Source organism: Mesorhizobium dulcispinae, from assembly GCF_033977345.1.
Taxonomy (GTDB): domain Bacteria; phylum Pseudomonadota; class Alphaproteobacteria; order Rhizobiales; family Rhizobiaceae; genus Mesorhizobium; species Mesorhizobium dulcispinae.
Genome location: NZ_JAVIIY010000009.1, coordinates 230,687 through 279,284 on the forward strand (window position 1 = coordinate 230,687; position 48,598 = coordinate 279,284).

General features: G+C 65.1%; 45 protein-coding genes, 1 tRNA gene and 1 pseudogene (1 of these 47 only partly in view). 37 read left to right on the forward strand and 10 right to left on the reverse strand.

The window, feature by feature from the left end; translation table 11 throughout:
* The 5 genes in view from RFN30_RS20645 to RFN30_RS20665 are tightly spaced (at most 32 nt apart) and all read left to right on the forward strand, a layout consistent with a single transcriptional unit that may run on beyond the window.
* Positions 1-466, forward strand: partial view of an extracellular solute-binding protein gene (locus RFN30_RS20645; RefSeq protein WP_320263923.1) — the end only. It extends 1,397 nt beyond the left edge of the window; the window shows 466 of its 1,863 coding nt (coding positions 1,398-1,863); its start codon lies off the left edge, out of view; its stop codon occupies positions 464-466.
* A gap of 30 nt (positions 467-496) precedes the next feature.
* Positions 497-1,591, forward strand: a complete 1,095-nt coding sequence (locus RFN30_RS20650) for a microcin C ABC transporter permease YejB (RefSeq protein WP_320263924.1) — start codon at positions 497-499, stop codon at positions 1,589-1,591.
* Positions 1,591-2,730, forward strand: coding sequence for an ABC transporter permease (locus RFN30_RS20655; protein WP_320263925.1), 1,140 nt, complete (start codon positions 1,591-1,593; stop codon positions 2,728-2,730). The genes RFN30_RS20650 and RFN30_RS20655 overlap by 1 nt, the downstream gene beginning before the upstream one ends.
* Positions 2,727-4,355: an ABC transporter ATP-binding protein gene (locus RFN30_RS20660; RefSeq protein WP_320263926.1), complete on the forward strand. Its 1,629-nt coding sequence runs from the start codon at positions 2,727-2,729 to the stop codon at positions 4,353-4,355. The genes RFN30_RS20655 and RFN30_RS20660 overlap by 4 nt, the downstream gene beginning before the upstream one ends.
* Positions 4,356-4,387: 32 nt before the next feature.
* Entirely contained in the window at positions 4,388-5,329 is a 942-nt protein-coding gene (locus RFN30_RS20665) for a 2-hydroxyacid dehydrogenase (RefSeq protein ID WP_320263927.1), read from the forward strand.
* Here the strand turns inward: RFN30_RS20665 and RFN30_RS20670 are convergent.
* Both RFN30_RS20670 and RFN30_RS20675 read right to left on the reverse strand, forming a co-directional pair.
* On the reverse strand, positions 5,323-5,709 hold the full coding sequence (locus RFN30_RS20670) for a hypothetical protein (protein WP_320263928.1): 387 nt from the start codon (positions 5,707-5,709) through the stop codon (positions 5,323-5,325). The two genes, RFN30_RS20665 and RFN30_RS20670, sit on opposite strands and share 7 nt — an antisense overlap.
* A gap of 77 nt (positions 5,710-5,786) precedes the next feature.
* A complete protein-coding gene (locus RFN30_RS20675) occupies positions 5,787-6,704 on the reverse strand; it encodes a methyltransferase domain-containing protein (RefSeq protein ID WP_320263929.1) in 918 nt (305 codons plus the stop codon).
* Between the two features lie 107 nt (positions 6,705-6,811).
* On the opposite strand from RFN30_RS20675, the gene RFN30_RS20680 reads away from it, so the two are divergent.
* Positions 6,812-7,822: a ligase-associated DNA damage response exonuclease gene (locus RFN30_RS20680; RefSeq protein WP_320263930.1), complete on the forward strand. Its 1,011-nt coding sequence runs from the start codon at positions 6,812-6,814 to the stop codon at positions 7,820-7,822.
* A 244-nt stretch (positions 7,823-8,066) separates the two neighbouring features.
* A complete protein-coding gene (locus RFN30_RS20685; protein WP_320263931.1) occupies positions 8,067-9,665 on the forward strand; it encodes a cisplatin damage response ATP-dependent DNA ligase in 1,599 nt (532 codons plus the stop codon).
* Positions 9,666-9,764: 99 nt separating this feature from the next.
* On the opposite strand, the gene RFN30_RS20690 is transcribed toward RFN30_RS20685, so the two are convergent.
* Together RFN30_RS20690 and RFN30_RS20695 are read right to left on the reverse strand one after the other, a co-directional pair.
* A complete protein-coding gene (locus tag RFN30_RS20690) occupies positions 9,765-10,175 on the reverse strand; it encodes a nuclear transport factor 2 family protein (RefSeq protein WP_320263932.1) in 411 nt (136 codons plus the stop codon).
* 112 nt (positions 10,176-10,287) lie between these two features.
* Positions 10,288-11,487 (reverse strand): hypothetical protein, encoded by a 1,200-nt coding sequence (locus RFN30_RS20695; RefSeq protein WP_320263933.1) that lies wholly within the window; start codon positions 11,485-11,487, stop codon positions 10,288-10,290.
* A gap of 348 nt (positions 11,488-11,835) precedes the next feature.
* On the opposite strand from RFN30_RS20695, the gene RFN30_RS20700 reads away from it, so the two are divergent.
* The 11 genes and pseudogenes from RFN30_RS20700 (at position 11,836) to RFN30_RS20745 (ending at position 20,662) form a co-directional block, all read left to right on the forward strand.
* Positions 11,836-11,911 (forward strand) — tRNA-Thr (locus RFN30_RS20700).
* 425 nt (positions 11,912-12,336) lie between these two features.
* Positions 12,337-14,073, forward strand: coding sequence for an adenylate/guanylate cyclase domain-containing protein (locus RFN30_RS20705; protein ID WP_320263934.1), 1,737 nt, complete (start codon positions 12,337-12,339; stop codon positions 14,071-14,073).
* Between the two features lie 600 nt (positions 14,074-14,673).
* Positions 14,674-14,868, forward strand: a complete 195-nt coding sequence (locus tag RFN30_RS20710; protein WP_320263935.1) for a Flp family type IVb pilin — start codon at positions 14,674-14,676, stop codon at positions 14,866-14,868.
* A gap of 299 nt (positions 14,869-15,167) precedes the next feature.
* A complete protein-coding gene (locus RFN30_RS20715) occupies positions 15,168-15,371 on the forward strand; it encodes a YodC family protein (protein ID WP_320263936.1) in 204 nt (67 codons plus the stop codon).
* Positions 15,372-15,493: 122 nt separating this feature from the next.
* Positions 15,494-15,919, forward strand: coding sequence for an EF-hand domain-containing protein (locus RFN30_RS20720; protein WP_320263937.1), 426 nt, complete (start codon positions 15,494-15,496; stop codon positions 15,917-15,919).
* Between the two features lie 45 nt (positions 15,920-15,964).
* Positions 15,965-16,501 (forward strand): RNA polymerase sigma factor, encoded by a 537-nt coding sequence (locus RFN30_RS20725; RefSeq protein WP_320263938.1) that lies wholly within the window; start codon positions 15,965-15,967, stop codon positions 16,499-16,501.
* A gap of 65 nt (positions 16,502-16,566) precedes the next feature.
* Positions 16,567-17,016 (forward strand): hypothetical protein, encoded by a 450-nt coding sequence (locus RFN30_RS20730; RefSeq protein ID WP_320263939.1) that lies wholly within the window; start codon positions 16,567-16,569, stop codon positions 17,014-17,016.
* Positions 17,013-17,459: a periplasmic heavy metal sensor gene (locus tag RFN30_RS20735; RefSeq protein ID WP_320263940.1), complete on the forward strand. Its 447-nt coding sequence runs from the start codon at positions 17,013-17,015 to the stop codon at positions 17,457-17,459. Before RFN30_RS20730 ends, RFN30_RS20735 begins: the two co-directional genes overlap by 4 nt.
* 107 nt (positions 17,460-17,566) lie before the next feature.
* Positions 17,567-17,850: pseudogene (locus tag RFN30_RS32420) on the forward strand (GCG_CRPN prefix-to-repeats domain-containing protein).
* A gap of 105 nt (positions 17,851-17,955) precedes the next feature.
* Positions 17,956-19,404 carry a DUF1800 domain-containing protein gene (locus RFN30_RS20740; protein ID WP_320263941.1) on the forward strand — a complete coding sequence of 483 codons (1,449 nt, stop codon included), beginning with the start codon at positions 17,956-17,958 and terminating at the stop codon, positions 19,402-19,404.
* Between the two features lie 19 nt (positions 19,405-19,423).
* Positions 19,424-20,662, forward strand: a complete 1,239-nt coding sequence (locus RFN30_RS20745; protein ID WP_320263942.1) for a DUF1501 domain-containing protein — start codon at positions 19,424-19,426, stop codon at positions 20,660-20,662.
* A gap of 394 nt (positions 20,663-21,056) precedes the next feature.
* Here RFN30_RS20745 and RFN30_RS20750 read toward each other — a convergent pair whose 3' ends face one another.
* Entirely contained in the window at positions 21,057-21,323 is a 267-nt protein-coding gene (locus RFN30_RS20750) for a GCG_CRPN prefix-to-repeats domain-containing protein (RefSeq protein ID WP_320263943.1), read from the reverse strand.
* Between the two features lie 297 nt (positions 21,324-21,620).
* Between RFN30_RS20750 and RFN30_RS20755 the strand changes: the two genes are divergently transcribed.
* A complete protein-coding gene (locus tag RFN30_RS20755; RefSeq protein ID WP_320263973.1) occupies positions 21,621-22,067 on the forward strand; it encodes a pyridoxamine 5'-phosphate oxidase family protein in 447 nt (148 codons plus the stop codon).
* 9 nt (positions 22,068-22,076) lie between these two features.
* Here the strand turns inward: RFN30_RS20755 and RFN30_RS20760 are convergent, their stop codons facing one another.
* From RFN30_RS20760 to RFN30_RS20780, 5 genes are all read right to left on the reverse strand, one after another.
* Positions 22,077-23,663, reverse strand: a complete 1,587-nt coding sequence (locus RFN30_RS20760) for an indolepyruvate oxidoreductase subunit beta family protein (RefSeq protein ID WP_320263944.1) — start codon at positions 23,661-23,663, stop codon at positions 22,077-22,079.
* Positions 23,656-25,809 carry a thiamine pyrophosphate-dependent enzyme gene (locus RFN30_RS20765; protein ID WP_320263945.1) on the reverse strand — a complete coding sequence of 718 codons (2,154 nt, stop codon included), beginning with the start codon at positions 25,807-25,809 and terminating at the stop codon, positions 23,656-23,658. Before RFN30_RS20765 ends, RFN30_RS20760 begins: the two co-directional genes overlap by 8 nt.
* Before the next feature lie 48 nt (positions 25,810-25,857).
* Positions 25,858-26,340 (reverse strand): MarR family winged helix-turn-helix transcriptional regulator, encoded by a 483-nt coding sequence (locus RFN30_RS20770; protein WP_320263946.1) that lies wholly within the window; start codon positions 26,338-26,340, stop codon positions 25,858-25,860.
* Complete coding sequence (locus RFN30_RS20775) at positions 26,340-27,911, reverse strand: phytoene desaturase family protein (protein ID WP_320263947.1); 1,572 nt, start codon at positions 27,909-27,911, stop codon at positions 26,340-26,342. Before RFN30_RS20775 ends, RFN30_RS20770 begins: the two co-directional genes overlap by 1 nt.
* A 313-nt stretch (positions 27,912-28,224) precedes the next feature.
* On the reverse strand, positions 28,225-29,016 hold the full coding sequence (locus RFN30_RS20780) for a cyclase family protein (RefSeq protein WP_127857796.1): 792 nt from the start codon (positions 29,014-29,016) through the stop codon (positions 28,225-28,227).
* Positions 29,017-29,134: 118 nt separating this feature from the next.
* Between RFN30_RS20780 and RFN30_RS20785 the strand changes: the two genes are divergently transcribed.
* From RFN30_RS20785 to RFN30_RS20870, 18 genes are all read left to right on the forward strand, one after another.
* Positions 29,135-30,709: a phytoene desaturase family protein gene (locus tag RFN30_RS20785; protein WP_320263948.1), complete on the forward strand. Its 1,575-nt coding sequence runs from the start codon at positions 29,135-29,137 to the stop codon at positions 30,707-30,709.
* Between the two features lie 111 nt (positions 30,710-30,820).
* On the forward strand, positions 30,821-32,347 hold the full coding sequence (locus RFN30_RS20790) for an ABC transporter substrate-binding protein (RefSeq protein ID WP_320263949.1): 1,527 nt from the start codon (positions 30,821-30,823) through the stop codon (positions 32,345-32,347).
* 197 nt (positions 32,348-32,544) lie between these two features.
* Positions 32,545-33,552 carry an ABC transporter permease gene (locus tag RFN30_RS20795; RefSeq protein WP_320263950.1) on the forward strand — a complete coding sequence of 336 codons (1,008 nt, stop codon included), beginning with the start codon at positions 32,545-32,547 and terminating at the stop codon, positions 33,550-33,552.
* Positions 33,545-34,393 (forward strand): ABC transporter permease, encoded by an 849-nt coding sequence (locus RFN30_RS20800; RefSeq protein WP_320263951.1) that lies wholly within the window; start codon positions 33,545-33,547, stop codon positions 34,391-34,393. The genes RFN30_RS20795 and RFN30_RS20800 overlap by 8 nt, the downstream gene beginning before the upstream one ends.
* 8 nt (positions 34,394-34,401) lie before the next feature.
* Positions 34,402-35,280 (forward strand): ABC transporter ATP-binding protein, encoded by an 879-nt coding sequence (locus RFN30_RS20805; protein ID WP_430699071.1) that lies wholly within the window; start codon positions 34,402-34,404, stop codon positions 35,278-35,280.
* Positions 35,273-36,103: an ATP-binding cassette domain-containing protein gene (locus RFN30_RS20810; protein WP_320263953.1), complete on the forward strand. Its 831-nt coding sequence runs from the start codon at positions 35,273-35,275 to the stop codon at positions 36,101-36,103. Before RFN30_RS20805 ends, RFN30_RS20810 begins: the two co-directional genes overlap by 8 nt.
* 82 nt (positions 36,104-36,185) lie before the next feature.
* Positions 36,186-36,785 carry a VOC family protein gene (locus RFN30_RS20815; protein ID WP_320263954.1) on the forward strand — a complete coding sequence of 200 codons (600 nt, stop codon included), beginning with the start codon at positions 36,186-36,188 and terminating at the stop codon, positions 36,783-36,785.
* A 133-nt stretch (positions 36,786-36,918) separates the two neighbouring features.
* Entirely contained in the window at positions 36,919-39,213 is a 2,295-nt protein-coding gene (locus tag RFN30_RS20820; protein WP_320263955.1) for a bifunctional salicylyl-CoA 5-hydroxylase/oxidoreductase, read from the forward strand.
* Complete coding sequence (locus RFN30_RS20825) at positions 39,210-39,983, forward strand: SDR family NAD(P)-dependent oxidoreductase (protein ID WP_320263956.1); 774 nt, start codon at positions 39,210-39,212, stop codon at positions 39,981-39,983. Before RFN30_RS20820 ends, RFN30_RS20825 begins: the two co-directional genes overlap by 4 nt.
* On the forward strand, positions 39,977-40,441 hold the full coding sequence (locus tag RFN30_RS20830; protein ID WP_126086096.1) for a MarR family winged helix-turn-helix transcriptional regulator: 465 nt from the start codon (positions 39,977-39,979) through the stop codon (positions 40,439-40,441). Before RFN30_RS20825 ends, RFN30_RS20830 begins: the two co-directional genes overlap by 7 nt.
* Positions 40,438-41,250, forward strand: coding sequence for an enoyl-CoA hydratase family protein (locus RFN30_RS20835; protein ID WP_320263957.1), 813 nt, complete (start codon positions 40,438-40,440; stop codon positions 41,248-41,250). Before RFN30_RS20830 ends, RFN30_RS20835 begins: the two co-directional genes overlap by 4 nt.
* A 209-nt stretch (positions 41,251-41,459) precedes the next feature.
* Positions 41,460-42,608: an acyl-CoA dehydrogenase family protein gene (locus RFN30_RS20840; RefSeq protein WP_320263958.1), complete on the forward strand. Its 1,149-nt coding sequence runs from the start codon at positions 41,460-41,462 to the stop codon at positions 42,606-42,608.
* A 29-nt stretch (positions 42,609-42,637) separates the two neighbouring features.
* A complete protein-coding gene (locus RFN30_RS20845; protein ID WP_320263974.1) occupies positions 42,638-43,033 on the forward strand; it encodes a RidA family protein in 396 nt (131 codons plus the stop codon).
* Positions 43,034-43,457: 424 nt separating this feature from the next.
* Positions 43,458-44,186: a GntR family transcriptional regulator gene (locus tag RFN30_RS20850; RefSeq protein WP_320263959.1), complete on the forward strand. Its 729-nt coding sequence runs from the start codon at positions 43,458-43,460 to the stop codon at positions 44,184-44,186.
* A 155-nt stretch (positions 44,187-44,341) separates the two neighbouring features.
* The gene (locus RFN30_RS20855; protein ID WP_320263960.1) at positions 44,342-45,481 is read left to right on the forward strand and encodes an aminotransferase class V-fold PLP-dependent enzyme; all 1,140 of its coding nucleotides are present in this window, start codon (positions 44,342-44,344) and stop codon (positions 45,479-45,481) included.
* 84 nt (positions 45,482-45,565) lie between these two features.
* Positions 45,566-46,351 (forward strand): substrate-binding periplasmic protein, encoded by a 786-nt coding sequence (locus RFN30_RS20860; protein ID WP_320263961.1) that lies wholly within the window; start codon positions 45,566-45,568, stop codon positions 46,349-46,351.
* 109 nt (positions 46,352-46,460) lie between these two features.
* Positions 46,461-47,135, forward strand: coding sequence for an amino acid ABC transporter permease (locus RFN30_RS20865; protein WP_320263962.1), 675 nt, complete (start codon positions 46,461-46,463; stop codon positions 47,133-47,135).
* A gap of 36 nt (positions 47,136-47,171) precedes the next feature.
* Positions 47,172-48,452, forward strand: coding sequence for a cysteine desulfurase-like protein (locus RFN30_RS20870; RefSeq protein ID WP_320263963.1), 1,281 nt, complete (start codon positions 47,172-47,174; stop codon positions 48,450-48,452).
* Positions 48,453-48,598: the final 146 nt, after the last annotated feature.

Below are 48,598 nucleotides of genomic sequence, written 5' to 3' on the forward strand. Positions count from 1 at the left end.
CTGGGTCGCCAACATGAAGGCGATCGGCATCGATGCCTCCATCCGGCTGGTCGATTCCGCTCAATACCAGCTCAGGCAATCGACATTCGATTTCGACCTGATCTCGGCCGCTTTCTCCTTCAGCGCCACGCCGACCCGCGACGACCTCGAGATCTTCTTCCATTCGCGAAGCGCGTCCGTTTCGGGCTCGCGCAACCTGCCGGGCATAGCGAACTCGGCCATCGACGCCCTGATCGACGCCGTCGGCGCGGCCAAGGACCGCGATAGCCTCACCGTGGCCATGCGGGCGCTCGATCGGGCCTTGCGCGCGCGGCGCGATTGGATTCCAAGTTGGTATCTGGCGAATCACCGAAGCGCCTATTGGGACATGTTCGGCTTTCCCGAGCAGAAGCCCGATTTCGGCTTTCCGGTCGAAGCGCTGTGGTGGGTCGACAAGGGCAAGGCGGCAAAAATTGGCAAAGCCTGACACTCCCCTTCGCGCTGGGCAGGCCGTCTGATGGGCGCTTACATCCTGCGCCGCATTCTTTTGATGATCCCGACGCTGTTCGGCATCATGGCGATCTCCTTCGCCGTCATCCAGTTCGCGCCGGGCGGCCCGGTCGAGCAGGTCATCGCCAAGCTCACCAACCAGGGCGGCACCGATCGCCTCGGCGGCGGCGGTGGCGATGCCGGCGCCAGCAATCTCGACGTCGCCGGCGATGTCGGCTCGAAATACCGCGGCGCGCAAGGGCTCGACCCCGAATTCATCAAGAAGCTCGAAAAGCAGTTCGGCTTCGACAAGCCGCCGCTCGAGCGCTTCGGCATGATGCTGTGGAATTATTCCCGCTTCGATTTCGGCGACAGCTATTTCCGCGACATCTCGGTGCTCGATCTGATCCTGGAAAAGATGCCGGTGTCGATCTCGATCGGGCTGTGGATCACGATTTTGTCCTACCTGATCTCGATCCCGCTCGGCATCCGCAAAGCAGTGCAGGACGGCTCGACCTTCGACGTCTGGACCAGCGGCGTGGTGATCGTCGGCTACGCCATCCCCGGCTTCCTGTTCGGCATCCTTTTGATGGTGCTGTTTGCCGGCGGCTCGTTCTGGGACTGGTTCCCGCTGCGCGGCATCGTTTCCGACAATTGGGACCAGCTGTCCTGGCCGGACAAGATCATCGACTATTTCTGGCACATGACGCTGCCGCTGACCGCGCTGGTGCTGTCGGCCTTCGCCACGACGACGCTGCTTACCAAGAACTCCTTCCTGGAGGAGATCCGCAAGCAATATGTGGTGACGGCGCGCGCCAAGGGCCTGTCTGAGCGCAAGGTGCTCTACGGCCATGTCTTCCGCAACGCCATGCTGATCGTCATCGCCGGCTTCCCCGGCGCCTTCATCTCGGCCTTCTTCACCGGCTCGCTGCTGATCGAGAACATCTTCTCGCTCGACGGGCTCGGCCTGCTCGGCTTCAAATCGGTGATCGACCGCGACTATCCGGTGGTCTTTGCCAATCTCTACATCTTCTCGCTGCTCGGCCTGTTCGTCGGCCTGCTGTCGGACCTGATCTACACCTGGGTCGATCCGCGCATCGATTTCGAGCGGAGAGACATCTGATGGCGGTAGCCTCGGCCGAAACCAAGCCGGCCCGCGCCGCCCGGCCGCGGCTCTCGCCGCTCAACCAGCGGCGGCTGCAGAATTTCAAGGCGAACCGGCGCGGCTACTGGTCGCTGTGGATCTTCCTCATCCTGTTCGTGCTGTCGCTGTTTTCCGAGCTGATCGCCAACGACAAGCCGATCATCGCTTCCTACAAGGGCGAGATCCTGTTTCCGGTGCTGGTCGCCTATCCGGAAGAGAAGTTCGGCGGCTTCTACGCCGTCACCGACTATCGCGATCCGGTCATCCAGGACGAGATCAATGCCAATGGCTGGATGATCTGGCCGCCGGTGCGCTACTCCTATCAGACGGTCAACAACGCCATCCCCGAAGCGGCTCCCGCCAAGCCGTCCTGGCTCTATGACAAGAAGGCGCGCTGCAGCCAGTATCCGCAAGGCGAGGCCGATCCCAACTGCGTTGTCGGCAACTGGAACTGGCTGGGCACCGATGACCAGGCGCGCGACGTGCTGGCGCGCGTGCTCTACGGCTTCCGCATCTCGGTGCTGTTCGGCCTGATCCTGACGCTCGGCTCCTCGCTGATCGGCGTCGCGGCGGGCGCCGTGCAGGGCTATTTCGGCGGCTGGACGGACCTTCTGTTCCAGCGCTTCATCGAGATCTGGTCGGCGATCCCGGTGCTCTATCTGCTGCTCATCGTCTCCGCGATACTGCCGCCCGGTTTCTTCATCCTGCTCGGCCTGATGCTGTTGTTCTCCTGGGTGGCGCTGGTCGGCGTGGTGCGCGCCGAGTTCCTGCGCGCGCGCAACTTCGAATATGTCAACGCGGCCCGCGCGCTCGGCGTGCCCAACCTCACCATCATGTTCCGCCACCTGTTGCCCAACGCCATGGTGGCGACGCTGACCTTCCTGCCCTTCCTGCTCTCAGGCTCGATCTCGACGCTGACCTCGCTCGACTATCTCGGCTTCGGCCTGCCGCCCGGCGCCGCCTCGCTCGGCGAATTGCTCAAGCAGGCGCAGCGCAATCTCAACGCGCCCTGGCTCGGCATTTCCGGCTTCATCGTCATCTCGCTGATGCTGTCGCTGCTGGTGTTCATCGGCGAGGCGACGCGCGACGCCTTCGATCCGCGCAAGACGTTCAAATGAGCGAGCCCCTGCTTTCCGTCCGCGATTTGAGCGTCGCCTTCGCGCAAGGCGGCACGCAGTCGACGGCCGTCGACCACATCTCCTTCGACATCGCCAAGGGCGAGACGCTGGCGCTGGTCGGCGAATCCGGATCGGGCAAATCGGTCTCGGCGCTCTCCGTGCTGAAGCTCTTGCCCTATCCCGCGGCCAGCCATCCTTCGGGAAAGATCCTGTTCCATGGCGCCGATCTGCTGAGCGCCAACGAGAAGACGCTGCGCGGCGTGCGCGGCAACAAGATCACCATGATCTTCCAGGAGCCGATGACCTCGCTCAATCCGCTGCACACGATCGAGCAGCAGATTGTCGAGGTGCTGAAGCTGCACCAAGGTCTCGGCGACAGACAGGCGCGGGCGCACACGCTGGAACTGCTGACCGAGGTCGGCATACGCGATCCGCAGAAGCGGCTCGACGCCTATCCGCACCAGCTCTCGGGCGGCCAGCGGCAACGCGTCATGATCGCCATGGCCTTGGCCAACGAGCCGGAGCTCTTGATCGCCGACGAGCCGACGACGGCGCTCGACGTCACCGTGCAGGCGCAGATTCTCGAACTGCTCGCCGGCTTGAAAAGCCGCAAGGGCATGTCGATGCTCTTCATCACCCACGACCTCGGCATCGTGAGAAAGATCGCCGACCGCGTCTGCGTGATGACCAAGGGCAAAATAGTCGAGACCGGCCCGACCAGGGAGATCTTCGCCAACCCGCAGCACGCCTACACCAAGCACCTCCTGGCCGCCGAACCGAAGGGCAAGCCGCCGGCGGCGAATGCCGATGCCAAGGCGGTGATGACCGGCAAGGACATTAAGGTCTGGTTCCCGATCAAGCGCGGCTTCTTCCGCCGCACCGTCGACCATGTGAAGGCCGTGGACGGCATCGACGTCACCGTGCGCGCCGGCCAGACGCTCGGCGTCGTCGGCGAGTCCGGCTCCGGCAAGACGACGCTCGGCCTGGCCTTGGCGAGGATGATCTCGTCGACGGGCGCGATCAATTTCAATGGGCAGGACATCAACCAGCTTTCCTTCAGCGCCATGCGGCCGCTGCGACGCGAGCTGCAGATCGTCTTCCAGGATCCGTTCGGATCCTTGAGCCCGCGCATGTCGGTCGCCGAGATCATCGAGGAAGGGCTGAAGATCCACGCGCCGAAACTCTCGCCCGACGAGCGCGACGACAAGGTGGTCGAAGTGCTGAAGGAAGTCGGCCTCGACCCCGAGACGCGCCACCGCTATCCGCATGAATTTTCCGGCGGCCAGCGCCAGCGCGTCGCGATCGCGCGGGCCATGGTGCTCAACCCGCGCTTCGTCATGCTCGACGAGCCGACCTCGGCGCTCGACATGAGCGTGCAGGCGCAGGTCGTCGATCTTTTGCGCAACCTGCAGGCCAGGCACAATCTCGCCTATCTCTTCATCAGCCACGACCTGAAGGTCATCCGCGCCCTTGCCAATGACGTCATCGTCATGCGCAATGGCCAGATCGTCGAAGCCGGGCCGGCTGAACAGATTTTCGACCGCCCGCAAACCGACTACACGCGGGCGCTGATCTCGGCCGCGTTCCGGATCGAAACGGCGCCGACCGGCGTCGTCAGCGAATAGGCTGAACCGAATACAGGGAAGACACTCCGCGAATGGAAAAAGGCAAAATCCTGCTTGCCCTCACCGGCTTTCACCCGCAGCGCTGGCGCGAACTGCTCGCAGCCGAGCGCGAGGTGGTGCTGGAGCCCGATGGTCCCAGCGATCCCTCGATCGCCTATGCGGTGGTGTGGAAGCAGAAACCCAACCTTTTGTCGTCGCTGCCCAATTTGCGCGCCATCTTCTCGATCGGCGCCGGCGTCGACCACATCTTCGCCGATCCCGGCCTGCCCGACGTGCCGATCGTCAGGGTCGTCGCCGACAATCTCACCCAGCACATGACCGAATATGTCGTCTGGCGGGTGCTCGACCACCATCGCCAGAGCATGCTCTACCGGGCGCAGCAGCAGAAGAAGATCTGGCGCGAGCCGCCGCAGCGCGCGGCGGAAGACATCTCCGTCGGCATCATGGGTCTCGGCAATCTCGGCCGCGCAGCGGCCTCGGTGCTGCTCTCGCTCGGCTTCGCCGTGAACGGCTGGTCGCGCACCGAGCGGCCGATGAAGGGCGTTTCGACCTATTCCGGCGAAGCGGGGCTGATCCCCTTCCTCAACGCCACCGATATACTGGTGGTGCTGCTGCCGCTTACGCCCAACACGCAAGGCATCGTCAATTACGGCGTGCTGAAGGAATTGCGCCGGCGCAACGGCCTCGGCGGCGCGGTGCTGATCAATGCCGGGCGCGGGCGGCTGCAAAAGGACGCCGACATCCTGCGGGCGCTGGACGACGGCACGCTGAAGGAAGCGAGCCTCGACGTGTTCGAGGTCGAGCCGCTGCCGAAGACAAGCCCGCTGTGGAGCCATCCCAAGGTGTTCGTGACGCCACATGCGGCGGCGACCTCCGACCCGGTCCATCTGGTGCCGATCATGCTTCGGCAGATGGATGCCTTCGAGCGCGGCGAAAAGCTCGAGAACCTGGTCGACCGCGAAGCGGGTTACTGAGTCGGCGAAGACGGCTTAGAGCCGGGCAGCGCGAACTTGTCCTTCTTCTTCGGCTTGCCGCAGTCGCGCCGGTCGATCGACCGGCTCATGGCGTCGATCTCGCCGCTTGCCTTGTCGCTGTCGCGCTGCGCCTTCGAGCGCATGTCCGGCGTGAACGGGCCGAAACCCATCGCCGGGTTGGAGAAACTCGGCTTGGCGGTGACCGGCAGATTGTATTGCTGCGCCACCTGACTGCGCTGCGCCAGCAATTGGTCGCAAGGCACATCGTCATATTGCAGCGAGGATTGCACAGCCTCGTCCTGGCGTTCGGCCATCGAGGTGCCGCCGACGCAGCCCGCCGTCATCAGGCAAGACGCCAACACAACCATGTTCCAGCGCATGGTATCCCTCCGTGCGGTATCCGCCCAAGCATAACCCCGACCATGCGATTCGGGCTTTTTCGCGAGCAGCCGTCGCCTCATTCGGCCAGCCTGCGACCAGCTATTACCGCGAGCCCTCCTACAGGCTCGCCGCGGTCATGCCGGATGGTCGTGCGCTCCAGCGACAGGATCGCAAACCCGCTGGCGGCGAGAACCCGCCGCACATAGGCCTCGGAATGCGCGTAGCGCCGCGACGGCAGCAAGGCGAAGTCATCGCCGCCGGCAGTGGTCTCCACCGAGAACGCGAACACGCCGTCATCGGCGAGCGTATCGGCAACGGCTCCGACAATGCGTTCGAGCGCGCCGACATAGATGAACACGTCGGCCGCGACCACCAGGTCGGCTTTCGGGCCAGCATAAGAGAAGTGCTGGAGGTCGGCCCTGGAGAGCTGGTCGTAGATGCCTTTGGCGCGCGCCTTGCGCAACATGCCGGCCGAGATGTCGCAGCCCTCGAGCCGATCGACGATCGGCCGCAGCCTTTCGCCCATCAGGCCGGTGCCGCAGCCGAGGTCGAGGGCCAGCCGAAACCGGCCTGGCCTGGCCAGGCGAATGGCCCGGTCGAGGACATCCGGCATCCGGTAGCCGAGTTTTTCGACCAGCGATTCCTCGAAACCGTCGGCATAGTGATCGAACAATGTCTCGACGAATGCGCCGGGCGGAGCGGATGCCGCCGGCGCATGGCCGATCAGTTGCAGCTTGAGCGAGGCGCCAAGGCGATCCGCCGGATCGAGCTTCAGCGCCATCGTCCATGCCTGCGCGGCCTGGTCGAGAAGGCCCGCCGCTTCCTGCATCTCGCCGAGCCGGAACCAGCCCGCCGCCCATTGCGGCGCCAGCTCCAGCGCGCCGAGCAGAAGCTCCGCCGCCTGCGCGGGCTCGCCGGAGGCCAGCAGCATCTCGGCGAAGTCGGCGCGACGGTCGGCGGTCAAGTCGCCGGACGAAGCCTGAAGCGGTTTCATGGTTGAAGGATCCGACCGGCAAAGCGAACCGGCGGCCGGCTGTAGGACGAGTCAGCAGTCTCTTGCAACAGGCTTCCCGCGGCGAATTTTGCCATTATCTTCAAGCCATGCGCGCCAGCGACCTGCTCAAGCCTCGACCGGAAGGGCTCTACTGCCCGCCAGGCGATTTCTTCATCGATCCGGTGCGGCCGGTGAGCCGCGCGCTGATCACGCATGGCCACTCCGACCATGCGCGCTCTGGCCACCGCTCGGTGCTTGCGACGCGGCAGACACTCGACATCATGGGGCTGCGCTACGGCGAGGATTTTGCCGGGACAACCCAGGCAGCCATCCTCGGCGAGGCGATCGATATCAACGGCGTCGCCGTCACTTTCCACCCGGCCGGCCACGTGCTGGGCTCGGCGCAGATCGCCGTCGAGCACCAGGGCATGCGCATCGTCGCCTCCGGCGACTACAAGCGCCAGAAGGACGCCACCTGCCTGCCGTTCGAGCCGGTGCCCTGCGATGTCTTCATCACCGAGGCGACGTTCGGCCTGCCTGTGTTCCGGCATCCGCCGGATCACGAGGAGATCGCGCGTGTCCTCAAATCGGCGGCGCAGTTTCCCGAGCGCTCGCATCTGATCGGCGCCTATGCGCTCGGCAAGGCGCAGCGCGTGATGCGGCTGTTGCGCGACGCCGGTTATGACAGGCCTATTTACATCCACGGCGCGCTGGCCAAGCTCAGCGAGTATTACCAGAGCCAGGGGATCGATCTCGGCGAGCTTGAACCCGGAACCGTGGAAAGCGGCGGCAAGGCCGACTTCACCGGCGCCATCGTCGTCGGCCCGCCGGCGGCCTTCGCCGACCGCTGGGCGCGGCGCTTTCCCGACCCGATCTCCTGCTTTGCTTCAGGCTGGATGCGAATCCGCCAGCGCGCCAAGCAGGGCGGCGTCGAGCTGCCGCTGATCATCTCCGACCATGCCGACTGGGACGAGCTCACCGCCACGATCAAGGAGACGGGCGCCGAGGAAATCTGGGTGACGCACGGCCGCGAGGAAGCGCTGGTGCGCTGGTGCGAGCTGGAGGGCATCGCGGCCAGGCCGCTGCATCTCGTGGGGTACGAGGACGAGGGCGATTGATGGTGTTTTTCGATCCAGAAGTCGCCGATGCGGCGCTCTACGGCGCCCCCCTCTGTCCTGCCGGACATCTCCCCCACAAGGGGGGAGATTGGCGGTTTGGCCGCTGGCGCTTCTTTTGCGCCGTTGGCGATTGGCGAAAGCGACGGCGACATCCGATCTCCCCCCAAGTGGGGGAGATGTCCGGCAGGACAGAGGGGGGCGCGACAGAACGCAAACCTCGCCTATTGGTGCAGGCCGCAAAGCCATGAACCGCTTCGCCGAGCTCCTCGACCGTCTCGTCCTGACGCCGTCGCGCAACGGCAAGCTGACGCTGCTTACCGACTATTTCCGCAGTGTCGAGGATCCCGACCGCGGGCTGGCACTCGCCGCGATCACCGGCGATCTGTCGATCGCTTCGGTGAAGCCGGCGATGCTGCGCGCGCTGGTGGTCGAGCGCATGGACCCGGTGCTGTTCGGCTATTCCTACGACTATGTCGGCGATCTCGCCGAGACGGTGTCGCTGGTCTGGCCGCAGCCGGCCGGGCACATCCCGAACCACGCGCCGACGCTGGCCGAGGTCGTCGGCAAGCTGCAGGCGGCGAGCCGCTCCGACGGGCCGCAGGTGCTGGCGCGGCTGCTCGACAGCGCCAGCATCTCGGCGCGCTTCGCCATCATCAAGCTGGTCACCGGCGGCCTGCGCATCGGCGTTTCGGCGCGGCTCGCCAAGCAGGCGCTGGCCGATCTCGGCCAGGTCGACGTGGTCGAGATCGAGGAGCTCTGGCACGGGCTGACGCCGCCTTACACCGAGCTCTTCGCGTGGCTGGAAGGCCGGGCGGAGAAGCCGAGGAGCGCAGCGCTCGCCCTGTTCAGGCCGGTGATGCTTTCCAACGCTGTCGACGACGGCGACCTCGAAAAGCTCGACCACGCCGACTACGCGGCGGAGTGGAAGTGGGACGGCATCCGCGTCCAGGCGGTGTGCGAAGGCGGCGTCCGCCGGCTTTATTCGCGCACCGGCGACGACGTCTCGGGCGCGTTTCCGGACCTTGCCGCGGCGATGGATTTCGAGGCGGCGCTCGACGGCGAGCTGCTGGTCGGCGATCCGCGCGAGGCGACCGGAACCTTCTCCGACCTGCAGCAGCGGCTGAACCGCAAAAGCGTGTCGCCAAAAATCCAGCAGCAATATCCGGCCTTCATGCGCTGCTACGATGCATTGCAGATCGACGGCGAGGATTTGCGCTCGCTGCCATTCACCGAACGCCGGAGCCGGCTCGAAGCCTTCGTCCGCACGCTCGACCCCAGCCGCTTCGACCTCTCGCCGCTGGTCGAGTTTCCGGATTGGGAGACGCTGGAGCGGCTGCGCCAGGCGCCGCCGCATCCGATCATCGAAGGGGTGATGCTGAAGCGCTGGGATTCGCCCTATCTTGCCGGCCGGCCGAAAGGCCCCTGGTTCAAATGGAAGCGCGATCCGCACACGGTCGACGCGGTGCTGATGTATGCGCAGCGCGGCCACGGCAAGCGCTCGAGCTTCTATTCCGACTACACCTTTGGTGTCTGGTCTGGGCCGGAGGGCTCGGAAGAGCTTGTGCCGGTCGGCAAGGCCTATTTCGGCTTCACCGACGAGGAGCTGCGGCAGATCGACAAATATGTCCGCGACAACACGATCGAGCGTTTTGGGCCAGTGCGCTCGGTGCGCGCCGACCGCAACAACGGCCTGGTGCTGGAAGTGGCCTTCGAAGGCCTCAACCGCTCGACGCGCCACAAATCGGGGGTCGCGATGCGCTTTCCCCGCATCTCGCGGCTGCGCTGGGACAAGCCCGCAGCCGAGGCCGACCGTATCGAGACGTTGCAGGCACTGCTCGATTAATGCATGTCGCCCGAAAGTGCGCAGTGGTTTGGGGGAACGGCATGCATCAAAACAAAGACCTAAAGCCCGTCGCCTGAATCCGTTTCGTTGCGACGTGCTTTAGGGTTCTTCGATCGCCGGGACGGAGTGGTGCTCGTGCATGAAGGTCCACTGTCCGGCGATTTTCTCGAAACAGATGGTCAGTCGGAAGTCCAGGTCGTTGGATCCGGTCGCCTTCACCTCGACGCAGCGCATCAATGCAATTGCAAAAGCCACGTCCGTACCGGCAGTGATTTTCAGATCGACGATGTCGAACACAGGTGTCTGCGGCGAGGCGCCAAAGAACAAAGGCCAGGTGTCCCGATAGGCCTCGATGCCTCTGGATTGCAGCGGGGGCGGCACGTCGAACATGACGAAATCCGGCGCGTGATGACGCAGAATTCCGTCCATGTCCTTCCGGCGCACGGCATCAGCCCACTGTTCTATCAGGCCTCGAACGTCCTCGACTTCTTTCGAATGCATGGCGTTCATCGCGTCTTCCTCTTCTTGTGCCGGAAGCGCCGGACGATCCAGACCGAGCGAATGCGCGCCCGCACCTAGTCTTCCTCCGAAGAACGATCCTGGACGTGAATTGCTTCCGCAATTACTCCGCGATCGACACGCGGATCTCGTAGATGTCGACGGACTTGCCCTGCTTGTCGAAGTCGGAATTGACGGCGATGGTGCCGGCGGCGCCCGGATGCTTGGCCGGGAACTGCACATCGAACAGGTATTCGTTACGCTCGTGGCCGACGGCGTAGCGCTTGCGGCCGCAATCGCCGAACTCGCCGAAATTGCAGTCCACCGAGATCTGAGTCTCCTTGCCTTCTTCCGAACGGGCGATGATGTCGAACATGGCATGCTTGCCGGCGAGCTTTTCCAGCACGCCCTGGCCGACATCAAAGGCGATGGCCGAGCCGGATGCGCCCGAGCGGATGCGCAGGAACTGGCCGGTGTCGTCCTTCATCACATCGGCGCCGGCGTCGGACGGGGTGCTGACATGAGTCGGATCGGCGGGCGAAAAGACGTTGATCCAGTTCTTCGACTGGTCGGCTTCGCCGGGCTTCTGCGGCGACCCGGTTTCGCCCGGCTGCGAGGAGTCTTCGTCCTCCAGCGTCGGTGTCGGCTCCGGCGGACCGGTGTCAAGCTCGGCCGCCGTCTTGAAGACGCCGGTCTGCTTCGCGAAATAGAGGCCGATGCCGGCGGCTGCAATGAGCGTCGCGGCAACGAAGATGGCGGTGAGCGGCAGCCGCCGGCCCCGGATCCGCCGTTCGTCGCGATCCGGCGCCACTTCGGCGCCGTTGCCGACGGAAGCTCCGGGGGAATCGTCAAGGGTCGGCGCGTTCGGAAGCGCCTCGCCCGGCATGATGTCGGGCACGCGGGGCAGCACGCGCGAGCGTGGCGCATCCGATGCAGGCTGCACCGGACCGTCGATCGTGATCGACGGCGACGGCGCCGCCTGGGTCGGTCCCCGCGGCGCATCCACCGACGGCGCGGAAGACTGGGCCGGCGTGTCGACCGAGGGCGCCGGCGCGGCGTCGCTGGCGAACGTGCCGTTCTCGGATGGGAGCGTGACGTCAGGGACGGCCTGGACGGCCGGCAGGAATTCGGATTCGATCTCGGCGATCTTGGCCTGCACCGCCTTGCGGCGGTTGATGGCGGCCTCCACCGTCACATTCGGATTGGCCTGCAGCACGCGATCGAGCGCGGCGAAGGCCGAGCGATAGACCTTCTCGCGAAACACCCGGTCTTCGGCATTGCCTTTCTCGAAGGCGTTGCGGATCGCTTTCTCGATGGCGTCCAAGCAAGCTCCCTCTGCGCGTTCGCTCACAGTTATCGATCGTTAGCCGCAGGCGACCAATCAATCAACGGACGGGCGGCTGCCTTGCCGACGCATCCAATGCCCATTTCGGCGTTTTTTGTTGAAGAATCAACACTTTTTGTCGCCGCCGCCGGATCGGCTCCCGCCGAACCGGACACCAGCCGCCGGCGGGCCGGTAAGCCGCGCTGGCGGGGCGCCGGAGGCCGTCGCGCAGCGACAACCGACGAGAATTGCCGCGCATGGGCGCAGGATTTCGCCACCAGCCATCTTGAATTAGCTGACAGTTGAGTCTATCAACCGGCGCATCTTGGAAGCCCAGCGGCTTCCCGGGCCGCTTTAGCTCAGTTGGTAGAGCACATCATTCGTAATGATGGGGTCGCGTGTTCGAGTCACGCAAGCGGCACCAGCCTATTCCTAAAAGCGCTTTATTTCCAACACCATACGCCTATTGGGTGGATTTGGATTCACCCATGAACCCACCCGGGATCGCCTAAAGCGGACACTGCGGTGTCGGACGGCCGCATTGCGCCACTTGCCGACCTAAGCACCTCCAAGCGCGAACGTCTGGCGTGATGCCGGATACAAAAGCAGCACCACGGTGGCGTCAACCGGTTACACAGGGCAGGGAATATCCCCAGCCTTCCGGAAGTGGCGTCTCAGCGTCCCGGAGGCTGATAGCCAAATCCCGTGAAGGCAAGGTCAAGCTGCTCTCCGTTCCAGCGACGGGCGGAGACTGGGAGAGAGATGGATACCATGCGCGTGGCGCGTCTGGACGTTGGCAGGACATGGACGCGGAGCGGCCCGCGTGCAGGAGCTTGGCTGAGCGGTGCGATGACCACGCAGCGCCACCTCGCAGCGATCCTGGCTTGCGACGTGGTCGGTTATTCGCGCCTGACGGAGCGCGACGAGCGCGGCACGCTCGAGCGGCTGAAGACCTACCGCAAGGAACTCCTCGAACCGCTGGTCTCCGAGAACCAGGGGCGGATCGTCAAGCGCACCGGCGACGGCATGCTCTGCGAGTTCGCGAGCGTCGTTAACGCGGTGACCTCGGCGATGGCGATCCAGCAGGCCCTGGCAGAACACGAGGCGGAGACGCCCGGGGAAGAGCGGATTCGCTTGCGCATCGGCGTCAATCTCGGCGACGTGGTCTGCGAGGAGGACGGCGACCTCTACGGCGACGGGGTCAACATCGCCGCACGCCTCGAAAGCATCGCCGATCCCGGCACCGTGGTCGTCTCGGGCACCGCCTACGATCACCTTCAGGGCAAGCTCGACTTCGGCTTCACGCCGCTCGGCGACCTGCGCCTCAAGAACATCGAGCGGCCTGTGCGCGCCTACCGCGTCGAGACCGACGCCAGTGCTGCACCGCCTCCCCTGCCCGAGAAACCCTCGATCGCGGTTCTGCCTTTCACCAACATGAGCGGCGACCCCGACCAGGAATACTTCGCCGACGGGCTGGTGGAGGACATCATCACCGGATTGAGCCGGGTGAACTCCTTCTTCGTGATCGCCCGCAACTCGTCCTTCACCTACAAGGGCCGGGCGGTGGACCTTCGCCAGGTCGGGCGCGAGCTGGGCGTCCGCTACGTGCTCGAAGGCAGCATCCGCAGAGCCGGATCGCGGGTGCGCATCAGTGGGCAGTTGGTGGACGCGATCAGCGGACACCATGTCTGGACCGACCGCTTCGAGGGCGACGTGAGCGACATCTTCGACCTGCAGGACAAGGTGACCGAGAGCGTCGTCGGCGCTGTCGAGCCGAGCATTCGGCTGGAGGAGATCAAGCAGGCGCGCATGAAGCCGACCGACTACATCAGCGCATACGACCTCTACCTTCGCGCGCTGCCGCGCTTCTACAGCATGACACGCGATGGCTTTGCCGACGTGCGCAGGCTCACCAACGAGGCGCTCAGCATCGACCCTGGCTTCACCTTGGCGAAGGCACTCGGCGCCTATATCCGCAGCCTATCCGTGAGCCAGTGCTGGCACGAGCCCGACGATGTGCGAGTCGCCGCGCGCATGGCGCGCGAGGTCCTGGCGGAAGCGCGCGACGACCCCACGAGCCTACGCTTCGCCGCGCAGGTGATCGCCTACAGCGCGAAGGACTACGAGATGGCGCTGAGCACGATCGAACGATCCCTGCTGCTCAACCCCAATTCGGCGCAGGGCCATACCGGCAGCGGCTGGGTGAACGCACATTCCGGCCGCCCGCTCGTGGCGATCGAGCACTTTCACAGGGCAATGCGGCTGAGCCCGGTCGACCCCGAGAAGGGCATCGCGCTCTCCGGCATCGGGATGAGCTACCTGATGCTCGAGCGCTATGAGGAAGCGCTGGCATGGGGAGAACGCGCGCTGCACGAGATGCCGAACTACGGCTCCTCGCACCGGGTGGTGATCATGGCGCTGGTCAAACTCGACCGGCTGGACGAGGCGCAGGCGGCGGCGCGGCGGCTGATGGAGGCATTCCCGACCTACACGCTCACCCTGCAAAGACAGATCAACCCATGGCAGGACAAGGTGTTCGCCGAGCGTTACGTCGAGGCGCTGGGCATCTCCGGCGTGCCGGAGTGATCGTCGCGGCTGCAAGGATCCCCTCCCCTGCGCGTCACGTCCGGCCAGGCGAGCTCCCTAGCTGAGGGACCGAAAGCGGGACGTGCGCTTCCAGGCTGCAAGCGACAGGAGACAATCCAGCCCACGCTAATTCGTAATGATGGGGTCGCGTGTTCGAGTCAGCTTGTGGCACTCTCCGCTTGTCGGACACGGTGCTCGCTCGGAGCTGTCTAGCTTCCACCGCAAACTGACGCCCAGGGTCGGGATATTTCCCCGTTTCTAACGGATACGGCCAACCGACCTTGCGATATTTAGCATACATTTTAAGAGGCAACGGGGACGCGCCTGTCGTACTCCGCGAGCATTTCGGTGGACGGGGCCCTGCGAATAAAGGCCGGTTCGGGAGCGCCTTAACGGTTCTTCCTCGGGCACCACTTACATTATATATTAGTAATTTCTACAATTACCCAGTGCGCGATCGAAACTCAATTCGTACACCACTTCATCTATACATTATATTTTACTGAAGTAACAGATTCTTAACTTATTCGATTAAGGTCTTCAAAATCGTTTCTTGATAGTTAGGGCAGGTCACCAACGGGCAACAAGGGAAACCCTCCAATGTTCAAGCTCATCAAGCGTTTCAAGAATAACGAATCCGGTGCAACGGCAATCGAGTACGGCCTGATCGCGGCGCTGATCGCCCTGGCGATCATGGTCGGCGCAAGTTCACTCGGCAAGGCGCTCAACAGCAAGTTCGAGAAGATCGCAGGTTGCGTCAGCAACCCGACTGCAAGCGGCTGCGCTACCAAGTAAGTTCTGTCCATGTGTTACAGCGCGGTTTTTGAGGTCGCCTTTGGGCGACCTCTTTTTTGCGTATAGCACGAAGCGGGTCGAATATATCGAGCTCCTCAAGGATCGGCGCCGTTGCGGTGACCCGACCGCTCCTCAAACAGAACAAGTCCGCGTAAGTGCCTAGCAAATATTCCTTGAAGACTTGACCGGATATACTGCGCTCCATTCGGGGCGTTCTGCGCCAAACAGTCGAGGCACATCGACCATTGTCGCGACTCAGGTTTGGTGGAAAACTCCCAGCGTCAGCATGGGAGGTCGAAATGCCCAATAGTTTCAAGACCGGAGACGTCGTCAGGCTGAAATCTGGAGGCCCGGACATGACGGTGAGCGATGGCGCCGCCTCGGGCACGTATCTGTGCCACTGGTTCAACCGCGAAGGCGATGTCTGGACCCCGCAACATGCCGGCTTCAAGCCGGACCAGCTGGTGGTGGTCGACGAACGGAAAATAGTTTCCGCAGCCTGAACGGCTGCTTTCCGGTGATCCGGCGACTTCGTATGGCGGAACGACCGACGGATTTTCTCTGTCACCGCGTTTAACGGCTGAAGCATGGCCGCCAGTGGCCGCGCGCAACCGGAGACGAGAGCATGATCCGCCGCTTTATGTTTGTCGCTGCCCTTGGCCTGCAGGCGGCAGCCGCAGCCGCGCAGACAACGACGCCAACTCCCGCGCCGACCCAAGCAGCGCCAAGCGCCCCAACTCCCGCCAAGCCCGGCGCCACGCTGGAAAGGTTCGAGGCGCGCCGGGAAAGGGCGTTCATGCGGGCGGACACGGATGGCGACGGCAAGGTCAGCCTCGCCGAATGGACGGCATTTCAGACCGAGCGCAAGGCCAAAGGCGACCCGGCTAAAGCCTTCGCACGGATGGATGCCAACAAGGACGGCTTCGTCGACAAGTCGGAACTCGACGCCTTCCTCGCCAAGCGCTTCGCGAGGCTCGACACGAACGGCGACGGCGTGCTGACCGCCGACGAGCGGCCGGGCCACAAAACCGCTCCCAATCAGGAGCAATGACCGAGAGGTTATGCGGCACGATGATCATTGGGAGCGCCCAGCCTGATGGGCGCCGATCCGGACGAGGAACTGGTACGGCGCATCGGTGCCGGCGACCAGGCCGCCGTGCAGGCGATGGTGGCGCGCAAGCTGCCGCGCGTGCTTTCGCTCGCCACCCGCATGCTCGGCGACGCGGCCGAGGCCGAGGACGTCGCCCAGGAGACCTTCGTGCGCATCTGGCGACATGCCTCCGGCTGGCGACAGGGGCAGGCGCGTTTCGACACCTGGATCCACCGGGTGGCGCTCAACCTCTGTTACGACCGGCTGCGGCGGCGCCGCGAATGGACGACGGACGAACTGCCGGAGGTGGCCGATGAGGCACCGCTCCCCGACGTCGGAGACGAAGGCCGCCGCGTCGAGCAGGCGCTGCAGCGCATCGCGCCGCGCCAGCGCGAGGCGATCGTGCTCGTCTATTATCAGGAGATGTCCAACATCGAGGCTGCCCGCGCCATGCAGGTCAGCATCGACGCGCTGGAAAGCCTGCTCGCGCGGGGCCGGCGTTCGCTGCAAGCCATGCTCGTCGGAGATGACGGCGATGACTGAGCATCTAGCGGTGGTGGGGACTGCAGCGTGGGGGGGCACGTCAAACCCGTGGAAGGGGAAACGAGATGGCTGAAGAGAGAAAGGCCGCGGATGGGCCGATGGACGCCCGGCGCTTCGCCGCGCTGGCGGACGCCTATGGCAGCGCCCTGCATCGCTGGCCGCGGGCCGAGCAGACTGCCGCCACGCTGTTCGCGGAGAGCGAAGAGGGCCGCGCCATCTTGGCGACCGCCGGCAGGCTCGACGCCATGCTCGACCGGCATCACGTCGAAGCATCAAGCCGGACGCTGCATGGCGAGATTGTTGCAGGAGCTGCATCCGCGATCAGGCAGGAGCGCCGCCGCCGGTTCTGGTGGCTGGGCTTCGGGCTTGCCGGCGTCGGCCTTGCCGGCGCCGTGGCCGGGCTGGCGCTGGTCACCGTCGTCACTCCCGACACCCAGTCCGACCGCTATGTGATGGACGCCAACGCAACATCGTTCGGCGATGCCGGTCCCGACGCCGACACGGAGGACCTATGAACGCTCGTCTTTTCGCGGCATCGCTGGTGCTGAACGTCTTCCTGATCGGTGCTGTCGCCGGCGGTGCGGGCTGGCTGATCGGCCGCTCGGGAATGGGCTATTCGCTGGAATCGGCCGGCGGGCAGCTCCCGGCCAACGATCGCAAGATATTCCGCCAGGCGCTGCGCGACGTGCGCCGAGAGTCTAGGCAGATCATCCTCGACGGCCAGCAGGCGCGGCGCGAGGCGGCCAACCTCTTGCAGCAGCCGACGCTCGACGCCAACGCTCTGGCCGCAGCCCTGGAACGGGCGCGCAATGCCGACGCCACCATCCGCAGCCGGCTGGAACAGCGCATCGTCGAATTCGCCGCGTCGAGCTCGCCGGAGGACCGTAAGCTGCTGGCCGACGCCCTGCTGCGCCATGTCGGCAGGCAGCGGCCGCCCCCGGCAAAAAATACGCCCTGAGGAGCGACGGAAACGGCAAGCCGCCTCCGTTCAAGGGAAAGAGGGACAGGCCTGGCCGCGAGAATGCGGGCAGGTGGTTTCAACCTCGATAAATTCGGGAGTATTGCATGAACGGTCTGACGAAATATTCGCTCGCTGCCGTCCTTGCCATCGGCGGTACGGTCGCGGCAGGTGCCGCCTCGGCAATGCCGATGGCGCCGGTTGCGGCGCCTGCAACCGTCGAGCATGTGGCCTGGGGATGCGGCCCCGGCTGGCATCCCGACCGGTGGGGGCGCTGCGTGCCCAACCGCCGCGTGATCTATCGGGCTACTACTATTGGGGCGGACCGAGCATCTATATCGGCCCGGTCTGGCATCCCTGGCACCGCTATCACTACTGGCGCCGCTGGTAAGCCGCCTGCCGGTCTCATGATAACGGCACCGGCATCATGAAACCTTTCGCCTGTTAGGACATGCCGCCGACGCGACTTGCGTCGGCCCGCGCGACGGAGGCTGCATTGGCCCTATCCGTTTCAAATGTCGCTCCGCCCGATCCGGCGCTTGTCGCGCTCAACCGCTTCGGGCTCGGCGCGAGACCCGCTGACGATCCCGGCAAGATCGCGGCCGACGCGCGCGGCTATCTCAGGGCCGAGCTCAAGCAGCAGGACATCGCGCTCATCACGGCCGACGATTCCAAGAATGCCGGCCTGCTGGACAGCACCGCCGCGATCCAGGCCAGCATGGCCGCCGCCGCAGAACGCAAGGCGGCACGGGAGAATAAGGCGGCGCCCGTCATGCAGCCTGCGACCGCGGACAACCCGACCGACGCAAAAGACAAGCCGGCCGTGCCGCCGGTCGAGGCCGATATCTATCGGGATGAAGCGCAAGCCCGCTTCGACAAAGCGCTCGCTGCGGCGCCCGGCTTTGTCGAACGGCTGGTCGGCTTCTGGTCGAACCATTTCTGCATCTCGATCGCCAAGGCCCAGATCGTGCGGGCCTGCGCCGGCGCCTTTGAGCGCGAAGCGATCCGGCCCTTCGTGCTTGGCCGCTTCGCCGACATGCTGCTGGCGGTCGAGCACCACCCGGCGATGCTGTTTTATCTCGACAATCAGCAGTCGATCGGGCCGGATTCGCGCGCCGGAAAGAGGCGCGGCCGCGGCCTCAACGAGAACCTTGCCCGCGAGATCCTGGAACTGCATACGCTCGGCGTCGGCAGCGGCTATGCCCAAGCCGACGTCACCAGTTTCGCCGGCATGCTGACCGGCTGGACGATGGCCGGACGCGAAGGGCGTCTGGGCGAGCCCGGCACGTTCGTGTTCAACGCCAATGCGCATCAGCCTGGCGAGGCGGTGCTGCTCGGCAAGACCTATCCGGCGGGCGGCATGGGCCAGGCGGAAGCGGCGCTGAACGACATCGCCCGCCACCCGGCGACCGCGCGGCACATCGCCACCAAGCTCGCGCGACACTTCCTTGCCGACGATCCGCCGGCGGCGGCGGTCGACCGCCTTGCCGAAGTCTTTGCCAAGACCGATGGCGACCTGCGCGCATTGGCGCTTGCCCTGATCGATCTGCCGGAAGCCTGGTCGATGCCACCGACAAAACTGCGCTCGCCCTTCGACTATGTCTCGGCGGTCCGGCGAGCGATCGGCCCTGCCGCCGACAACGAGCCGCAGCGGACGCTTCGCTGGCTAAGGGCGCTGGGCGAACCGCTCTGGCAGCCGCCCGGGCCGAACGGCTTTTCCGACCGGAGCGATAGCTGGGCTTCGGCCGAGGGCCTCAAGACGCGCCTCGACATCGCCTGGCAGGCCGCGAAGCAGGCAAGTGACATCGGCAACCCCGACGACATGCTTTCCACTGTGATCGGCGCCTCTGCTTCGGCCGAGACGCGAGAGGCGATCGCGCGCGCCGAATCCAGGCAGCAGGGCCTGGCGCTGTTGCTGATGGCGCCAGAATTCCAGCGCCGGTGAACACAATGGAGAAGCGGCCATGAGCCTTCTTTGTGAAACGCCGAACCCATCCCGCCGCGCCGTGCTGATGACCGGCGGGGCGCTGTTTGCCTGGGCTTATCTGCCGCGCTTCGCGCGCGCCGCCGACAAGCGCGACCCGCGCCTGATCGTCATCGTGCTGCGCGGCGCGCTGGATGGCCTGTCGACGGTCGGCCCGGTCGGCGATCCCGACTATGCCGGCCTGCATGGCGACATCGCGCTCTCGCTCTCGGGCGCCAATCCGGCGCTGCGGCTCGACGGTTTCTTCGCGCTCAATCCGGCCATGCCGGTGTTCGCGCGGCTGTTCAAGGCGGGACAGGCGGCGGTGGTGCATGCCGCCGCGACCGGCTACCGCGACCGCTCGCATTTCGACGGCCAGGACGTGCTGGAAAGCGGCCTGCCCGGCCCGGGCAACGCCACCACCGGCTGGCTCAACCGGGCACTGGAAAACCTGCCGACGGGCGATAGGGTGGCGAAGGCAGGCGGGCTCGCGGTCGGGCCGTCGACGCCGCTGGTGATCCGCGGCGCCGCACCCGTGCTCGGCTGGGCGCCGCAGGCGCTGCCGACTCCGGGCGATGCACTGGCCGAGCGTGTCCTCGACCTCTACAACCATCGCGACCCGGTGCTGGCGGCGGCGCTGCAAAAAGGCCTCGACGCCGACCGGATGGCGCTCGGTGACCAGCTCGACGGCAAGGCGATGAAGCCGAAAGGCGGTCTCGACAATGCCGCCGGCATGCGGCAGTCGGCGCAGGGCGCGGCGAAGCTGATGGCGGCGGACGACGGGCCGCGCATCGCCGCGCTTGCCTTCGACGGCTGGGACACGCATGTCAACGAAGGCGGCGCCACAGGACGGCTCGCCAATCTGCTCGGCGGCCTCGACGGCGCCTTCGGGGAATTCGAGAGCGGGCTCGCCGAGCGCTGGCAAGATACAGCGATTGTCGCCATCACCGAATTCGGGCGCACCGCCCGCATCAACGGCACGGTCGGCACCGATCATGGCACCGGCACGGTGGTGCTGCTCGCTGGCGGCGCGATCAAGGGCGGCCGTGTCATCGCCGACTGGCCCGGCCTGAAGCCGGCTCAGCTTTATGAAGGCCGCGACCTCGCGCCGACCAGCGATGTGCGCGCGGTGCTGAAGGGCCTTTTAGCCGACCAGTTCGGGCTGTCGTCGGCGGTGCTTGGCGACAAAGTGTTTCCGGAGTCCGGCGTGGTGAAGCCGATGCGGGATCTGGTGGTGTGAGTTCTGGCTTCGCCCATCAGCGATAGGCGCTCGTCGTTAAGAAACGCGGCGAGCGCAAGGTGAGATCAGTCGCGATCCTTCGCGCCCCCCTCTGTCCTGACGGACATCTCCCCCACTTGGGGGGAGATTGGCAGCGTCAACGCCGCGCTCACTCCTGCGATGTTGAACATGTACGACGGTGGCGATTGGCGAAAGCCGGCGTGACGTCTGATCTCCCCCCTTGTGGGGGAGATGTCCGGCAGGACAGAGGGGGGCGCTGTCCCGCCGACGTCTCAAAGCTTCTCCACCGCTGCAACGCTCTGAGGCCATGGACACGAATCCCTCCGCTCCTGTTAGAAACTCGGCAAAAACGCCCGCGCCGTTTCCGGCACGGGCGCCAGTCCCCAAAAAGCGATCACCAGCTCCAATAGCCGGGGTGCCAGCGGTGGTGATACCAGAAGCCCGGATGCCAATGGCGCACCGGCCGGATGAACCGGCGACCGTTCGGCACGCATCTGCCCCAGCGGTTCACGTGCCAGCCGGGACCACAGCGCCAGCCGACGGTTTCGATCGGCAGCGGCGTAGCGCTCGGCTTGGCCATCGGCATGGCCTGCGCGCCGGCGCCGGACAGCAGCAAGGTGCCGGCCGCCAATGCGAACGGCAGAAAATATCTGGTGAGCATAAGGTTCGTCTCCGTGATTCATCCCTACCTCCGTGGAACGGAGGAAGCGGCCGAATTCCGTCGCAGCGAGGCTGATCACATATTCGTCAGATCTGTTCGGCGTTTTGGCCAGACTGCGGCTCGGCGTGCAATGCTTCGCAGTTCGTATCCGCCGCGACTGCCGAAGGTTCGCCCGCAAGATGGCAAGGCTTTGCCGCATGACCAATTGATCCATATCAATGAGCCATGATGCGCCCCGCACTAAGATTGGACGAACAAAGATTGTTAAGGCCGAAGGCCGGATGGGAGATCATGCCGATGATGATCCGCACGCTCTCTGCTTTGGAATGCACGAAATTGCTGGCGGCCAACCGCACCGGCCATCTGGCATGCGCGAAGGACGGACAACCTTACGTCGTGTGCTTCAACTACGCCTACGCCGACAACCACCTCTATGCATTCTCCTTGCTCGGCAAGAAGATCGACTGGATGCGGGCCAATCCCCTCGTGTGCGTGCAGATAGAAGAACATACCGAGGGGCGCGGCTGGAGAAGCGTGATTGTCGACGGCCGCTATGAGGAACTGACGGACCGGATCGGCCACAAGGTTCAGCGTGATCATGCATGGGCGGTGTTGAGCAAGCACGCGCAGTGGTGGGAGCCTGGTGCGCTCAAACCGGTCACGCCTCCGACGTCAGATAGCCTGCCGCACGTCTTTTTCCGGATCCTTGTCGAAAAGGTTTCGGGTCGGGAAGCAAGCGAATAGTTCGAACGGCTATAAAGCCGGGCTATCGCCCAGCGTCGCCACCGTCTTCAGCGCGCCATCCAGCATGTCGCCCTTCTCGTCCTTCAGCGCCGCCTCGCGCAGGCGGCGGATCCAGTCGGCGGCATCGTCGCGGCCCTTGAGCATGGGCAGCGCCGAGAGCACGCGGTCGAATTTCGACTGGGCGCGGGCATGGGTGTCGCTGTAGCCCTTGATCAGCCGGCGGCAGTTCAAAATCTCGGTGCCGAGCGCGTAGTTTTCGCGGGCGTGGGCGAGCGCCAGTTCGTACCAGCGCTCCAGATGCTCCATCTCGACCCTGTGGCGGAGCAGGCGGCGGCGCCAGCGGCGCAGGCCGCCGATGAACCACAGCATGGCGAAGCCGGTAAAACTGTCGGTGCGGATGTGGCGGCCGCGGTTGATGCGGCGGTCTAGGAAGGCGGCGAGCTTCGGCCGACTCTCGATATAGCTGCCGAGCGCCACCGGCAGCGTGCCGCAGAATTCCTCGATGCGCGGATGGAAATATTCTGTGACCTGCAGAACCGAACCTTCCCTGACGCCGACCTCCTTGCGCACCCGCTTGTCACGGGTCGAACGTGTCTTCAAGTCGGCGACGCGGATCATGTCGTCGTAGCACATGGCGTTGGCCAGATGTTTTGCGGCGGCGATCGATAACGCATAGCCGCGCTCCGCATTGTCCAGCGCAATCGCTCTGTCCAGCCTGTCCAGGTATTCGCCGCCATAAGCGATGTCCTGGTAGTCGACGACCTTCTTCAGGCCGCGTTCGGCCATGTCGCGCACCGGCTCAGGCAGCGCCGCGATGCGGGTGGCGAGTTCCTGCCAGCCCTTCAGCAATGTTTCAGGGCCACTGACCTTCGCCGCCGGCCCGGCTTCGGCAGCGGCGGGTTTTGCCACCGCCTGTTCACCGGCGGGCGCGGCCGCGATTCCACGCGCGCGGTCATAGGCGGCGCCGAAGGCCGCGAGGCTGGCCTTCACGCCACGGCCGCCGGCGCCGATCGCCTCTTCGTAACTTGCGCGGGCAAACGGCAACGCGTCGGAACCGGCCAGCGCGCCGAGCAGGCTGGCCGAAATCATGGTGCCGTTCTCGGCGGCGATCTTTTCCATGTCGAAGGCGATGAAGCATTTTGCAGCGGCCTCAGCCGTCGCGTGCACCTTCTCCGACGAGGCGCGGCCGTCGCCCGGCTCGATCTTTTCCGAGACGGCGGCGATGCGGTGCGAGGAGGCGATCAGCGTCGTGCGCTCGGGCGTGACGAAGCCGCGGATGATGGCGCGGCCGGCCTCCATCAGTTCGGCGGCGATCAGGATGTCGACGTCGCCCTGCGAGGGCGAGAGCGCGAAGACCGGCAGCCGGCCGGTGTCGTGGGCCATCTCGATATAATAGATCGTGGCGCCGGTGCGCTGGGCGACGCCGGCAACAGAAGTCGACTGAGCGATGTAGCCGCTGCGTTCGGCGACATCGGTGATCCAGTCGGCGAGCACGCCGCCGCCCTGGCCGCCAACCGCGAGCACGGCGAGTTTTATCACCTGCTCGTCATCAGAGGCGCCCGTCTTCGGACGCAGTGGAGAAGCCTGGTCAAGCATCGGCGAACATCAGACGGCGGCTCTCGCGGCGGCGCTGCAATAGGCCGATCGCCGCGCGGCGCGCGCTTTCCAGGAAACGGTCCCAGCGGCTCGGATTGTGGACGACATCGGCGCGGTAGAAGGACGGACAGAGCACGGCCGCGTCCGCCACCTCGCCGCAATTGCCGCAGCCGACGCAGTTCTGGTCGATCGATGCGACAGGATCGTCGCGCAGCGGATCGTCGAGCGACTTCACCGACAGCGACGGGCAGCCGGACAGCCGCATGCAGGCGTGGTCGCCGGTGCAGACGTCCTCGTCGACGCCGAATTTCGGCTTCACCACCCTTGTCCCGCCCTTGATCGCCTTGTCGAGCAGTGGCTTCTCGCGGCGCTGGCGGTTGAGCATGCATTCCGACGAGGCGACGATGACCTTCGGCCCCTTCTCTTCGGTCGTCAGCGCCTCGCGCAGCGCGGCTTGCATCTTGCCGACATCATAGGTGCGGTCGATGTGACGCAGCCATTTGACGCCCATGCCCTTCACCGCCTCGGTGATCGGATGTTTCGTCGACTTCGTCCGGTTCGAGGCGCGCGAAGACAGGATGTCCTGGCCGCCGGTCGCGGCGGAGTAAAAATTGTCGACGATGACGATGACGCCGTCATTCTTGTTGAACACCGCATTGCCGATCGAAGAGGTGAGGCCGTTGTGCCAGAAGCCGCCATCGCCGACAAAGGAGATCGAGCGGCGCTTCGCCTCCGGCGAATTGAAGGCGGAGGCGGAAGCCGGACCCAGCCCATAGCCCATGGTGGTGGCGCCAAGCTCGAAGGGCGGCATGATCGAGAACAGATGGCAGCCGATGTCGGAAGCGATGTGGTGCTTGCCGAGCTCCTGCTCGACCAGCTTGGTTGCCGCGAAGATCGGCCGCTCGGGGCAGCCGACGCAGAAGCCGGGAGGACGGCCGGGAACGACATTGATGAGATCGGCGGTGTCGACACCCTCGCCCAGCTTGTTCGGCGCGCGCACTTCGCCCGGCAGCAGATGCGGAGCGTGCGCCCGCAGGAAGGAGCCGATGCCGTCGAGCATCACCTGTCCGGTATATTCACCGGCCATCGGCAGATGCTCCTTGCCGACCAGCTTCGTGCCGCGCCCAGCCTTGTGCAGCATGGCGGCAAAAGCCTGCTCGATATAGTTGGGCTGCCCCTCCTCGACGACCAGCACCGCCTGCTTGCCTTCGCAGAAGGCGAGGAACTCGTCGTCGACCAGCGGATAGACGGCGTTGAGCACATAAAGCGGCACATCGGTGTCGCCATAGGTGTCGGCGAGGCCGAGCCGCTGCAGAGCGCGGATGACGGAATTGTACATGCCGCCCTGCATGACGATGCCGACCGAGCCGTGATCCGAACCGAAGATCTCGTTGATCTTGCGCTCGCGAATGAAGTCGACCGCCGCCGGCCAGCGTTTCGCCACCTTCTCCCTCTCGTGCAGGAAGGAGGCGGGCGGCAGCACGATGCGGCCGGTGTCGCGGCGCGGCGCAGCAAGCGCGTCGGCGACCGACATCGGCGGGCGCTTGTTGTCCTTGGCGATGAAGTGGCCGTGGACATGGCAGCAGCGGATGCGCACCTGCAGCATGACGGGCGTGTTGGAAGCCTCCGACAGCTCGAAGCCATCCTCGACCGCCTTGACGATCGAGGGCAGGTTCGGGCGCGGATCGAGCAGCCAGACCTGGCTCTTCATGGCGAAGGCATGGCTGCGCTCCTGCATGATCGAGGAGCCCTCGCCATAGTCCTCGCCGACGATGATCAGCGCGCCGCCGGTGACGCCGCCGGACGCCAGATTGGCGAGCGCATCGGAAGCGACATTGGTGCCGACCGTCGACTTGAAGGTGGCGGCGCCACGGATCGGGTAGTGCACGGAGGCGGCAAGCATGGCGGTGGCGGTCGCTTCCGAGGCGCTCGCCTCGAAATGCACGCCGAGCTCGCCCAGAATGTCCTGCGCGTCGGCGAGCACATCCATCAGGTGGCTGATCGGCGCGCCCTGGTAGCCGCCGACATAACCGACGCCGCATTGCAGCAGCGCCTTGGTGATGGCGAGGATGCCCTCGCCCGCGAATTCCTCGCCGGCCCCTAACCTCAGCTTTTCGACTTCCTTGGCAAAAGACCGTTCGGCCATCTCTGCCTCCTTCCGTTGCCGCCCTTGATCGGCGGGGCGTACGTCAACTCAAATGTCGTGCTTGCGGATGTTCTTAAGCATCTTATGCAGGATAGCGATCAGCGCGGCATATTCGGCATCGTCGACACCGTCGAACATCGCCTCGAAGGCGTCGTGCATGGCCGGCCAGGCGCGGGTGAACAGAGCGCGGCCGTCATCGGTCAGGAACACGTGGCGGAAGCGGCTGTCGGTGACGCCCTGCTCGCGCCGCACCAGGCCCTGGCCTTCCAGCGTGTCGAGCGTACGGCTCAAGGTCGACTGCTCGATCACAGTATAGACCGAGAGGTCGTTGACGGTGACGCCGTCGGTGACCGAGAGCACGGCCAGCGTGCGCACCTGCGGGATGGTCAGGCCCTGCTTGCGGAAGTCGTCGCGCAGCGTGGCGTTGTAGCGGCCCATGATGCGGTTCATCAGATAGGGCGCGAACTGCTGCAGACCGATCTGGCCGAGGGTCGAGATGCGCTGACGCTTTTCCGGAAGCTTCTGTTCCATCAAAGCCTCCCCGCCAAGAGGAAGCCAGAGCCGCCGCCCAGGCCCGCGCCCGGATGGGTCGAGGCACCGATGTGGTAGAGGCTCTTGATGCCGGTCTCGTGGTTGCGGCTCGCCTTGAACGGGCGCCACAGGAAGGACTGGTCGATGGTCGACGAGCCGCCATAGGGATCGCCGCCGACTAGGTTGATGTTCATCGCTTCGAGGTCCGCCGGTGAATAGGCGCGGCGCACGATTATGGTTTCGCGAAAACCGTCGATGTGGCGGGCGAGGATTGTCTCGACCCGGTCGGCAAAGGCTTCGCGCAACGCGTCGCTCCATCGTCCGTCGGCCGGTGTTTCCAAATGGCCCGCCGCATCGCCGTTGATAACGCGCGGCGCCTCGGGCAGTTGCAGCCACAAGATCGCCTTGCCTTCCGGGCAGCGCGACGGATCGAGCGCGTGCGGCTGGCCGACGCAGATGGTCGGCACTTCCGGCAGCAGGCCGCGCACCGCCTCGTTGCAGGCTTTGGACACGCCGTCGAGCCCAGGCGTCAGATGCAGCAACGCAACCTTGTCCAGGCCATCGCCGGGCCAGGCCGGCGGCCTGTCGAGCGCATAGTGGATCTGGAAGTTGCCCTTGCCGTAGCGATATTTCAGCGTCGCTTCAGCGGCGGCCGCCGGCGCATCCCTACCGAGCAGGCGGCTGTAGAGCTGCGTCGGCGTGACCGAACAGATGACGCTCTTCGCGGCGTTTAGCATCTCGCCGGAGGCGAGCCGCACGCCGGTGGCGCGGCCGCCGCTCTGGACGATCGAGGCGACATCGGCGTTGACGCGGATTTCGCCGCCGCGCTCCTTGACCAGCGCCTCGAACGCGGCAAGCAGGTTCTTGGCGCCGCCCTTGACGATCGGCGCGCCTGCCGCCTCCAGCGCGAAGGCAATGACCTTGGCGATCTGGCCGGAGAAGGCGTCTTCCGGGCCAAGTCCCGCGTGCAGCACCCAAGGCGCCCAAAGCGCGCGGACGGTGTCCGACTTGTAAGCGGTCTCCAGCCAGCCGCGCGCCGGCACCAGCGCCTCGCCCATGAAGGCCGCGAGGTTGCGCGGACCGCGCCGCCAGGCCTCGCCGGCGATGAGCTTCGTCGTCGGATAAGACCAGAGCGCGCCGCCGAGCAGGCCGAAGAGCAGCCCGGCATTGCGCTCGATGTCGCCGACATCGCCGCCATGACGGTCGCCGTCGCCGGAGGCAATTGCGTTAAGCGCCGCGATGTTGGCGGCGCGGTCGGTGGTGAGCACGGCATGGCTGCCGTCGGGCCGAAGTACGCCGGTGGGCGTCGCGGTATGGCAGAATTCCAGCCCGTGCCGCGCAAGGTCCTTGCCAAGCGCGGCAAAGGCCGGCGAGGTGATGAACAGCACGAAGGTCGTCGCCATCACGTCGTGCACGAAGCCGGGCGCCGTGATCTCCTCGGTACGCATGCAGCCGCCGATGCGGTCGTTGCGCTCGAGCACGAGCACCTTGGCGCCCTTGGCGCCAAGCATCGCCGCGCAAACCAGGGCGTTGATGCCGCTGCCGACGATGATGTGATCGGGGGCGGTCATCGGAGGGTGCTCGCAAGCGGCAGGAAGTGAACGCCAATCGCGCTAAGCCGCGTTCCGTCGCGCCCCCCTCTGTCCTGCCGGACATCTCCCCCACAAGGGGGGAGATCAGCTGTCGTCGCGACTTTCGCCAACTGTCCACGATGCAAGATTGAATGGGGTGCCCAAGCTGCCAATCTCCCCCCTTGTGGGGGAGATGTCCGGCAGGACAGAGGGGGGCGCCGTAGAGCGGCAGCCTCACAAGACTGTCTCCCCGGGATCCTCTTCACTCCGTTGCCCTCTAGCATGATCTTCTCCCGAAGACCGCCACCTCGCCCTATTTGCCCGGCACCAGCGCCAGCGCGCGGATCGGGCTGCCGGTGCCGTGCTCGATCTTCAGCGGCGCGGCGATCAGGATCGCGCCTTTCGGCGGCAGCTGGTCGAGGTTGCAGAGGCTGGCCAGCCCATATCGGTTGGCCTTGTGCATCAGCGTGTGGGCCGGGAATGGCGGCTCCATGCCGCCGGCCTTGCCGGCATCCGTGCCGATCGTCTCCGAGCCCCAGCCCTTGATGTCCTTGCTGATCAGGAACTGGATGGCTTCCGCCGTCGGTCCAGGCGTATGAGGGCCGGTCTCGTTGGCGTTGAGGAACTCGGCTTCCGAACCGTTGCGCTTGTACCAGTCGGTGCGCATCACCACCCATTCGCCGGGGTTGATGGCGCCGTGCTTGGCCTCCCAGGCCTTGATGTGATCGACGGTGAGCAGGAAGTCGTGGTCCGCGGCGGCTTCCTTCGAGCAGTCGATGACATTGACCGGGCCGACGAAATTCTGCGCCGGAATGGTGTCGGTGGCGCCATCCGGATAGTCCTTGCCGGTGATCCAATGCTGCGGCGCGTCGAAATGCGTGCCCGAATGCTCGCCGAGCTTCAGCCAGTTCCAGGCCCACCACGGACCGTTCTTGTCGTACTTTGAGATGGCGTGGATCTCGACCTTCGGCGTGTCGACGGCGAGCTCCGGCGGCAGCTTGATCAGCGGCGTGTTGGGCCCGAGCGGCGCCGACAGGTCGACCACCTTGATGGCGCCTGAAAGCAGCTGGCCTGCGACCTCGCCGAGGAGTTTTTGGGTGTCCATTGTCTTCGTTCCCTCTTGTTCGTGCTCATCAAGGCTCGTTGCGGCCCTTAATATCCTACTAGACGAAAACATATGCATCTGCAATTATCTTTAAGCATAAAGCATTTTGGGGAGGGGCGTGAGCGAGTTCGACGCCATCTTTGTCGGGGCGGGCCACAACAGTCTGGCTTGCGCCGCGCATCTGTCGCTCAAAGGCTGGAAAACCGCGGTTTTCGAGCGCAGCCAAGCGATCGGCGGCGCCGTCCGGACAGGAGAATACACGCTTCCAGGCTTCCGGCACGATTTCGGCGCGATGAATCTGAGCCTGTTCGCCGGCTCGGCCTTCCACCGGAAATATGCAAATGAATTGAAAGGCCAGGGGCTGGAATTCGCGCCCGTGGCTGATTGTTTCGCCAGCGCCTTCCCGGACGGCAAATGGTTCGGCGTCAGTAACGATCTCGAAAAGACCGCGTCGCGGCTCGCCGCCTTCTCCGCCGCCGATGCCGCCACATGGCGCCGGCTGGTCGGCGCCTTTCCAGGCGAGGCAGAGCATCTGTTCCGACTGCTCGGATCGCCGATGAGCGCACGGGCGCTGGCCGGCACGGCCTGGAATCTATGGCGTAAGAAGGGCATTACCGGCGCGCTGGACACGGGGCGGCTGCTGCTGTCGTCACCGCGCGCGTGGCTGGAGGACAATTTCGAGACGCCGCATGTCAGGACAACGCTCGCCGTCTGGGGCATGCATCTCGACTTCGCGCCCGACATCGCCGGCGGCGCCATCTTTCCCTATCTGGAATCGATGGCCAACCAGAGTTTCGGCATGGTGCTGGGCAAAGGCGGCGCCGACACCATCATCCGCGCGCTTGTCGGCATGGTCAAAGCGGCCGGCGGCAAGATCATGACCGGCGCGGAAGTGGCGGAGATCACGATTGCCGGCGGCCGGGCGACCGGCGTGCGGCTGGCCTCCGGCGATTTCCATATCGCCAGCAAGGCCGTCATTGCCGGCGTCGCGCCGGGAGCGCTTCCCGGAAAACTTCTACCCAATGGCTCCGGTGACGCCGCCTTCGACACGGCAATGAAAAAGTTCCGCCATGCGCCGGGCACGATGATGATCCATCTGGCGCTCGACGATCTTCCGGACTGGAGCGCCGGCGCGGAGCTTCGCCGGTTCGCCTATGTGCATCTGGCGCCCTCGCTCGACGCCATGTCGCGCACCTATCAGCAGGCAATTGCCGGCATGCTGCCCGACCAGCCCGTTCTGGTCGTCGGCCAGCCGACGGCGGTCGATCCCTCACGCGCGCCGGAAGGCAAGCATGTGCTCTGGGTGCAGGTGCGCATGCTGCCGGCGGAGATCCTTGGCGATGTCGCGGGCAAGATCGCGCCCGGTCACTGGGACGGTATCAAGGACGCCTATGCCGAGCGCGTGCTCGACATCATCGAAAGCTACGCGCCGGGGTTGAGGCAGAGGATACTTGGCCGCGCGATCTTCTCGCCGTTCGATCTCGAGCGCGAGAATCCGAACCTTGTCGGCGGCGACCAGATTTGCGGCAGCCATCATCTGGCGCAGAATTTTCTCTTTCGCCCGGCGCGCTCCTTCGCGCGCTGGAACACGCCGGTCGCCAACCTCTACCTCACCGGCGCCGCGACATGGCCGGGCGCCGGCACCGGTGCGGGCTCCGGCTACATGCTCGCCCAACAGCTCGGAGGAAACTAGCAGCCGGAATTCCAGGATGGACAAGGCGCGGTTGCCCACCAAACCTACCGTATGAAAAACGCCGCGCGGACAATGACGCCCAAGAATGGGCAACCAACAAGGGGAACGACCATGACCATCAACAGACGCGATTTGCTCGGATATGGCGCAGCCGCGCTTGGCGCGGCCACGCTCGGCCTGCCGAGGGCGGCGAAGGCCGCGGGCGAACTCACCATCGCCTACAACGTCAACCTGCCGTCCTGGGACCCGACGACCGGGCCTTCGGCGGTGAACCCGACCATCCAGGGCCTTTACCAGTCGGTGTTCGACCAGTTCATCCCGCAGAAGCCGGATCTCTCCTTCACGCCCGGCCTGCTCACCGAATGGGGCTGGAACGACGACCGCACCAAGGTGACGATGACGGTGCGCGACGGCGTGAAATGGCATGACGGCTCGCCTTTCACCGCCGAGGACGTGGTCTGGTCGCTGCAGCGGGCCGGCGACGAGAAGACCGGCAACCCGATCCAGTTCGTCTGGAAGAACGTCAACAACTTCAAGATCGACGGCAACAAGATCACCGGCGATGTGGTGCAGTTCGACCCGGTCTATTTCAAATGGATGTCGTTCCTGACCGGCTACATCATGCCTAAGGCCTATTACGAGAAGGTGGGCGCGGAAGGTTTCGAGAAGTCGCCGATCGGCACCGGCCCCTATATGGTCGACAAGTTCGAGCGCAACGCGTTCCTGCGGCTCAAGGCCAACCCCCACTACTGGGGCAACAAGCCGGCCTTCGAGAACGTGACGATCAAATTCGTCACCGACGCGGCAAGCCGGGTCGCCGAGATCGAGTCCGGGTCCTCGCAGGTGACGCTCGAAATCCCTTACGAGGAATATGACCGGCTGATCGCCAAGGACGGTCTCGCCGGCTCGATCAAGAACGTCTCCGATATCGGCATGATCTTCTTCAACGACATCGAGGCGATGCTGGACAAGAATGTGCGCCAGGCGGCCGTGATGGCAGTGGACAAGGAGCTCTTGGTCAAGCGGCTGCTGCGCGGCTACGGCCAGCCGATCGCGACGCTGGAGACGCCGGAATACACAGCCTTCGATCCGTCGATCAAGGTCGAGCACAATCCGGAAAAGGCCAAGGAGCTGCTCGCCGCTTCCGGCTATTCGCCCAAGAAGCCGGTCAAGTTCACCATCCAGACGACCAAGGGCTTCAAGCCCAAGGATTACGAGATGATCCAGGCGATCGTCGGCATGTGGCGCAAGGTCGGCATCGAGGCCAATATCGAGGTCTACGAGATCGCCAAGCATTACGAGCTGCGCGCCGCCGACAAGCTGGCGCCGGCCGCCTTCTACAATTGGGGCAACGCGATCGGCGATCCGACCACCTCGACCGGCTTTGCCATGTATGGCCCAAGCCCGCATTCGGTGTGGGACAGCAAGGACCTTGTCGACATGATCAACCCGCTGTGGGGCGAGAAGGACGAGGCCAAGCGCATCGCCGGCTGGAAGGCGGTCGACAAATACATCGCCGAGCAGGCCTATGTGCTGCCGCTGATGCAATATGCGCAGCCGATCGTGCACTCGAAGAAGGTCAATGTCGTGCAGCATGTGTCTGGCGCGCTGCTGCCGGCGCTGATGACCCCGGCCTGATAGATATGAGGAGGCACGGGCGTGCCTCCTGCAACGGCGCAGGCCCCCTCATACGGCCCTTCGGGCCACCTTCTTCCTGCTGGGGAGAAGAGACTGGCTCAGCTGTCTGCGACCTCTTCTCCCCTCGGGGAGAAGGTGGCCGCGAAGCGGCCGGATGAGGGGGCGGTTCGTCAGAAACGCATTAGGCTCAAGCCAGCATGCTGCTGCAGAGATTCCTCGTTCGTCTGGTGACGATGCTGGTCACGCTGTTCGGCGTCGCCATTGTCGTCTTCGTCGTCATCCGCGTCGCGCCCGGCGACCCGATCGCCATGATGCTGCCGCCCGGCGCCAGCGACGACGACATCGCGCGGCTGCGCGCGCTCTATGGGCTCGACAAGACACTCGTGCAGCAGTTCTTCATCTGGCTCGGCGGCGTGCTGCATGGGGATTTCGGCACGTCGATCTCGTTGCGCCAGGATGTGCTCGGCCTGGTCTTCAACCGGCTGCCTGCGACCTTGGAGCTGGCGACAGTAGCGCTGCTGATGGCAATCGCGATCGGCGTCACCGCCGCGATCCTCGGCGCGCGCTCACGCGGCACGGCGGTCGAGGCCGGCATCGACATCGCTAGCGGCGCGACGCTCTCCATCCCCGATTTTCTCTGGGGCCTGGTGCTGATCCTGTTGTTCGGCGTGCTTATCCCGGTGTTCGACATTTCCGGCCGGGTGTCGCCGCAGCTCGACCTGCCCTTTGTCACCCAGTTCTATCTCGTCGAGAGCTTGCTTCGGCTTCGCTTCGATCTCACCTGGGACCTGCTCAAGCACATGCTGATGCCGGCCGTGGCCTTGGCGCAGCCGCTGGCGGCGATCATCGCGCAGCTCCTGAAACAGTCGCTGAAGGAAGTGCTCGACCTCGACTATGTGGTGCTGGCGCGCGTGAAAGGTTTTTCCGAAACGCAGGTCATCCTGCGCGAGGCGCTGAAGAATGCGGCATTGCCGACGCTGACGCTGGTTGGCGTGCAGTTCACCTTCCTCATCGGCGGCACCGTGATCGTCGAGCGGCTGTTCTCCTATGAAGGGCTCGGCAACATGGCGATCGATGCCGTCATCAACCGCGACCTGCCGCTGATCCAGGGCATCGTGCTGGTCTTCGCGCTGCTCTTCGTGCTGATCAACCTTGCCGTCGACATGATGTATGCGCTGCTCAATCCGAGGCTGCGCCATGGATGAGGCGGGCACCTCAAGACGCAGGTTGAGCCCAAGGCTGTGGCTGGCCGGCGGCTGGCTACTCCTTGCGCTCGCCGCGGCCATCTTCGCGCCGCTGATCGCGCCGCAGGACCCGCTGGCGCAGGACCTGATGCTGGAGCGGCTTCCGCCCTTCTGGCTGGAGGGCGCCGAGCCCGGCTACTGGCTGGGTACCGACAGCCTCGGACGAGATCTCTTGTCGCGACTGATCTTCGGCGGCCGCATCGCCTTCATCGTCGCCTTTGCCGCAGCGTCCGCCGCCTGCCTGGTCGGCTCGGCGCTCGGGCTGATCGCCGGCTATTTCGGCGGCTGGGCCGACCGCGTCATCTCGCGCATCGTCGATATCTGGATGGCCTTCCCGCCGGTGCTGTTCGCGATCCTCTTGGTGGCCGTTCTGGGCACGGGCCTGAGCTCCGTCATCATCGCCATCGCCGTCATCGACTGGACGCGCTTCTGCCGGGTGATCCGCGCCGAGGCGATGAGCCAGGCGCGCATGGACTATGTCGAGAGCGCGCGCATCGCCGGCTACGGCCGGATCGGCATCATGCTGCGCGAGGTACTGCCCAATGTGCTGCCTTCGGTGGTGGCGCTGCTGTCGCTCGAAATGGGCATCGCCGTGATCGTCGAGGCGATCCTGTCCTTCGTCAATCTGTCGATCTCGACCGACGATCCGACCTGGGGCGGCATCATCGCCGAGGGACGGCTGTCGATCCATCAGGCCTGGTGGGTGCTGGTGTTTCCGCTGATCACTCTGATCCTCACAGTGCTTTCCTTCAGCCAGTTCGGCGAAGCGCTGAAGGCACGCTTCGATCCGGTGCTGCGATGAGCGCCAACATGGAACCATGCCTCGAAATCCGCTCTTTGAGCGCCGTGCTGCCCAACGGTCAGCGCGTGCTGCGCTCGGTCTCGCTCACCGTGCAGCCTGGCGAAGTGCGCGCGCTGGTCGGCGAGAGCGGCGCCGGAAAGACGATGATCGGCAAAGCGGTGCTGGGCGTGCTGCCGAAAAGCGTGCGCATCGTCGAAGGCGAGATGCTGATCGAGGGCGAGGATCTCGGCCGGCTCGATGCGAAGGCAAGCCGTGCCCTGATCGGCGCCCGCACGGCGCTGATCCCGCAAGATCCGCTGACCGCGCTCAACCCATCGCGCCGCATCGGCCCACAGATGACCGACCGGCTGGTGCGCATCCTCGGCTGGAGCGGCGAGCGGGCCGACAAGCGCATCCGCCAGCTGCTCGACGAGGTGCAGATCCGCGACCCCGAGCGCGTGCTGAGAAGCTATCCGCACGAGCTTTCGGGCGGCATGCGCCAGCGCGTGCTGATCGCGGCGGCCTTCGCCGCCGAGCCGAGGCTGATCGTCGCCGACGAGCCGACGACGGCGCTGGACGTGACCGTGCAGAAGCAGATTCTACACCTCATTGCAGAGCTGCAGCGCGACCACGGCACCGCGATCCTGTTCGTCACCCATGACCTCGGCGTCGTCGCCAAGATCAGTCAGAAGGTGTCGGTGCTCTATGCGGGCAAGGTGGTCGAGGAGGCCGATACCGCCGACCTCTTCGCTGCGCCCCAGCACCCCTATACGCGGGCGCTGATCGCGGCGACGCCGCGCTACACCGATCCGTATGCGTCGCTGAAACCGGTGGACGAGACCGTGCTCGCCGGGCTCAGCGCCGAGATCGCCGCCGCCGACAAGGCCTGGAGGCCCAGCCATGGCTGAGCCACTGTTTTCCGTGCGCGGGCTGAAGGTGGCGCTGCCCGACATGACGCGCAAGCCGCTGATCGGCCGGGCGCCGCTTGCCGAAATCCTAAAAGGGCTCGACTTCGACCTGCCGAAAGGATCGGTCACCGGCATCGTCGGCGAATCCGGCTCCGGCAAGTCGACGCTCGGCCGCGCGCTGGTCAGGCTGATCGAGCCGAGTGCCGGCGCCATCCACTTCGAGGGCCGCGACATCAGCCATCTTTCGGAAGCCGATCTCCGACCGCTGCGCCGCGACCTGCAAATGATCTTCCAGGATCCGATGTCCTCGCTCAATCCGCGGCATACGATCTTCAACATCATCGCCGCGCCCTTGAGGCAGAATGGGCTTGGCGACCGGCTCAAGGAGCGCGTCGCGGAGGCCCTGCAACGCGTCGGCCTGCCGCAGAATTTTGCCGGCCGCTACCGCCACGAACTGTCGGGCGGCCAGCGGCAGCGTGTCGGCATCGCACGCGCACTGGCGCTCTCACCCAAATTCGTGCTTGCCGACGAGATCGTCTCCGGCCTCGATGTCTCGACACAGGCGCAGATCCTGACGCTGCTCGAAAAGCTTGCGGCCGAGATGGGCCTGACGGTTGCCTTCATCAGCCACGATCTGTCGGTGATCCGGCGGCTCTGCCAGCAGGTCATTGTCATGCGCGAGGGCAGGATCGTCGAATCCAGCGCCACCGACGCGCTGTTCGACAATCCCAAGGAAGCCTACACGCGCGACCTGCTCGCCGCCATTCCGCTCCCCGAGATCGACGCGGATTGGCTGCGGCCGCCAGCGAAGGCACCGGCATGAGAGATGCTTAACCTGTCCGCACGCCGAACAGCGGGCCTCGGATGTGCGCAATCATCAAGTCAGCCCGCCAATGGAGGGTGACATGAACTACGCAACCCGCGGCGCGATGCTCGCCGCAATCCTGCTCGGGTCGACGGGAGCGGCCTCGGCGGATTCGATCCCCGGCATGCGCGGCCACGACCATACCGGCATCACCGTGCCCGACATGAAGCAGGCCGTCGACTTCTTCACCAATGTGGTCGGCTGCAAGAAGGCGATGTCCTTCGGTCCCTTCGCCGACGACAAGGGCACCTTCATGCAGGATCTGCTCGGCGTCGACCCGAAGGCGGTGATCGAGGAGATCACCCAGATCCGCTGCGGTTACGGATCGAATATCGAGCTGTTCAAATACACCGCGCCGGACCAGAAGGACGCAACGCCCAAGAACAGCGATATCGGCGGCTATCACATCGCCCTTTATGTCGACGACGTTGCCGCGGCGAAGACCTATCTTGACGCCAAGGGCGTGAAGACCAGGCTGGGACCGCTGCCGGTCAAGGAAGGGCCAGCCGCCGGCCAGACCATCCTCTATTTCCAGGCGCCGTGGGGATTGCAGCTCGAAGCGATCAGCTATCCCCAAGGCATGGCTTACGAGAAGGGCGCTGAGACGGTGCTGTGGAGCCCCAAGGATCCGGCCAAGTGAGGCGACCCGCGCCCGCTGGCAATTATTCAACCATGAAACTTTAAGCTTGAAATAATTGCCAGCGGGCGCGATACTGAAAACTGGGATCGCCGGCCACACCGGCGACTCCTATGCGAAGAGGAGATCGCAAGACATGAAGGTTGCGGTTCTCGGCGGCGGACCGGCCGGACTCTACTTTGCCATCTCGCTGAAGCTGCGCGACGCCGCGCATGAGGTGACGGTCTATGAGCGCAACCGCCCGGACGACACGTTCGGCTGGGGTGTTGTGCTGTCGGCCGAAACGCTGGAGAACCTGACCAGGAACGACCCGGTCAGCGCGGTCTGGATCAAGAAGCATTTCGCCTATTGGGACGACATCGCCGTCATCCATGACGGTGTGCGCACGGTCTCCACGGGACATGGCTTCTGCGGCATCGGCCGCAAGCGCCTCCTGATCCTTTTACAGCGCAGAGCACGCGAACTCGGCATCAAGATGACGTTCGAGACCGATATCTCCGACCCAAGGCCGTTCATGGAAACGCATGACCTGGTGGTCGCGGCGGACGGGCTGAACTCGAAATCCCGCGCCACTTTCGCCGATATCTTCAAGCCGGATATCGACACCCGCAAATGCAAGTTCGTCTGGCTCGGCACCCCGCAGAAATTCGACGACGCCTTCACCTTCATCTTCGAGAAGACGGAGCATGGCTGGGTGTGGGCGCATGCCTACCAGTTCGACAGCGAGACCGCGACCTTCATCGTCGAGTGCAGCGAGCAGACCTGGGCTGCGTTCGGCTTCGGCCAGATGACGCAGCAGGAATCGATCGCGGTCTGCGAGCGCATCTTCGCAAAGCATCTCGGCGGCCATCCGCTGATGACCAACGCCAACCACATCAGGGGTTCGGCCTGGATCAATTTCCCGCGCGTGCTGTGCGAGCGCTGGTCGCACAAGAACCTGGCGCTGATGGGCGACGCCGCGGCATCGGCGCATTTCTCGATCGGTTCCGGCACCAAGCTCGCGCTGGAAAGCGCCGTCGCGCTCGCCGACTATGTCGAGTCCGAGCCCGACCTCGAGGCTGCCTTCCGCAAATACGAGGATGCGCGGCGCACCGAGGTGCTGAAGCTGCAGTCGGCGGCGCGCAACTCGCTCGAATGGTTCGAGGAAGTCGAACGATATCTCGGCCTTGATCCAGTTCAATTCAACTATTCGCTGCTTACCCGCTCGCAGCGCATCAGCCACGAGAACCTGAGACTTCGCGACGCCGAATGGCTGGCGGGAGCGGAAGAGTGGTTCCAGCGCAAGGCCGGCGCCGGCGGCAACATGCTGCGGCGCGCGCCGATGTTCGCGCCGTTCCGCTTGCGCGACATGGCGCTCAACAACCGCATCGTCGTCTCGCCGATGGCGCAGTACAAGGCGGTCGACGGCTGCCCGACCGACTGGCATTTTTCGCACTATGCCGAGCGCGCCAAGGGCGGCGCTGGTTTGCTCTACATCGAGATGACCTGCGTCAGCCCGGAAGGGCGTATCACGCCCGGATGTACCGGCTTCTACAAGCCCGAACATGAGGCCGCCTGGAAACGTCTGGTCGACTTCGTCCATGCCGAGACCGAAGCGAAAATCTGCGCCCAGATCGGCCATTCCGGCGCCAAGGGCTCGACCCGGGTCGGCTGGGAAGGAACGGACGTGCCGCTCACCTCCGGCAACTGGCCGGTGATGGCGCCGTCCGCGGTGCCATGGTCACCCCGGAACCAGGTGCCAAAGGCGATGGATCGCGCCGACATGGATCTTGTGCGCGATCAGTTCGTCGCCTCGGCCGAAATGGCCGAGCGCTGCGGCTTCGACATGCTGGAGATCCATGCCGCGCATGGCTATCTGCTTTCCTCCTTCATCACGCCGCTGACCAACCGACGCACCGACGACTATGGCGGCTCGCTGGAAAACCGCATGCGCTACCCGCTGGAGATTTTCCACGCGGTGCGCACGGTGTGGCCGGCCGGGAAGCCGATCTCGATGCGCATTTCGGCCAATGACTGGGTCGGCATCGAAGGCGTCACGCCGGCCGACGCGGTCGAGATCGCCAGGCTGCTGCACGAGGCCGGCGTCGACCTTTGCGACGTGTCCGCCGGGCAGACTTCGATTGCCGCAAAACCGGTCTATGGCCGCATGTTCCAAACGCCGTTCTCCGACCGCATCCGCAACGAGGTCGGCATGGCGACGATGGCGGTCGGCAACATCTATGAGCCGGACCACGCCAACTCGATCCTGATGGCCGGGCGCGCCGACCTGGTGGCGCTGGCGAGGCCGCATCTTGCCGATCCCTACTGGACGCTGCATGCAGCGGTGACGCTCGGCGACCGCGGCGTCAAATGGCCTGATCCTTACCTGCCCGGCCGCGACCAGATCTACCGGCTGGCCGAGCGCGAAGCGGCGGCGGGGCTCAAGGTATGACCGCCGCTCAGGCAATCATTGGCAGGCACGCCCTGGTCACGGGCGGCGGCTCTGGCGTTGGGCGCTCGATCGCGCTGGCGCTGGCGGGCGCGGGCGTCAACGTCACCATCTGCGGCCGGCGCGAGACGGCGCTCGCGGAAGTCGCTCGCGAAAACGACCGCATCGTTGGCATTGCCGCCGATGTCACCGACGAAGCGGAAATGGCCGCCCTGCATGAGAAAGCGGAAGCCGCGCGCGGACCGATCGACATCGTGGTCGCCAATGCCGGCATGGCCGGCAGCGCCCCGGCGCACAAGATTTCGCTGACCGACTGGCGACGCAGCCTCGACGTCAACCTCACCGGTGCCTTCCTGACAGTGAAGCCGGCGTTGGCAGGCATGCTGGCGCGAAAGTCGGGCCGCATCGTCTTCGTCGTCTCGACGGCCGGACTGAAGGGCTACGCCTATGTCGCGCCTTATGTTGCCGCCAAGCATGGCGTCGTCGGGCTGATGCGTTCGCTTGCCGCAGAGACCGCCAAATCCGGCGTCACCGTCAATGCGGTGTGCCCTGGCTTCGTGGAAACCGACATGCTGGAAGAGTCCGTCCGGCGCATAGTCGAAAAAACCGGCCGCAGCGCCGATGAGACGCGGGCGAGCCTTGCCGCGATCAATCCGCAGGGCCGCTTCATCCAACCTGAAGAGGTAGCCGCCGCGGTGCTGTGGCTCTGCAGCGACGCCGCGCGATCGATCACCGGGCAGGCCATCTCGGTCTCCGGAGGCGAGACATGGTAGCCGGACCGACGTCCACCGGGCCGGGCAAGGACAGGCTGCGCCTGTGGATACGCCTGCTGCGTGCTTCGCGCACCATCGAGGCAGAGCTGCGCGAGCGGCTGAAGAAGGAATTCGACACGACGCTGCCGCGCTTCGACGTGATGGCGGCGCTCTACCGGTCGCCGGAAGGCATGCTGATGAGCGATCTGTCGCGCTTCCTGCTGGTGTCGAACGGCAACGTGACGGGCATCGTCGACCGCCTGGTTTCGGAAGGCCTGGTGACGCGCGCGCGCCGCAACGGCGACCGCCGCACCTCGATGGTGCGGCTGACCGAGGAAGGTTCAAAATCTTTCGCCGCGATCGCCGCCGCGCATGAGAGCTGGGTCGGCGAGTTGCTCGGCACTGTCAGCGAGGACGAGGCGCGCCGGCTGACCGGCATGCTGAAATCGTTCCGCAGCAATTGGGAGGGACGCGAATGAGCGCCATGGCCAAGCTCAAGCCGAAACACTTCCTCTGGGAGGTCGAAGGCAAGGTTGCAAAGGTCCGGCTCGACCGGCCGGAGCGCAAGAACCCGCTGACCTTCGACAGCTATGCCGAGCTTCGCGACACGTTTCGCGACCTCGTCTATGCCGACGATGTCGACGCCATGGTGTTCCTGCCCAATGGCGGCAATTTCTGCTCGGGCGGCGATGTCCACGACATCATCGGGCCGCTGGTCAAGATGGACATGAAGGCGCTGCTCGCCTTCACGCGGATGACCGGCGACTTCGTCAAGGCGATGCTCAACTGCGGCAAGCCGATCATCTCCGCGGTCGATGGGGTGGCGGTCGGCGCCGGCGCCATCATCGCCATGGCCTCCGACATCCGCATCGCCACGCCCGAGGCAAAGACCGCCTTCCTGTTCACCCGCGTCGGGCTCGCCGGCTGCGACATGGGCGCCTGTGCGATCCTGCCGAGGATCATCGGCCAGGGCCGCGCCGCGGAACTGCTTTACACCGGCCGCACCATGAGCGCGGCCGAAGGCGAGCGCTGGGGATTTTATAACCGGCTGGTCGATGCGGCGGCGCTCGAGGCCGACGCGCTCGACATGGCGGCGCGCATCGTCTCCGGTCCGACCTTCGCGCATGGCATCACCAAGACGCAGCTCAACCAGGAATGGTCCATGAGCCTCGACCAGGCGATCGAAGCGGAAGCGCAGGCACAGGCGATCTGCATGCAGACCGGCGATTTCGAGCGGGCGTACAAGGCGTTCGTGGCGAAGGAAAAGCCGGTGTTCGAGGGGAATTGAGATGGTCGGTTTTCGCCCAGACACCCCCCTCTGGCCTGCCGGCCATCTCCCCCGCAAGGGGGGAGATCAGACTGCCGCTAAGCCTTCGCCAATCGCCAGCGCTGCAGAAAGAGTGCATGCGCCGAAGCTGCCAATCTCCCCCCTTGCGGGGGAGATGTCCGGCAGGACAGAGGGGGGTGTGAAGGAACGCGACGCAGGAGGCTTTCTCCATGCCTGACCGCACCTTCCTCAACTGGCCCTTCTTCGAAGATCGCCATCGCCAACTCGCCGAACAACTCGACGCCTGGTGCGCGAAAAACCTCCCCGTCGATCACCGTGACGTCGACGCCGCCTGCCGCGCGCTGGTGGCGAAGCTTGGCCGCGACGGCTGGCTGAAGCCGACGGCGCTCGACACGGACAATCCCGGACCGCTCGATGTGCGCACGCTCTGCATCACGCGCGAGACGCTGGCGCGCCATGACGGGCTCGCCGACTTCGCCTTCGCCATGCAGGGCCTTGGCACCGGCGCGATCTCGCTGTTCGGCACGCCGGACCAGCAGCGCTGGCTGGAAAAGACTAGGGCCGGCCAGGCGATTTCAGCTTTCGCTCTTTCCGAACCTCGCTCGGGATCGGACGTCGCCAACATGGAGATGACGGCTGCCCGCGACGGTGACTCCTACCTACTGTCCGGTCAGAAGACCTGGATTTCGAATGGCGGCATCGCCGACGTCTATGTTGTTTTTGCCCGCACCGGCGAGGCACCGGGCGCCAAGGGGATTTCCGCTTTCGTCGTGCCCGCCGACGCGAGGGGTCTCGACATCGCCGAACGGCTGGAAGTGATCGCCCCGCATCCGCTGGCGCGACTGTCGTTCGACAATGTGCGCGTCCCGGCCTCCGCCATGATCGGCAAGCCCGGCGACGGTTTCCGCATCGCCATGTCGGTGCTCGATGTCTTCCGCTCGACGGTGGGGGCAGCGGCCCTCGGCTTCGCGCGGCGCGCGCTGGACGAGAGCGTCAAACGCGCCGCCGAACGAAAACTGTTCGGCGCGCCGATGGCCGAGCTGCAGATGGTGCAGGGCCACATCGCCGACATGGCGCTGGATGTCGACGCCGCCGCCCTGCTCATCTATCGCGCAGCATGGGCCAAGGACATGGGCGCTGCCCGCGTCACCCGCGAGGCGGCTATGGCGAAGCTGTTCGCCACCGACAAGGCGCAGGAGGTGATCGACAAGGCGGTGCAACTGCATGGCGGCGACGGCGTGCGCAAGGGCCACATCGTCGAGAGCCTCTATCGCGAGATCCGGGCGCTGCGCATCTATGAGGGCGCCTCCGACGTGCAGAAGGTGGTGATCGCCAGGCAGGTCATGGGCGCGTCATGAGCCGGCAGAATGAACTCAAGGGGCTAGACATGCACACCATCCTGCAGCCGGAGGGCTGGGCGAAACCGGTCGGCTACGCCAATGGCGTTGCGGCGCGGGGGCGGCTGGTGTTCGTCGGCGGCCAGGTCGGCTGGAACGCCGCTTGCAAATTCGAGACCGACGACTTCGTCGGCCAGGTGCGCCAGACCCTCGCCAATATCGTCGCGGTGCTGGCCGAAGCGGGCGGCGAGCCGCAGCACATCACCTCGATGACCTGGTATTTCACCGACAAGGCCGAATATCTCGCCAATCTCAAGGGGATCGGCGAAGCCTACCGCGCCGTCATCGGCCGGCATTTTCCGGCGATGGCCGCCATGCAGGTGGTGGCGCTGGTCGAGGACCGCGCCAAGGTGGAGATCCAGGCGACGGCGGTCATTCCGGAGTGAGGTGACTGCTTAGCTTGGGTTGGGTCCTTCAATGACAGCTACGCCTGGACCTCAGTTTCTTAGTTGGACAATTTTCGACGCCTGCGCTGCCCCTCATCCGCCTGCCGGCACCTTCTCCCCGTATAGTGACGGGGAGAAGAGGGCTGGCCGCAACACTGGCGCCTGCTCTGCAACGCTTGCAACTGGCGAAATCGTGCGCGAAGGGGGTCCTTTCTCCCCGTCACTATACGGGGAGAAATGCCCGGCAGGGCAATGAGGGGCGGCGCCAGCGCTAAAGGCGGGGGTCGTGTACGCTCTCGTACGCGGGCTTACCAGCAGCCGCTTGGCTCCTGCCACAATTTGTGATCAGATGATCACGCTCGCTTCGGTGGGCCGTTTATGTGTCTCCGCACATAAACGTCGTCGGCATCCAAGGAAAGCAAAAGTGGCTCTGGGCTTCGAACCTGTATCGGGACGCATCACCGTCCAGGATGGCGTCTATCAGCAGCTTCGCCATGCCTTGATGGTCGGCAGTTTCGATCCAGGGCAGGTGCTGACCATCGCCTCGCTGGCCGAGGCGTTCGGCACCTCGAACATGCCGGTGCGCGAGGCCCTGCGCCGGCTGGCGGCGGAGAACGCGCTCGAAATCTCGCAGAATGGCTCGGCCTGCGTGCCGGTGGTGACGCGGGCGCGGCTCGACGACCTTTGCCGGGCCCGCCTCGCCGTCGAAGGGCTGGCTGCCGAGCTCGGCGGGCCGCGCCTGACCGCCGCCGAGATCGCCTCGCTGCAGAGGATTACCGACGACCAGCAGGCGATCGGCCGCGACGGCAGCATCTACGAGCTGATCGCCAAGAACCAGCAGTTTCACTTCACTATCTATCGCGCCTCCGGTTCCGACGTCCTGTTTCAGCTGATCGAGACGCTGTGGCTGCGCTTCGGCCCTTACATGCGCCTGTTGTCGAACCATGTCGCGCCGCTGATGCGCGCCGGCACCATGGAGCCCTCCGGCCGGCACGTCGCGATCATCGCGGCGCTGAAGGACAAGGATTTTGCCCGCGCCCGCGACGAAGTGGTGGCCGATATCACGGCGACGCAAGCGACTTTGCGCACGATCTGCCCGGATGTGCCGGAGCCCAGGCCGGTCGACTTCGCCGGGTTCGGCAAGGCGCCCTGACATAGGCGGCGGCCGGCGGGTTTCGGGACCATCTGTCGCAAGCTCTGGACCAAACGAACAACCGGATTTTGAGGCGCCGATCCGCATTTCTTCAGCCTCGGCGATTGATCCTTGCCTGCTTTTGTGATCACATGATCACAAGGGAGAGACAGCAAATGTCCGGATATTTTCTCTATCATTCGATCGGCACCTTCCCCGGCAAGGCCGAGCGGATGGCTGCGGCGCTGACGAATTTCTCCAACATCTGGTCGGCGGAGAACGACGGTCAGTGGCCCGCCGCGCTTGCCGCGCGGCAACGCTTCATCGATGCCTGGACCCGCCTGATCGAAGCGCCGCAAGGCACGCTCACCACCGCCGAGAATGTCACGGCAGCGCTCTACAGCCTGATCGGCGGCCTGCCGGCCGAGCGCCTGGCGGGAAAGCGGCTGCTGGTTGCCGGCGACTGTTTTCCGAGCCTGCATTTCCTGCTTGCAGGGCTGGCCGAACGTTTCGGCTTCACGCTCGACACGGTGCCGCTGCGGCCCGGCGAAAGCTGGGTGCGCGACGAGGATTTCATTGCCCGCTGGCAAGCGGATGTCGGTCTGGCGCTCATCACCTTCGTCACCTCGACGGCCTCGCACCGCTGCGACGTCGAGCGGCTTACCGCGCATGGCCGCGCCATGGGCAGCATTGTCGGTGTCGATGTCACGCAGGGGATCGGCGTTGCGCCGTTTTCGGTTGCCGCGACGCCGGTCGATTTCGTCGTCTCGACTTCGCTGAAATGGCTGTGCGGCTCCTCCGGCGCCGGCATATTGCAGGTCGCGCCGGAGCTTCTGGCGACGTGCCGGCCGGAACTGCGCGGCTGGTTCAGCCAGCCGAACCCGTTCTCCTGGGACCTCGACGCCTTCACCTATGCCGACGATGCGCGCCGCTTCGACCATGGCACGCCGGCGATTCTGGCAAGCGTCGCCTCGCTGCCGGGGCTGGAATGGGTGGAACAGACCGGCATCGAAACGATCCGTGCGCAGAATGCCGAGCTCGTCGAGCGCATCATCGGCGCTGCGGTGGACAATGGCTGGGAAGTTCGTTCGCCGCTCGATGCCCGCGAGCGCGGCGGCAGCGTCATGCTTGGCCTGCCGCAGGGTGCCAAGCCGGCGAAGATCGTCGCTTCGCTGCGCAGCGAGCGGCTTTATTGCGATACGCGCGGCACGACACTCAGGCTGTCGCCCGGCATGGTCACCACCGCAGCGGCAGTCGAAACACTGGTCGCGCGGCTGCAGGAGCATATCGGTTCGCGGCGCCGCCGCGCATCCTGATTTCAGGCACCGCCTCGCCTGCGGCGCCCGGGGGAGCTGGGCGCCGAAAGGGGCGGATGAGGAACCGAACCAGAGGGAAGCAAGATGTTGAAACGTCTAGGACTGATTGGAGTGGTCATCGCCGCGGGCGTCGCCTTCGCGGCACCGGCCTTTGCCGACAAGATCATGGTGGGCGCCTATCCGGCCAATCCGCCATGGGAATACAAGACCGATTCCGGCGGCTTCGAAGGTTTCGAGATCGACGTCGCCAACGACGTTGCCAAGCGCATCGGCGCGGAGGTCGAATTCCAGGATCTCGGCTTCCAGGCGCTGTTCGCGGCGACCGCTTCGGGCCGCATCGACTTTGCGGTGTCCTCGATTTCGGTCACCAAGGAGCGGCTGCAGAACCAGGGCTTCACGCAAGCCTATTACGACAGCGACGGCACCATCGTCGGCAAGGCGGATTCCGCCATCAAGTCGCTCGACGACCTCAAGGGCAAGACCATCGGTGTCATCGCCGGCTCGACCGGTGAGGCCTACATGAAGGAGAACGCCGCCAAGCTCGGCGTCGCCGAGACCAAGAGCTACAACGCCCAGCAGGATCTTTTGCTCGACGTGCAGAACGGCCGCATCGACGGCGGCGCCGGCGAACTCGCAGGCTTCCTGTTCGCCATCAAGCAGATGCCGGCGCTGAAGATCCTGGTGCGCATCCCGACCGGCGAGCGCTTCGCGATGATGACCAAGAAGGGCCATCCGCTGCTGGAAAAGGTCAACGACGCCATCACCGAGATGAAGAAGGACGGCACCATGGCCACGATCCACAAGAAGTGGTTCGGCGTCGATCCGGAGGCCGGCACCAGCACGGTGACGCCGGGCCCGATCCCGCAATAAGCCGGCTAATCACAACAATCGACGAGGGCGGCAGCACCGGCTGGCGCTCTCGTTTCGACCATTTGGGTTTTCGCCAAATGCGGCGGGCCTTGTCTCACGGGTGATGCCGATGGAACTGATCGACACCTTCTTCAACTGGGGCATCCTGGTCCGTTCGTTTCCGATCCTTATCCGCGGGCTCGGCAACACCATCCTGCTCGGCTGTGCCGCGATCGTCTTCGGCACCATGGCCGGACTGGCGATCTGCCTGGTGCGGCTCTACGCGCCGAAGCCGCTGCGGCGGCTGGCGACGCTCTACATCGACATGTTCCGCGCGCTGCCGATCCTGGTGGTGCTGATCCTGATCTATTACGCCCTGCCCTTCATCGGCATCCGCCTGTCGTCCTTCGTCTCGGCAGCGCTTGCGCTGTCGCTGGTGCTTGCGGCCTTCACCGCGGAAGTCTGCCGCGCCGGCATCGAGAACATCCCGAAAGGCCAGTTCGAAGCGGCCGCCGCGCTCGGCCTGCCCTTCTGGGTCGCCATGCTCAAGGTGGTCCTGCCGCAGGCGATCCGCGTCGTCATCCCGCCGCTCACCAGCAACTGCGTCTCGGTCTTCAAGGACACCGCGCTCGCTTCGGTCGTGGCGATGCCCGACCTTTTGAAGCAGGCCACCGACGCGCAGGCGCTGATGGCCAACCCGACGCCGCTGATCGGCGCCGCGATCATCTATCTCGCCTTCCTATGGCCGCTGGTGCGGCTGGTGGGCTACCTCGAAGAGCGCGGCAAGGCCCAGTCCGCACGCTAATCCCCCTCGAAACTGATGACTTGAAGGAGACTCTCCGTGAACCAGCACCATGTTTCGAAAGCGCCGGAGAGCGCCGCTTCGTTCCCGGTCGAGAAGATCCGCGCCATGTTCCCTGCGCTCCGGCAGGCCGGCGACTTCATCTTCATGGACAACGCCGCCGGCGCGCAGATCCCGCAAAGCGTGCTCGACGCCGTGACCAGCCATCTGGTCGGGCACAATGTGCAACGCGGCGGCCGCTATGGGCGCAGCGTGACCGTGGACCAATCGGTCGCCGAAGCCCGCGAAAGCGTGGCGCTTTTGATCAATGCCTACAGCCCGTCCGAGATCTGCTTCGGCATGAACGCCACCTCGTTCATCCGCCTGGTCAGCCTCGGCATCGGCCAGATGCTTTCGGAACGCGACGAGATCGTCGTGACCGACATGGATCACGACGCCAACATCGCCACCTGGCTGGCGCTGGAGCAGGCCGGCGCCAAGTTCAAATGGTGGCGCATGCGCGAGGACGGCAACCTCCATGTCGACGACCTCAAGCCGCTGATGTCGGACCGCACCCGGCTGGTCGCCTGCACGGTGACGGCGCATTCGATTGGCTCGATCGTCGATGTCGCTTCCGTGGCCAGGATCGCGCACGCGGCAGGTGCCGAAGTGTTCCTCGACTGCGTGCATTACGGGCCGCACGGGCTGATCGATGTGCAGGCCTGGGACTGCGACTATCTGGTCTGCTCCGGTTACAAGAATTTCTCGCCGCATATGGGTTTCCTCTGGGGCCGCTTCGAGACGCTGAAGCGGCTGCCGACCTTCCGCGAGGATTTCATCCCCGACGAGCCGCCCTTTAAGGTCGAGGCCGGCACCTTTATCTACGAAAACGTCTCCGGCATGGACGCCGCGGTGCGCTATCTGGAATCGGTCGGCCGCAATTTCCTGGCCCAGAACAACCGCTCGCGCCGCGACAACATCGTTGCCGGCATGAACGCCATCCGCGACTACGAATTGATGCTGGCGCGCGAGATGCAGAAGGTGCTGAAGGATTGCGGGGCGACCATCTACGGCGTCGCGGACGAGGCGCGCATCAATGAGCGCGTGCCGACCTTCTGCTTCAACATCGGCAAGCTCTCGCCGCAGAGGATCGTCGAGGAGATGGCCGCCATGCAGATCGGCATCCGCGACGGCCACATGTATGCGCCGCGGCTGATGAAGCGCCTCAACCTGTCGATGGACAGCGGCGCGATCCGCGCCTCGCTGGTGCATTACAACACGGTGGAGGAAGTGCACCGGTTTGGGGAAGCGCTGCGGGCGATTATCGCGAAGTTGTCGTGATCTGGGTCTGGCCTAAGAGCGCGCCAGAACAGCCATTCGGATACGCGTTTCGGAACGGCGGGTACGGGGCCGGAGAACGAACCCGCTGCGCGGGATGGGCGCATGGGGTGAGGTAGAGATCACGAGCCGGGGGTCGCGCTCGCATT

Bases quoted from the DNA above. Each gene is read 5' to 3' on its own strand.
- RFN30_RS20690 (WP_320263932.1), bottom strand. From the start codon at position 10,175: ATGAACGCCATGCATTCGAAAGAAGTCGAGGACGTTCGAGGCCTGATA.
- RFN30_RS20780 (WP_127857796.1), bottom strand. From the start codon at position 29,016: ATGGACACCCAAAAACTCCTCGGCGAGGTCGCAGGCCAGCTGCTTTCA.
- RFN30_RS20715 (WP_320263936.1), top strand. From the start codon at position 15,168: ATGCCCAATAGTTTCAAGACCGGAGACGTCGTCAGGCTGAAATCTGGA.
- RFN30_RS20720 (WP_320263937.1), top strand. From the start codon at position 15,494: ATGATCCGCCGCTTTATGTTTGTCGCTGCCCTTGGCCTGCAGGCGGCA.
- RFN30_RS20670 (WP_320263928.1), bottom strand. From the start codon at position 5,709: ATGCGCTGGAACATGGTTGTGTTGGCGTCTTGCCTGATGACGGCGGGC.
- RFN30_RS20745 (WP_320263942.1), top strand. From the start codon at position 19,424: ATGAGCCTTCTTTGTGAAACGCCGAACCCATCCCGCCGCGCCGTGCTG.
- RFN30_RS20770 (WP_320263946.1), bottom strand. From the start codon at position 26,340: ATGGAACAGAAGCTTCCGGAAAAGCGTCAGCGCATCTCGACCCTCGGC.
- RFN30_RS20710 (WP_320263935.1), top strand. From the start codon at position 14,674: ATGTTCAAGCTCATCAAGCGTTTCAAGAATAACGAATCCGGTGCAACG.
- RFN30_RS20680 (WP_320263930.1), top strand. From the start codon at position 6,812: ATGCGCGCCAGCGACCTGCTCAAGCCTCGACCGGAAGGGCTCTACTGC.
- RFN30_RS20735 (WP_320263940.1), top strand. From the start codon at position 17,013: ATGAACGCTCGTCTTTTCGCGGCATCGCTGGTGCTGAACGTCTTCCTG.
- RFN30_RS20805 (WP_430699071.1), top strand. From the start codon at position 34,402: ATGGAACCATGCCTCGAAATCCGCTCTTTGAGCGCCGTGCTGCCCAAC.
- RFN30_RS20815 (WP_320263954.1), top strand. From the start codon at position 36,186: ATGAACTACGCAACCCGCGGCGCGATGCTCGCCGCAATCCTGCTCGGG.
- RFN30_RS20860 (WP_320263961.1), top strand. From the start codon at position 45,566: ATGTTGAAACGTCTAGGACTGATTGGAGTGGTCATCGCCGCGGGCGTC.
- RFN30_RS20685 (WP_320263931.1), top strand. From the start codon at position 8,067: ATGAACCGCTTCGCCGAGCTCCTCGACCGTCTCGTCCTGACGCCGTCG.
- RFN30_RS20765 (WP_320263945.1), bottom strand. From the start codon at position 25,809: ATGGCCGAACGGTCTTTTGCCAAGGAAGTCGAAAAGCTGAGGTTAGGG.
- RFN30_RS20800 (WP_320263951.1), top strand. From the start codon at position 33,545: ATGGATGAGGCGGGCACCTCAAGACGCAGGTTGAGCCCAAGGCTGTGG.
- RFN30_RS20660 (WP_320263926.1), top strand. From the start codon at position 2,727: ATGAGCGAGCCCCTGCTTTCCGTCCGCGATTTGAGCGTCGCCTTCGCG.
- RFN30_RS20775 (WP_320263947.1), bottom strand. From the start codon at position 27,911: ATGACCGCCCCCGATCACATCATCGTCGGCAGCGGCATCAACGCCCTG.
- RFN30_RS20650 (WP_320263924.1), top strand. From the start codon at position 497: ATGGGCGCTTACATCCTGCGCCGCATTCTTTTGATGATCCCGACGCTG.
- RFN30_RS20810 (WP_320263953.1), top strand. From the start codon at position 35,273: ATGGCTGAGCCACTGTTTTCCGTGCGCGGGCTGAAGGTGGCGCTGCCC.
- RFN30_RS20730 (WP_320263939.1), top strand. From the start codon at position 16,567: ATGGCTGAAGAGAGAAAGGCCGCGGATGGGCCGATGGACGCCCGGCGC.
- RFN30_RS20855 (WP_320263960.1), top strand. From the start codon at position 44,342: ATGTCCGGATATTTTCTCTATCATTCGATCGGCACCTTCCCCGGCAAG.
- RFN30_RS20760 (WP_320263944.1), bottom strand. From the start codon at position 23,663: ATGCTTGACCAGGCTTCTCCACTGCGTCCGAAGACGGGCGCCTCTGAT.
- RFN30_RS20795 (WP_320263950.1), top strand. From the start codon at position 32,545: ATGCTGCTGCAGAGATTCCTCGTTCGTCTGGTGACGATGCTGGTCACG.
- RFN30_RS20845 (WP_320263974.1), top strand. From the start codon at position 42,638: ATGCACACCATCCTGCAGCCGGAGGGCTGGGCGAAACCGGTCGGCTAC.
- RFN30_RS20675 (WP_320263929.1), bottom strand. From the start codon at position 6,704: ATGAAACCGCTTCAGGCTTCGTCCGGCGACTTGACCGCCGACCGTCGC.
- RFN30_RS20725 (WP_320263938.1), top strand. From the start codon at position 15,965: ATGGGCGCCGATCCGGACGAGGAACTGGTACGGCGCATCGGTGCCGGC.
- RFN30_RS20820 (WP_320263955.1), top strand. From the start codon at position 36,919: ATGAAGGTTGCGGTTCTCGGCGGCGGACCGGCCGGACTCTACTTTGCC.
- RFN30_RS20665 (WP_320263927.1), top strand. From the start codon at position 4,388: ATGGAAAAAGGCAAAATCCTGCTTGCCCTCACCGGCTTTCACCCGCAG.
- RFN30_RS20755 (WP_320263973.1), top strand. From the start codon at position 21,621: ATGATGATCCGCACGCTCTCTGCTTTGGAATGCACGAAATTGCTGGCG.
- RFN30_RS20865 (WP_320263962.1), top strand. From the start codon at position 46,461: ATGGAACTGATCGACACCTTCTTCAACTGGGGCATCCTGGTCCGTTCG.
- RFN30_RS20790 (WP_320263949.1), top strand. From the start codon at position 30,821: ATGACCATCAACAGACGCGATTTGCTCGGATATGGCGCAGCCGCGCTT.
- RFN30_RS20655 (WP_320263925.1), top strand. From the start codon at position 1,591: ATGGCGGTAGCCTCGGCCGAAACCAAGCCGGCCCGCGCCGCCCGGCCG.
- RFN30_RS20705 (WP_320263934.1), top strand. From the start codon at position 12,337: ATGACCACGCAGCGCCACCTCGCAGCGATCCTGGCTTGCGACGTGGTC.
- RFN30_RS20830 (WP_126086096.1), top strand. From the start codon at position 39,977: ATGGTAGCCGGACCGACGTCCACCGGGCCGGGCAAGGACAGGCTGCGC.
- RFN30_RS20840 (WP_320263958.1), top strand. From the start codon at position 41,460: ATGCCTGACCGCACCTTCCTCAACTGGCCCTTCTTCGAAGATCGCCAT.
- RFN30_RS20825 (WP_320263956.1), top strand. From the start codon at position 39,210: ATGACCGCCGCTCAGGCAATCATTGGCAGGCACGCCCTGGTCACGGGC.
- RFN30_RS20750 (WP_320263943.1), bottom strand. From the start codon at position 21,323: ATGCTCACCAGATATTTTCTGCCGTTCGCATTGGCGGCCGGCACCTTG.
- RFN30_RS20835 (WP_320263957.1), top strand. From the start codon at position 40,438: ATGAGCGCCATGGCCAAGCTCAAGCCGAAACACTTCCTCTGGGAGGTC.